Raw genomic sequence first — 57,671 nt, forward strand, 5'->3', positions numbered from 1 at the left:
AGCAAGCACAGCCTGTGGAAGCAAGCACTACCTGTGAGAGCAAGCACAGCCTGTGGAAGCAAGCACTACCTGTGAGAGCAAGCACAGCCTGTGGAAGCAAGCACTACCTGTGAGCAAGCACAGCCTGTGGAAGCAAGCACTACCTGTGGGAGCAAGGCTTGCCCGCGATGGACCGCGCAGCGGTCCCCAGCAATCAGTCAGGCTTAAACCTGTTCAGCCATCGCCGCTTTGTAGATCGATTGCTTCGGCGCGGCAAACACTCTCTCCAGCATCGGCTCGAAGAAACTCAACGGCAGGGTGTCGTACTCGGCATCGAACGCCGCGGCGTCGTATCGGGCGCAGAAATCAATGGTCGCCTGGTACTGAGGATGCGCTTTGAATTGCTCGCGCAGGTGCCGGTCCATGCCCAGGTGATGGAAGAAGTAATAGCCCTGGAAAATTCCGTGTTTTTCCACCATCCACAGGTTTTCGGGGCTGACGAACGGCTTGAGGATGGCAGCGGCAATGTCCGGGTGATTGTACGTGCCCAAGGTGTCGCCGATGTCGTGGAGCAGGGCGCAGATCACATACTCCTCGTCCCGGCCGTCACGATAGGCGCGGGTGGCGGTTTGCAGGGAATGGGTCAGGCGATCCACCGGGAATCCGCCAAAGTCCCCATCGAGCAACTTCAAATGGGTCAGGATCCGGCCCGGTAGTTGCCGGGCATAGGCGCTGAAATCGGCCGCGATGATCGCCCAGTCTTCCTGGGTACCTTCCTGCATGTGGGTAAAACGTGCATGTGAACTCATCGACAATCCTTTGATTGCAGCATCTAGAAGGGAACCTTGCCCAGCAGCATGTCCCGATACATGACGAAATCGCCGAACAAGCTGTAGAGCGGGTGCTGGAAGGTGGCGGGACGGTTTTTTTCAAAGAAAAAATGCCCGACCCAGGCGAAGCCGTAGCCGGCAAAAGGCAAGGCGATCAGCCACCACCCATTCCCGATGATGAGGGCCAGGGCGAAAATCAGGATGACCAGGGAGGTGCCGATGAAGTGCAAACGCCGGCAGGTGCTGTTGTTGTGTTCGCTGAGATAATAGGGGTAGAACTCAGCGAACGTATTGAAGCGTCTGGTGTTTTCCACGACTGTCGGCTCTGTGGTTATTGTTCTGATGACACTGTGCGTCCAACGGTTTGCTTGAAGTCTAGAGCGATCACTTGCAACGACCAGTGACAATGGGCGCCACTTTAGTATCCTTCGCAAATCAAGCCGTACCCTGCGGCTCGTCATGCAAGTAAACGTCATGAGCGAACGAACAACTTCTTCAAGCTGGGCGATGGGGATTGTCAAGGCGCTGGAAATGGACGGCCTGGATTGTCGCAAGCTGTTCAAACAGTTAGGTCTGGACTTTGATGCGCTGGAGGATCCGGATGCACGTTTCCCCCAGGATTCGATGACCCGGCTCTGGCAACGGGCGGTGGAGCTGTCGGGTAACCCGGCCATTGCCTTGAACATGGGTAAAGTGGTGCGCCCGGCGTCGTTTCATGTGGTCGGGTATGCCTTGATGTCCAGCCGCACGTTGGTCGAGGGTTTCCAGCGGCTCGTTCGATATCAGCGGATCATCGCGGAAAGCGCCGACCTGAGCTTTCGCCTGTTGGAGGGTGGCTACGGATTGGTCCTGACAGTGCATGGCGACCATATCCCACCCACCCGCCAAAGTGCCGAGGCTTCCCTGGCCTGTGCGCTGGCCATGTGCAACTGGTTGACCGGACGCGTCTTGCGCCCGGTGAAGGTGCTGTTCCAGGGCGCCGAGCCCGTTGACCTGGCACCTTATCAACAGGCCTTTCCCGCGCCGCTGGTGTTCAGCGCCCCCTATGACGCGTTGATCTTCGAGCGTAGCGACATGGAGGCACCACTACCTACCGCCAACGAGGCCATGGCGCAGCTCCACGACCGGTTTGCCGGTGAGTACCTGGCGCGTTTTTCCGAAAGCCGCGTGACTCACCAGACCCGGCAAGTGTTGTGCCGGCTGCTGCCACGGGGTGAACCCAAGCGTGATGTGGTGGCGCAGACACTGCACCTGTCCCAGCGCACCTTGCAGCGACGCCTGCAGGAAGAGGGCACCAGTTTCCAGAGCCTGCTCGATGACACCCGCCGCGAACTGGCCGAACAGTACCTGGCGCAACCGGCCTTGACCCTGCTGGAAATCGCCTATCTGTTGGGGTTCGCTGACCCGAGCAATTTTTTCCGGGCCTTTCGACGCTGGTTCGACACGACGCCCGGCGAATACCGGGCGCGGTCAGCCAGTGGCCAGGCCGGTCAGTGACGCCAGAATGCCGGGATACACAGCACGAACACGGTGATGATCTCCAGTCGGCCCAGCAGCATGCCACCCGACAGAATCCACTTGGCCGCATCCGGCAGCGGCGCAAAGTTGCCGGCCGGGCCAATGGTCTCTCCCAGCCCCGGGCCCACGCCGGACACGGTACTGGCGGCGCCGGTCAGCGCAGTCATCCATTCCACTCCCAGTAGCGAGAGCAGCAGGGCAATCACGCAGATGGTGATGGCAAAGAAGAACGAGAAGGTGAGAATCGAGCGCACGATTTCTTCGTCGAGGCGGTGGCCATTGTATTTCTGCTTGATCACCGCGCGCGGGTGGATCAGTTGCTTAAGGTTGGCCCTGAGCAGGATGTAGGCGACCTGGAAGCGGAAGATCTTGATCCCGCCGGCCGTCGAGCCTGAACAGCCGCCGACGAAACCCAGGTAGAAGAACAACATCAGCGAGAAATTACCCCACAGACTGTAGTCTCCCAGGGAGAAGCCCGTGGTGGTGACGATCGACGTCACGTTCAGCGCCACGTGCCGCAGCGCTTCCAGCCAGTGCAGGTCGGTAGTCGCCCAATACCAGGTGCCCAGCACTAGCCAGGTCACCAGCAGCACCGCCAGCAGGCCTTGGACCTGCTGGTCCTTGATCAGCGCCCGGCGATTGCCCCGCAGCATCGAGACGTACAAGGCAAACGGCAGGCTGCCGAGAATCATGATGACGATAATGACCCAGTGCACCGCCGGTTCGGTCCACTTGGCCAGGGATTTGTCCGACGTCGAGAACCCACCGGTGGAAATCGCCGACATCGCATGGTTGATGGCATCGAACAGGCTCATCCCTGCCCACCACAGGGCGAGGGTGCCGAGAATGGTGATACCCACATAGGACGCCACGATCAACCGGGCCACCATGTGGGAGCGCGGCATGACTTTCTCCGAGCGGTCGGAGGACTCGGTCTGGAACAGCCGCATACCACCGATGCGCAACAGCGGCAGGATCGCCACCGCCATGGCGATGAAGCCGATACCGCCGAGCCAGTGCAGCAGCGAGCGCCACATCAGGATGCCGGGGGACATGTTGTCCAGGCCGCTCAAGACCGTGGCGCCGGTGGCGGTGATCCCGGACATGCTTTCAAAGAACGAATCGGTATAGCTGATGTGCTGGGTCAGCAGGAAGGGCAACGCGGCAAAGATACCCACCACCAGCCAGCTGCTGACGGTCAGCAGGTACATGTCCCGGGGCCGCAGGTTCACGTGTTCCGGGCGTCCGGGAATGACCAGGGCCAGGCCGGCGAGAAATGTGATCATGCTCGACCAGAGGAACGATGGCAGGTCGTTGGTGCGTTCGAAGATCAGCAAGGTGGCCATGGGCACAACCATGAAGATCGCCAGGGTGATCAGGAAGATGCCGATGATGAAACCAATGATCCGCAGGGTCGGCAACGCCATGAAGTCCGCTCGGGCTGAAAAGGGAAGGGCGTCATTCTACCCGCGACAAGCGGCAAGTAAACCGCAACCCGGAGGCACTTGAGGTCGGCGGCCTGTGCCATGTCCTCCTGGCATTGGAATTTGAGCTAACGAACTCGTCGCACAAGCCTCTAGAATAGCTGGACATTTTTTCAGGAGGTGGCCGATGCAGGCTCTCGACGCTTTGCTCAACCGTGTTTCCGTCCCGCGCCTGGTGGACCCGGCACCCACCGCCGAACAACGCGAGGTTATGTTTGCCGCTGCGATGCGGGCCCCGGACCACGGCCAGTTGCGGCCGTGGCGTTTTTTGACGGTCGAAGGCCAAGCGCGCCATCGCATGGGCGAACTGCTGGCCGAAGCGGCGCGGTTCAATGATCCGCTGGTGTCCGAAGCAGTCGTGGAGAAGGCGCTCAACGGCCCGTTGCGCGCGCCCCTGGTTGTGGTGGTGATTGCACGTTTGCAGGACCATTTCAAAATCCCGAAAGCCGAGCAACTGCTGGCGGCCGGTTGCGCCGCCCACGGGATCCTGTTGGCGGCTTATGCCCAAGGGGTGGGTGGAGTCTGGCGTACAGGTGAGCTGGCGTACTCGCCTCATGTGGCCAAGGGGCTTGGCCTTGAGGACGGTGAAGAGGTGATCGGTTTTCTCTACCTGGGCACTGCGCAGAAAGAAGCGCGCACGGCGCCGAAGGAAGATGTCGGGCAGTTTGTCCGGGAGTGGACGGGCCAGTAACTGCTCAAGGGCGGCGAATGACTTGAGGCTGGTTTGATCCACCGTGGCGAGGGAGCTTGCTCCCGCTGGGTGGCGAAGCCGCCCCAAGTGGAGCAACGCTACCTTACAAGACCGCGCCAGGCCTTTTTACGACTGCTGCGCAGCCGAGCGGGAGCAAGCTCCCTCGCCACAAAATCAACGGCCAGCTGTGGTGTTATCTGCACACGTCAGCAATCGCCTCAGCCAGCAAATCCAGACGCGTGGCATCGATGCCCGCCACGTTGGCCCGGCCTGTGCCGACCATGTACACGCTGTGGCGTTCGCGCAGGTGCCTGACCTGTTCCGGCGTCAGGCCGGTGTAGGAAAACATCCCCCGTTGCACGCCGATGTGAGCGAAGCGTTCACGCAAGCCGTGGGGTTCGAGCGCTTCCAGCAGACCGCTGCGCAACTGCGCAATGCGCAGGCGCATGGACTGCACTTCGTCGGCCCACAGGCTTTTGAGTTCCGGGTTGCCCAGGATCGTCGCCACTACTGCCGCGCCATGATCCGGCGGCGTTGACCATAGGTTGCGGGCGATGTTTGCCAGTTGGCTGCGGATGTCCACCAGTTTGTCGGCATCGCCGGCGCAGACGATCAGCGCACCGGTGCGGTCGCGGTACAGGCCGAAGTTCTTCGAACAGGAACTGGTGATCAGTACTTCAGGCAGTGCCTGGGCAAACAGCCGCACGGCCCAGGCGTCTTGCTCCAGCCCATCGCCGAAACCTTGATAAGCGAAGTCGATCAACGGCAGCAGGTTGCGGCTGCGCATCACCTCCAGTACCTGGCGCCATTGTTCCTGGGTCAGGTCGAAGCCGGTGGGGTTGTGGCAGCAGGCATGCAGCAGCACCACATCGCCCTTGGGTGCCTGGTTCAGGGTCGCCAGCATCGCGTCGAAATCCAGGCGATTGTCGGCACCCACGTACGGGTAATGGCTGGCCTTGACCCCGGCGGTGGCGAAGATGGTTTCGTGAATCGGCCAGGTCGGGTTGCTCAACCATACGCCGCGGCCTGGCAGGCATTGGGCAATGAAGTCGGCACTCAGGCGCAGGGCGCCGGTGCCGCCCGGCGTCTGGGTAGCACCGGCGCGTTTGTCCTTGATCAGCGTCGAGTCGGTGCCCAGCACCAATTCATTGATCAACTGGCCGAACGCAGCGTCGCCATGACCGCCGATGTAGGTCTTGGTGCTCTGGCGTTCCACCAGGCGCTGCTCGGCCTGTTTGACTGATGCAAGAATCGGCGTCAGGCCCTGGGCGTCTTTATAGACACCCACGCCCAGGTCGAACTTGCGCGGATTGCTGTCCGCCGCGTAAGCCTCCATCAGGCCGAGGATCGGATCGCCGGGCACCCGGCCGATGGCATCGAAATGCATTACTTGCGGCCCTCAGCGGTCTTGGCCACGTCATCGGTGCGGGCGGCCATGATGAAGTCATTGCGGTGCAAACCCTTGATGGAGTGGCTCCACCAGGTCACGGTGACTTTGCCCCATTCGGTGAGCAGGCCCGGATGATGACCTTCGGCCTCGGAGATTTCACCGACGGCGTTGGTGAAGGCCAGGGCGTGCTTGAAGTTCTTGAACAGGAAGACCTTTTCCAGCTGCATCACGCCGTCGCGCACTTCGATATTCCAGTCCGGGATCTGCTTGATCAATACCGGCAGTTCTTCGTCGCTGACTTGTGGGGCGTCGGCGCGGCAGGCTTCGCAATGGGCTTGGTTCAGAGTGTTCATGGTGTGTTCCTGGATCGAATATTTGAAAAACGTCGATGCACTCACGCTAAAGCAAAGCGGCGTTATGCAACAGACTCAATTGAGATAAAAAGACGCGGTTCACGCGGCTTTTGGCGGAAATTTCGGGGCGTGCAAGCCCAGCTCACGACCGCGCCCGACCATGCCCATGATGTCTTCGTGGGCCAGGTCGAACAGGCGCTTGAGTTCGGGGAGCACGAAATACACAGGTTGCAGGATGTCGATGCGATACGGCGTGCGCATGGCTTCCAGCGGATCGAAGGCTTGATGCTCCGGCTCGTCCGACAGGCAGTAAACGGTTTCTTTGGGCGAAGACAGGATGCCGCCACCGTAGATGCGCCGTCCTTGCGGGGTTTGCACCAGGCCGAACTCTATGGTCATCCAGTACAGGCGCGCCAGGTAGACGCGTTCTTCCTTGGAAGCCTGTAGCCCGAGTTTGCCGTAGGTGTGGGTAAACTCTGCAAACCAGGGGTTGGTCAACAGCGGGCAGTGGCCAAATATCTCGTGGAAAATGTCCGGCTCTTGCAGGTAATCCAGTTCTTCGCGGGTGCGAATGAAAGTCGCGACCGGAAACTGCTTGCTGGCGAGCAATTCAAAAAAGGTCTGGAAGGGGATCAGCGCTGGCACCCGGGCCACTTGCCAACCGGTGGTTTCGCCCAGCACCTTGTTGATTTCAGCCAATTGCGGAATACGGTCGTGGGGCAGGTCCAGCTTGTCGATGCCGTCCAGGTACTCCTGGCACGCACGGCCTTCGATGACTTTGAGCTGGCGGGTGATCAGCGTGTTCCACACCGCGTGTTCTTCGGCGGTGTAGTGAATAAAACCTTGCGCATCGGGCTCGCGGGCCACGTACTGCGTCTGCTTCATGCTGTTCTCCTGCTGATTTCCCTCTGGGGGACGGCTTGTTTGTTGTTATGTCCAGCGATGCATTAGAGATAACCCGAAGCCGGTGTTGGTGCAGCGGCAGGACGAAGACGTCAGTCGTTGATTTTGGCCGAGATCGTAAAGTTTTCGTTACGAATTCGCTGGCATAGCCATGTGCTGGAGATTTTCGGGTGGGAATTGGTCTACAACTGTCACATAATCTTGACGATTATTTGTACGCCACTGCAGAAAATCTTGTGCCGAGGGCGCTTGCTCCCGCTGGGCTGTGCTGTAGGAGCTGCCGAAGGCTGCGATCTTTTGACTTTCACTTGGGACTCAAGTGTTTTGGAAAAGATCGCAGCCTCGCTTCGCTCGACAGCTCCTACAAGCGGGAGCGAGTGCCCTCGCCACGGATTCCTAATACACATCGGGTCTTTTTATGCGCATCAAAGTCCATTGCCAGAACCGCATCGGCATCCTGCGGGACATCCTCAACCTGCTGGTGGAGTACGGCATCAACGTCGCCCGCGGGGAAGTGGGAGGTGAACATGGCAATGCGATTTATCTGCACTGCCCGAATCTGATCAACATCCAGTTTCAGGCGCTTCGTCCGAAGTTCGAAGGCATTGCCGGGGTCTTCGGCGTCAAGCGCGTCGGGTTGATGCCCAGTGAGCGTCGACACATGGAGCTCAACGCGCTACTCGGCGCCCTGGAGTTTCCGGTGCTGTCCATCGACATGGGGGGCTCCATCGTCGCCGCCAACCGGGCAGCGGCACAGTTGCTCGGGGTGCGGGTGGACGAGGTGCCGGGGATTCCACTGTCCCGATATGCCGAGGATTTTGATCTGCCGGAACTGGTGCGCGCCAATCAGTCGCGCATCAACGGGCTGCGGGTCAAGGTCAGGGGCGATGTGTTTCTGGCGGATATCGCGCCGCTGCAATCTGAGCACGACGACAGCGAGGCGATGGCTGGCGCGGTGCTGACGCTGCATCGGGCCGACCGGGTCGGCGAGCGAATTTATAACGTGCGCAAGCAGGAGCTGCGCGGCTTCGACAGTATTTTCCAGAGTTCGAAGGTAATGGCGGCTGTGGTCCGGGAAGCCCGGCGCATGGCGCCATTGGACGCACCGCTGTTGATAGAGGGCGAAACTGGCACTGGCAAGGAGTTGCTGGCTCGCGCCTGTCACTTGGCGAGTCCGCGTGGGCAGTCACCGTTGATGGCACTCAACTGTGCAGGGTTGCCCGAGTCCATGGCCGAGACCGAGCTGTTTGGCTACGGCCCCGGTGCTTTCGAGGGCGCCCGGGCCGAGGGCAAGCTCGGTTTGCTGGAGCTGACGGCCGGGGGCACGTTGTTCCTCGACGGGGTGGGGGAAATGAGTCCACGCCTGCAAGTGAAATTGCTGCGCTTTTTGCAGGACGGTTGCTTCCGTCGTGTAGGCAGCGATGAGGAGGTCTACCTGGATGTCAGGGTTATCTGCGCGACCCAGGTGGATTTGTCCGAACTCTGCGCCCGAGGGGAATTCCGTCAGGATCTGTACCACCGCTTGAACGTCCTTTCGCTGCACATCCCGCCACTGCGCGAATGCCTCGACGGCCTGACGCCACTGGTGGAACATTTTCTTGACCAGGCCAGTCGGCAAATTGGCTGTGCGTTGCCGAAACTGGCCCCCGCGGCGATGGACCGTCTCAACCACTACCACTGGCCGGGCAACGTTCGGCAGTTGGAAAACGTGCTGTTCCAGGCTGTTTCCCTCTGTGATGGCGGAACGGTGAAGGCTGAGCATATCCGCCTGCCGGACTACGGCGTGCGTCAGCCCCTGGGTGATTTTTCCCTGGAGGGCGGGCTGGACGACATCGTCGGACGATTCGAGAAAGCCGTGCTTGAGCGCCTGTACTCCGAGCACCCCAGCAGCCGGCAACTGGGCAAGCGACTGGGGGTTTCCCATACGACCATTGCCAATAAGTTGCGTGAGTATGAGGTCGGCAAGGCCGAGTCATAATTGCTTGCCTGTTGTGTTTGGGGGGCTTCTATCGCGAGCAGGCTCGCTCCCACATTTGACCGAGGTGTTCGCGCCATTTGCGAACGGCAACAATCCGGTGTGGGAGCGAGCCTGCTCGCGATGACGACAGTCACCATTGCCACAAGGTCAAGCGTTGCCACCAAACGGCATGACACCGCCGGTTTTTCGTCTTCGATACATTTCCCAAAATTCCTTCAAAAACCCTGAAGCCCTTTGTTTGCCGGGCTCTACGGCGCCAGAAAAAAGTTGGTCTGCAAATTGCTTAGTGCTCAGCAGTACAGCAGTGGACGGCAAACGTCCGGCATGCAGAGGAACGACAGTGGACAAGTACCTTTATGTGGCAATGACCGGCGCCAGCCAGAACGCACTGGCGCAGCGGGCCCATGCCAACAACCTGGCGAACATCTCCACCAACGGTTTTCAGAAAGACCTGGAGCAGGCCCGTTCGATGCCGGTGTTTGGCGACAGCTTTCCGGCGCGGGCATTTGCCATGTCCGAGCGTCCAGCCACCGACTTTACCCCTGGCGCGCTGGTGGAAACCGGTCGCGACCTCGACGTGGCAGTCAGCGGACCGGGCTGGATGGCTGTGCAGAACCCTGAAGGCGGTGAAAGCTACGTGCGTACCGGCAGCCTCAACGTTGACGCCCTGGGCGTGTTGCGGGCCGGCAATGGCATGCCGGTGATGGGCAACGGTGGTCCGATCGCCGTGCCGCCAGAGCAGAAAATCGAAATCGGCCAGGACGGCACCATCAGTATCCGCGCCATGGGCGAAGGCCCGCGCGTGATGGCTGAAGTCGACCGTATCAAGCTGGTCAACCCGGATCTTCGCAACATGACCAAAGGCCTGGACGGCGCCATCCGCACCAAGGACGGCCAGCCGGCGCCCATTGATGCCAACGTGCAACTGGTGTCGGGGTTCCAGGAAGCGAGCAACGTCAATGCCGTGGACGAGATGACTTCGGTGCTGGCTCTGGCCAAGCAGTTCGAGCTTCACGTCAAGATGATGAACACCGCCAAAGAAGGCGACGAAGCCATGGCTCGGGTCTTGCAGATCTAATCATTAATTACAGCGTTGCGCCGAAAAACAGGCGTACGAGGAGAATCGAATGCTTCCGGCTCTTTGGGTTGCCAAAACAGGTCTGTCCGCCCAGGACACCAACCTTTCTACTATTTCCAACAACCTGGCGAACGTATCGACCACGGGTTTCAAGCGTGATCGCGCCGAGTTCCAGGACCTGCTGTACCAGGTCAAACGCCAGCCAGGCGCCCAATCGACCCAGGACAGCGAGCTGCCGTCTGGTCTGCAAGTGGGTACCGGTGTGCGCATTGTCGGCACCCAGAAAAACTTCAACGCCGGCAGCCTGCAAACTACCGAGCAGCCGCTGGACATGGCCATCGATGGTCGCGGTTTCTTCCAGATCCTGCAGCCGGACGGTACCACGTCCTATACCCGTGACGGTACGTTCCACCTCGACTCCAATGGCCAGATTGTCAACGCCAGCGGTTTCGCCCTGGAGCCGGCCATCATCATTCCGAACGACGCCCAGACGTTCACCGTGGGTCGCGACGGCACCGTGTCCATCTCCGTGGCGGGCAACCCGGCCGCCCAGGTGATTGGCAACCTGCAGACCGCCGACTTCATCAACCCGGCTGGCCTGCAAGCGGTGGGTAACAACCTGTTCCTGGAAACCGCCGCCAGCGGCGCGCCACAAGTCGGCACGCCAGGCCTGAACGGTTTCGGTACCACGCTGCAGAACACCCTGGAAACCTCCAACGTGAGCACCGTTGAGGAGATGGTCAACATGATCACCACCCAGCGCGCCTACGAGATGAACTCCAAGGTGATCTCCACCGCCGACCAGATGCTCTCGTTCGTTACGCAGAATCTGTAATCACGTCTATAAGGCGGCCTGAGGTCGCCTGCAACACCAAGAGGTAGGGTCATGAATCGCTTCGTATCTGTTCTGGCACTGAGTGGGATTACTGCGCTCGCGGGCTGTGTCGCGCCGACGCCCAAGGCCAATGACCCGTATTACGCTCCGGTGTTGCCGCGCACGCCGTTGCCGGCCGCCGCCAACAACGGTTCGATCTACCAGGCCGGTTTCGAGCAGAACCTGTACAGCGACCGCAAGGCTTTCCGGGTCGGGGACATCATCACCATCACCCTGAACGAGCGGACCCAGGCCAGCAAGAACGCCAACTCGCAGATCGACAAGACCAGCGAGACCAGTGTCGGCCTGACGTCGTTGTTCGGCTCCAGCCTGACCACCAACAACCCGATCGGTGGCGGGGACCTGAGCCTCAACGCCGGTTATGGCTCCGACCGGGCCACCAAGGGCGACAGCAAGTCCGGCCAGAGCAACAGCCTGACCGGCTCGATCACTGTCACCGTTGCCGATGTGTTGCCCAACGGCATCATCGTCGTGCGGGGCGAGAAATGGCTGACGCTCAATACCGGTGACGAACTGGTGCGTATCGCCGGCATGGTTCGCGCCGATGATATCGCTACCGACAACACCGTATCGTCGACCCGTGTAGCCGATGCACGTATTACCTACTCGGGCACCGGTGCCTTTGCCGATGCGAGTCAGCCAGGCTGGTTCGACCGTTTCTTCCTCAGCCCGAAGTTCCCTTTCTAGGTGGCCCAGTTGAATCTTAAGCGGTTGAATCTCAAGCAGCTGTTGATGGGGGCACTGCTGATGTCGGCGGCCTTCACCGCTCAAGCCGAGCGTCTGAAGGACATCGCCAGCATTTCCGGCGTGCGTTCCAACCAGTTGATCGGCTATGGCCTGGTCGTGGGTCTGAACGGCACGGGCGACCAGACCACCCAGACCCCGTTCACCCTGCAAACCTTCAACAACATGTTGTCGCAGTTCGGCATCAAGGTGCCGGCCGGTTCGGGCAACGTGCAATTGAAGAACGTCGCGGCGGTATCGGTCAGTGCCGATCTGCCGGCGTTCGCCAAGCCCGGCCAGCAGGTGGATATCACTGTTTCGTCCATCGGTAACTCCAAGAGCCTGCGCGGCGGCACCCTGCTGCTGACGCCGCTCAAGGGTATCGACGGCAACGTCTACGCCATCGCCCAGGGTAACCTGGTAGTGGGCGGTTTCGATGCCGAGGGGCGCGACGGTTCGAAGATCACTGTCAACGTTCCGTCGGCCGGCCGCATTCCTGGCGGTGCATCGGTGGAACGTGCGGTGCCGAGCGGTTTCAACCAGGGCAACAGCCTGACCCTGAACCTCAACCGTTACGACTTCACGACTGCCAAGCGCATCGTCGACAAGATCAACGACATGCTCGGCCCAGGCGTAGCCCAGGCCATCGACGGTGGTTCGGTGCGCGTCACGGCGCCGCTGGATCCGAGCCAGCGGGTCGACTATTTGTCGATCCTGGAAAACCTTGAAGTCGATCCGGGCCAGGCGGTCGCGAAAGTCATCATCAACTCGCGCACCGGCACCATTGTGATCGGCCAGAACGTCAAGGTTTCACCGGCGGCGGTGACCCACGGCAGCCTGACCGTGACCATCACTGAAGATCCGATCGTCAGCCAGCCTGGACCTTTGTCCAACGGCCAGACCGCGGTGGTGCCCCGTTCGCGGGTCAATGCCGAGCAGGAAGCCAAGCCGATGTTCAAGTTCGGCCCGGGCACTACCCTGGATGAAATTGTCCGGGCGGTGAATCAGGTTGGCGCGGCGCCAGGCGACTTGATGGCGATTCTCGAAGCCTTGAAGCAGGCCGGCGCGTTGCAAGCCGACCTGATCGTGATTTAAGGAACGAGCCATGGATATGCGCAAGGGCGCTTTGATCAGCGGGGATTCGGGTTCCTACTCGGACCTCAATCGTCTGAACCAGCTCAAGGTCGGCGACAAGAACAGTGACGGCAACCTGCGCAAAGTGGCGCAGGAATTCGAGTCGTTGTTCATCGGTGAAATGCTCAAGTCCATGCGTGCGGCCACCGAGTCGATGGGCAAGGACAATCCGCTCAACACCGCTGAAGCCAAGCAATACCAGGAAATGTACGACCAGCAACTGGCCGTCTCCATGTCTCGCGAGGGTGGCGGTATCGGCTTGGCCGACGTGCTGTTGCGTCAGATGTCCAAGAACAAACCCCTGGTGTCAGGCGAGGCGGCAACGCTGTCGGCCGGCAAACAGGAACAAGCGTTGGACAAGGCCGTCAAGGCCCCGGTGCCGACGCCCATTGCCGCCGGCACGTTGCCCGACGGGCCATTGTCGCGCTCCAACGGCCAGCGCCCGCTGTGGGCCTCGCGGGCCGTGAGTGCGCCGCAAGGGGCGGGCGAGGGCGTTCACCGCAACGACATGGAAATGCTTAACCAGCGCCGCCTGGCCTTGCCGCCAAAACTGGCCGACCGCCTGCTTGCGGGGCTGGTGCCTTCTGCCGCGACCGCGCCTGAAGTCAAGGCGCAGAATATTTTGCCGGATCGCGCTATCAGCGCCGTCAAGCCTGCCACCGGCGAACTGGCCAATGGCGACTGGCTGGCCGCGCTCAAGGCGTCAGAACCGAGCGGGTCCATGCAGGTGTACGGGCGCGCCGTGGCGCAGCCACCCCTGGCTCCAGCCCGCAAAGCCTTCCGCGACGCCGACGAATTCGTCGATGCAATGCTGCCAATGGCCAAGGAAGCTGCGGACCGTATCGGCGTAGACCCTCGTTACCTGGTGGCCCAGGCAGCGCTGGAAACCGGCTGGGGCAAATCGGTCATGCGTCAGTCTGATGGCAGCAGCAGCCACAACCTGTTCGGTATCAAGGCCAGCAAGAACTGGACGGGCGATTCGGCGCGGGCGATCACCAGCGAATTCCGCAATGGCGAGATGGTCAAGGAAACGGCCCAGTTCCGTTCCTACGCCTCGTATCGCGACAGTTTTCATGACCTGGTCAATCTGCTGCAAAGCAACAGTCGCTATCAAGATGTGCTGAAGTCGGCCGATAACCCGGAACAGTTTGTGCGTGAGTTGCAGAAGGCCGGTTACGCCACCGACCCGAACTACGCCAGCAAGATTTCGAATATAGCCCGGCAGATGACCAGTTACCAAAACTACGCTTCGGCTGGCGCCACTACGACTTTATAAGGTCTGAACCATGAGTTTGCTCAATATCGGGATGTCGGGTCTGTCCGCAAGCCACGGCGGATTGGTGACCACGGGTAACAACATTGCCAACGTCGATACCGATGGGTATTCGCGTCAGCAGACCGTGCAGACCACCAAGGCGTCCAATCAATACGGCAACGTGTTCATCGGCTCCGGCACCACCTTGGCCGATGTGCGCCGGGTCTATAACTCCTACCTTGAAGCGCAGTTGAAGACCACGACCTCGCTCAACAGCGATGCGGCGGCCTATCAAGGGCAGATCACCCCGCTCGATGCCTTGCTGTCGGACACCGGCACCGGTCTCAATGGCGCGCTGACCAAGTTCTTCGCGTCAGTGCAAAACGTCAACGCCAAGCCGGGCGATGATGCGTCCCGTCAGTTGCTGCTCAGCGATGCGCAAGCCTTGAGCAACCGGTTCAATTCGGTCGCCAGCCAATTGACGGAGCAGAACCAGAACATCAATGGCAACCTGACGAGCATGGTCGACCAGGTCAACAAACTGGCCACCACCGTTGCTCAGTTGAACAAGAAAATCGCCGAAGTCTCCAACTCCGGCGGCGCCCCCAACGACCTGCTCGATGCCCGCAACCAGACCATTCTCCAGCTCTCGGCCTTCACCGGCACTCAGATCGTGGAGAACGGCAGCAGCCTGGACATCTACCTGGGTTCCGGGCAGCCGCTGGTGATGGGTAATACCGTCAATACCCTGGAAACCGTGCCGGACAAGAACGATCCGGGGCGCTTGGGGATCCAGCTCAATAGCGGTTCCAGTGTCATGGACCTCACCCAGGTGCTCACCGGTGGCGAGATCGGCGGCCTGATGCGTTACCGCAGCACCGTGCTTGATCCGGCCATGAATGAGCTGGGCCGCGTGGCCCTGGTGGTCGCTGACCAGATGAACGCGATCCAGGCCTCGGGCATCGACAAGAACGGCGCCTTCGGTTCCAACCTGTTCACCAGCATCAACAGTGCCGCGCAGATGAGCCAGCGCAGCATTGCCGCGCTGGACAATAGCGCCGGTTCCGGCAACTTCAACGTGGCCATCAAAGACACCGGCGCGTTGACCACCAATGATTACAAGGTGACGTTCACCAGCGGCACCGACTACACGGTCCAGCGCCTGCCCGACGGCACTTCGATGGGGGCGTTCAATACCGCGACGACGCCGCCGCCGGTGATCGACGGTTTCTCGATGACCTTCGCCAACGGCACCGCTGCCGCCGGCGATTCGTTCAGGATCACTCCGACCCGCAACGCGGCGGCCAGTATCAAGACCGAGATGACCGACTCCAAGCGGCTGGCGATTGCCGCGCCGCTGGGCGCAGCCATCGTGCCAGGCGGCAGCGGTACGCTGACCATTCCGGCCAGCGGCCAGCCGACCATGACGTCGCAGTTGGATATCTACGACGAAGCCACCACCACCATCATCCAGAACGGCATCAAGACCTCGATGCCGGTCAAGGTGGTTTTCGGCGCGACGTCCGCCGACGGCACCAGCCAGGCTTATCAGTTGCTCGATGCCACGGGCGTCGAGATCAGCAATGGCACGATCAAGCCCGGCCAGAGCAATACCTTGAGCCTGAGTGTTCCGCTCAAGGATGCCAGCGGCAACCCGATCATGGATTCTTCCGCACCGCCGGTGCAGCGCACTGTCACCTTCGACATGTCGATTGCTGGCGCGCCGTCCAACGGTGCCGCGATCGATGTGAGCGTCAGCCAGGCCGGCAGCCTGGACAACCGTAACGGCACTGTCCTGGCCGGTTTACAGACCGCCAAGACCGTGGACACCGGTTCCGCCAGCAAGGGCATTTCGTTGAACGATGCCTACGGCAAACTGGTGGAGGGCGTAGGCTCCAAGGCCGCCCAGGGCAAACTCGACAGCGCCGCCACCGGCGCGATCCTGGATAACGCCAAGGGCGCCCGCGACTCGCTGTCGGGCGTGGACCTGGACGAAGAAACCGGCAACCTGGTCAAGTATCAGCAGTACTACACCGCGTCTTCGCAGATCATCAAGGCTGCGCAGGAAATCTTCAGCACATTGATCAACAGTCTTTAAGGAGTCGTAGCCCATGCGAATTTCTACCGCCCAGTTTTACGAATCCACGGCTGCGAACTATCAGAAAAACTTCGCCAATGTGGTCAAGACCAGCGAAGAGGCCAGCAGCCTGGTGCGCGTCAATACCGCCGCCGATGATCCGGTAGGGGCTTCGCGTCTGCTGCAATTGGGCACACAAGCCTCGATGCTGGCTCAGTACGAAACCAACGCCAACACCATCAAGGCAACCCTGGGCACCACTGAAGCGGTGATGACCAGCATTGGCAACGTGCTGCAGCGCGCCAAGGAGTTGGCTGTCGGCGCCGGCAACGCTGGCTACACCGACGCCGACCGCCAGGCCAACGCCTCTGAGCTGGCGCAGATCGAAGAGCAGTTGCTCAGCCTGATGAACAGCAAGGACGAAAACGGCAAGTACATTTTCGCCGGTTCCAAGGGCGACACCATCCCGTTCACCCGCAACACTGATGGCAGCTACAGCTACAACGGTGACCAGGTGACCCTAGACCTGCCGGTCGGCGATACCATGTCGATGGCCACCAACAGCACCGGCTGGGAAGTGTTCCAGCAGGCCGTCAACACCAGCCGCAGCCAGGTCACCCTGACCGCGCCGGCGGTGGACGATGGTCGCGTCGTGCTGTCTGACGGTCAGGTGTCATCCAGTGTCAGCTACAACAGCAAATTCCGCAGTGGCGAGCCGTATACCGTTGAGTTCACCAGCGGCACACAGCTGAGAATCACCGACTCCGGCGGCAACGACGTCACCGCCGAAGCCAGCCAGGGCGGCGCGTTTGATCCCAGCAGCAAAACCGGTCAGGCGGTGCAGTTCCGTGGTCTGGAACTGACCCTGAACATCAATCTGCAAGCCGGTGATGATGCCAACACCGTGTTGCCAGGCCATACCTTCACCCTGGCCGCCAAGCCGGACACCTTTGCCGCGACCCGCAGCCCGGGCAACCCGACCACCGTTCAGGTCACGGGCAGCGAGATCACCGACCCGGTGGCGTATCACGCCAGTTTCCCTACCGGTTCGGCCGTATTGAAGTTCACCAGCGCCACTGATTTCGACTTGTACGCGGCGCCGTTGACCGCCAACAGCCAACCGGTGTCCAGCGGCACCCTGGCCGGCAACGTGGCCACCGCCTCGGGCGTGAGCTTCACCCTGGACGGTACGCCCGGCGCGGACGATCAGTTCAGCATCGCGGTCAATACCCACGAGACCCAGAACATTCTGGACACCGTGAACCAGCTGAAGACCGCGTTGAGCACGCCGACCAACAACGATCCGATTGCGCTGCAAAAGCTGCAGGCTTCGCTGGCCTCCGGTATTGGCAACCTGGCCAGCGGCACCGATCAGTTGTCCAGCGCCTTGAGTTCGGTTGGTGGGCGTGGTCAGGCTCTGGAAACCCAAAGCGATACGAACCAGAGCCTGTTGTTGGCCAATACCCAGACCCAATCGTCGATTCGTGATTCCGATGCGGCCGAAGTGATGACTCGCCTGACCTTGCAGCAGACCATGTTGCAGGCCTCGCAACTGGCTTTCAGCAAGATCACCCAACTGGGCCTGTTCAACAAGATCTGAGCCGGTATCGACCGAGCCGCCAACCGTCTTTTTAAGCGGTTCCGGGGCTCCGGCCTGAAAGGGTCGGGGCCCGCCGCTCGAGAGTTTTTGCCGTGAAACCATTGCCCCTTGTCAGTATTGTCATCCCTGCCTACAACTCTCGGTTCTTCGACCAGGCACTGCTCAGTGCCCTGGCCCAGACTTATCAACAGATCGAAATCGTCGTTTGCGACGATTCGCCTGGCGATGAGATTCGCCGGATAGTCGATTCTTTCGCTGAGCCGTCCCATCCGATCCGCTATCTGCGAAATCCGCAGCGACTGGGGCTTCAAGGCAACCTGTTGCGTTGTGTCGAAGAGGCCAGCGGCGAGTTCATCAAAGTGCTGTGCGACGATGATCGGCTGTTTGCGCCGAGCATTGCGATGCAGGCCCAGGCGTTGATGGATCATGCTGACGTCAGCGTTGTGTTCGCGCTTCGGTTGTTGTGTGACGCTGGTAACTTCATCCTGCCACCCCGTGTGGACAATTGCCGCTTCTCGCCCAACGATGCCCTGCTCAAGGGTGATGACATGCTGGCGATTTTCGAGAGCACCCCGACCAATTTCGTTGGTAATTTCAGTTCCGCCCTGATGCGCCGGGCCGATGTGCTCGAACTGCTGCCAGCGCTGGTCCAGGGCGGTGCCGGTTTCGTTGCTACCCTCGATTTTGCCTTGTTTGTCTGTCTGATGCGCCGCGGTAACCTGGCGACGCTCAATACGGTTTTGAGCGTCGAGCGCTTGTACCCTGAGCGTTTGAGCAAGACCCCGGAAATGCTCAAGGCTGCGAAAGTGGAATGGCAGTGGCTGGCGCAGATGCTCGCCGCGCGCAACGGTGAAGCGGCTCCGGCCTCTGGCTGGGTGCGCTGCGTTGACCTGGACAAAGTCACCGATCAGCCTCACGCCTGGCAGGAACTGTGCGTGACCCGCGTGCTGGGCAATCGTAATACGGTCGTCAATGGTCGGGTAGGCGCCCAGAGCGAGAGTTATGCCCAGTTCTACCGCGAATGGCTGTCGATTCGTTGCTTCAGCGAGGTCGAGCAGCGCGTCATGCCTGCGCGCATCGACAGTTGGCCATTGCGTCCGAACATCGTGCCGATTGTCATCGACAGTGCTGGCGACGACGTGGCATTGGCGACCACGCTGGGCAGCATAGAGGGCCAGCTCTATCCGGCCCAGGCTGTCGTGGTGCTTTCCGACGCCCGTTGCGAGGTCAATGGCCGGGTGTTGCAGTTGCCTTATCAGCCCGACTGGGCACGGCAACTCAATGCCATTGTTGCGCAGTTGGAGGGCGCAGATTGGTTCTATCTGCTGCGCGCTGGCGACACCCTCCGTGATTCAGCGTTGTTGATCCTGGCCGAACGCGTGGCAGGCAAGACCGGCATGCTCTGCGCTTACAGCGACGAAGGCGCACTGGTAAACGGTGAGTCCATCGAGCCGGTGTTCAAGCCTGATTTCAACCTCGACCTGATGCGCGCCTATCCCTACGTCGGTCGGGCCCTGGCCTTCGAGCGTGAACGCTTCATGACCCTGGGCGGGTTCGACCCGGCTCGCGGTGAGCTGGCGCCTCACGACCTGCTCTGGCGACTGGTGGAAGAGGCCGGCCCGCAAACCATCGAACACATTGCCGAGATCCAGGTTGAATCCACACTGAGCTTCGCCCAGTGGTTGTCGTGGCCCGAGGTGATCGAGGGCAACGCTCCTATGGTTGGCGCTCACCTGGAGCGCATTGGCGCACCTCATGAGATTCGCCAGGATGTGTTGCCGCTGATCAATCGCATCGACTACCGCTACGACACCCGTCCGTTGGTGTCGATTATCCTGCGCACGGGCGATTCACTGGCGGCCTTGCAGCGCTGCTGCGAAAGCCTGATCGAGCGCACTGCCTATACGCACTATGAAATCCTGATCGTGGACAGCGGCGTCCGGGATCCGGCCATGCTCAACTGGCTGGCGGACATGGCGCAGTTGGGCGCGAGCATGCTGCGCGTGCTGCGTTACGCCGGTGACGACAATGACGCCTCAGTGCGTAACTTTGCCGCGAGCCTGGCCCGGGGCGACTACCTGTTGCTGCTGAGCCCGCAGATGGTCATAGGCGAAAGTGATTGGTTGGATGAGTTGATCAATCATGCCCTGCGCCCGGAAGTCGCGGTGGTCGGCGCAAGGATACTCAGCCCCCAGGGCACGATTGTCGGCGGTGGGCAGATTCTCGGGTTGGCCGGGCCGGTGGGAACACCGTTTTATGGCGAGTCCGCGACTTCTCGTGGCTACATGCAACGTCTGCACACGACCCAGAACTGGAGTTCGGTCAGCAGCGACTGCCTGATGGTGCGCAAGCAGGTGTTCGAGGCGCTGGGTTGCCTCGATGACGCGACGTTCACCCAGGGCCTCAGTGACGTCGATTTGTGCTTGCGTGCAGGTAAAGATGGCTACCTGGTGGTCTGGACGCCTTACGCCAGCGTCATGCAAGCGACCGGGCAATCGTCAGCCCAGCCGGAAGAAGTGTTGCAGGAGCACGAACGCGAAGTTTTCTATCGCAAATGGTTGCCGCAGATTGCTCGTGACCCGGCTTACAGTCCTTCCCTGAGCCTGGGGGCTTCCAGTTTCAGTCTGGAACCTTCACTGCGCAATAACTGGAATCCCTTCTGCACCCGCGCGTTGCCACTGGTCCTCGGGCTGCCGGTCAACGCCACCGCAGTCGGCCACTATCGGGTCACCGCCCCGCTGGCCGAACTCGAAGCCAGTGGACGGGCGATTGCGCGGGTCGCCTACGAGTCACCTTCGACCGTGGAAATCGAGCGGCTGTCCCCGGATACCATCGTGTTGCAGGGGCGCTACAGTGAGGGCGCTGCCGGTGACATCCTGCGGATGAAGAAGTACTCCGGCGCCTTGCGGATTTTCGAGCTCGACGACTACGTGGTCAGTGCCCCCAAGAAAAATACCCACGCCCGCAACAAACCGGTCAACACCGAGCAGATGCTGCGCGAGGGGATTGGTTTGTGTGACCGGGTGGTGGTGACGACCCAGGCGCTGGCCGACGCCTTGTCCAGCATGCATAGCGAAATTCGGGTAGTGCCCAACATGCTGCCGCCCGAACCGTGGACCCGGTTGACCAGCCAGCGCGGAACATCTGCCAAGCCTCGGGTTGGCTGGGGCGGCGGAACCAGCCACAGCGGTGACCTGGAAATCATTGCCGACGTCGTCCGCGAACTGGCCAATGAGGTGGAGTGGGTGTTCTTCGGGATGTGCCCGGAGGCGTTGCGTCCCTACATACATGAATTCCACAGCTCCGTCGGGTTGCAGACTTACCCGTTCAAACTGGCCAGCCTGAACCTCGACCTGGCACTGGCGCCGCTGGAGTTCCACATCTTCAACGACTGCAAGAGCAATCTGCGCTTGCTGGAATACGGCGCCTGCGGCTACCCGGTGATCTGCACCGACACCAAGGCCTACGACGGCTTCCTGCCGTGTACCAAGGTACGCAGCAACAGCACCGAGGAATGGATCGCGGCGATCCGCATGCACCTGGCCGATCCTGATGCCAGCTACCGCATGGGCGATGAACTGCGCGAAGCGGTGCTTCGTGATTTCATGCTCAGTGGCGACAACTTGCAGCATTGGTTGTGGGGTTGGTTGCCGGACTGAGTATGGGCTGTTTGTGCCGGGAGGCCTGGGGCGAGGGGATTTATCCCCGTAGGGCCGGGGATACCTCCCGCTGTACCAGATTGAGTGACTGGGGCTGCTGCGCAGCCAGCGGAGATAAATCTCCTCGCCACAAAGATCAGTATTCAACCCTGTTTTGATTCAAATCCCCTCCAGCGAGCTGGCGCGTTTCCTGCAAGCCCCCCTCATATCGCCATAAAACGAGCGCTTGCGGCATACCGCGGCGCCCGGATCGGCATCGAAGGTGTAATCCCCGCGCCCGCAAAGCGAAACAACGCTTGGCCGAGCCCGGTGATGGACAAGAGGGGAGACGATGAAGGCAGTTATCTTGGCAGGTGGTCTCGGCACGCGGATCAGCGAGGAGTCGCACCTCAAGCCCAAACCGATGATCGAGATCGGTGGCAAGCCAATTCTTTGGCACATCATGAAGCAGTATTCCGCCCATGGAATCCATGACTTCGTCATTTGCCTGGGCTACAAGGGCTACGCCATCAAGGATTTCTTCGCCAACTACTTCCTCCACACCTCCGATGTCACGTTCGACATGTGCAACAACCGCATGGACGTTCACCAGAACTACAGCGAGCCGTGGCGCGTGACCCTGATCGACACCGGTGAAGAGACCATGACCGGTGGCCGGCTGCGCCGTGCTGCCCGCTATCTGGAAAACGAAGAGGCGTTTTGCTTTACCTATGGCGACGGCGTCTCGGACCTCAACATCGGTGCGCTGGTGGATTTTCACCTGGCGCACGGCAAGCTCGCCACGGTGACCGCAGTCCAGCCCCCGGGACGTTACGGTGCGCTGGAGCGCAATGGCGATACGGTCCTGGGCTTTACCGAAAAACCCCGCGGTGACGGTGGCTGGATCAACGGTGGTTTCTTTGTACTCTCGCCGAAGGTTCTGCCTTACATCGCCGACGATCAGACTTCCTGGGAGGCTGAACCGTTGGCGGCATTGGCCACCGAACAGCAATTGCAGGCGTTCCAGCACGACGGTTTCTGGCACCCGATGGACACCCTGCGGGATAAAAATCATCTTGAGGCCCTGTGGCAAAGCGGGGAGGCCCCATGGAAACAATGGGGTTGAGCCCGGAGTTCTGGCGCGGCAAGCGGGTGCTGGTCACCGGCCACACCGGTTTCAAGGGCAGTTGGCTGGCGCTTTGGCTGCAAAGCCTGGGCGCCCGGGTCAGCGGTTTCTCCCTGGATCCGGCCACCGAACCCAACCTGTTCGAGCTGGCACGGGTGGGTGAGGGCATCGATGATCGGCGCGGTGACTTGCGCGACCTCGGCGCGTTGCTGGAAGTGCTCGCCGACGTGCAGCCGCAGATCGTCCTGCACCTGGCGGCCCAGCCCTTGGTACGCGAGGGTTATCGCGATCCGCTGGGCACGTATTCCAGTAACGTCATGGGCACCCTGAACCTGCTCGAAGCGGTCCGCCAGATTGGCGGCGTGCGAGCCTGTGTCCTGGTCACTACCGACAAGGTCTACGCCAATCAGGAATGGCTGTGGCCATACCGCGAAAACGAAGCCCTGGGCGGCCACGATCCTTACAGCAGCAGTAAGGCCTGCTGCGAGTTGTTGGCGCAGTCTTACGCTGCCTCGTTTTTCTCCGCCGATCGTTACGCCGAACACGGCCTGGCCCTGGCCACGGCCCGGGCCGGTAACGTACTGGGCGGTGGTGACTTCGCCCCTGAACGGCTGATTCCGGACGTGCTCAAGGCCTGGTCGGCGGACGAACCGGTGACGCTGCGCTATCCCCAGGCCGTACGCCCCTGGCAGCACGCCCTGGAGCCGCTGGCCGGTTACCTGCAATTGGCCGCGCGCCTCTATGAGCAAGGCCCGGAGTTCGCCGGCGCCTGGAACTTTGGCCCCGGCGAGGCCGACATGTGCAGCGTCGGCGAAGTCGTCCAGTTGCTCGCCGAGCGCTGGCCGCTGGCGCCGGGCCTACGGATCGAACCGAGTGATTTGCATGAAGCCGGCCTGTTGCGCCTGGACAGCAGCCGCGCCCGGCAATTGCTGGGTTGGCAGCCGCGTTGGTCGTTGCAGCAGTGCCTTGCCCAGACCCTCGATTGGCATCTGGCGTGGCAGAACGGCGATGACATGCGTGCGATAACTCTGAATCAATTGAATCTCTACAGGGGTCGGTTATGACTGATTTCACCCTTCAGGCGTTAGCGCTGGAAGGCTTGTATCTGATCCGGCAAAAAGTCTTCTGCGATGAACGGGGGCGTTTTGCCCGATTGTTCTGTCAGTCCCGCCTCACGCTTCAGGGGCGTCCCTTCGCTATTCGCCAGATCAACCATTCACGTACGGTCGAAAAAGGAAGCGTACGCGGCTTGCACTACCAAAAAGCCGGGTATGCAGAGTCCAAGCTGATTACTTGCGTCCGGGGCGCGATATGGGACGCGGTGGTCGATTTGAGGCCGCAATCCCCAACCTACCTGCAGTGGCATGCCGAGGAACTGCGAGCCGATGACGGCCGCAGTTTGCTGATTCCTGCCGGCTTCGCCCATGGCTTCCAAGCCCTGACCGATGACGCTGAAGTGCTGTACCTGACCGATGCTGACTACGCTCCGGATCATGAAGCCGGCCTTTCGGTGATTGACCCTGCACTGTCTATACCCTGGCCGTTGCCGGTTAAAAACCTGTCGGCCAAAGACGCGAGTCATCCGCTGCTGGACAAAGACTTCAGTGGAGTTGAGCTGTAATGGAGCATTCCTCGACCGTACTGGTTACGGGAGCCACCGGTTTTGTCGGTCGGCATCTGGTCAGTGCTTTACTCGCCAAAGGCTTCAAGGTTCGAGCTTCAGGCCGAAACGTCGAAATCGCGCGTGCTATGCCATGGTTTGATGATGTGGAGTTCTGCGCGGCAGACATCCACGCACCGGACCTGGACGTGGGCGCTCTGACTGACGGGGTAGAGGCCATCGCGCATCTGGCTTGGCCAGGCCTGCCGAACTATCAGGCGCTGTTCCATTTCGAGCGAACCTTGCCTTTGGACTACGCGTTTCTCAAACGCGTGATCGAGGCCGGTGTCAGCCATGTGCTGGTCACCGGTACCTGTTTTGAATACGGGCTGCAAAGTGGCCCATTGAGCGAGACGGTGATCGCACAGCCTTGCACGCCGTATGGCCTGGCGAAACATACATTGCACCGGTTCCTTGAAGCCTTGCAGCGCGAGCGCGCCTTTACGTTGCAGTGGGCGCGCCTGTTTTATTTGCACGGCGAGGGACAGAACCCCAACAGTCTGTTGGCCAGTCTCGATCGGGCGATCGACGAAGGTGATGCGCAGTTCAACATGTCTGCGGGCGACCAGTTGCGCGATTACCTGGAAATCGGACAAGCCGCTTCTCAATTGGCCTCGCTGATAGCCCGGCGCGACGTCGAGGGGGTGATCAACTGTTGCAGTGGTCATCCGGTATCGGTGCGGGCTCTGGTTGAACAGCGAGTGCGCGAACGTCAGGCGGACATCGCCTTGAACCTGGGGCACTACGGGTACTCGGGTCATGAGCCCATGGCGTTTTGGGGTGATGCCCAGCGGATTTCGCAGCTCAGGAGAGAAGAACATGCAGCATGAACTGTATCGGGCGAGTGGACTGCCGATCCTGCAGAACCGTACATTTGCCACTGCTGAACAGGCCCAGGCGTCGGCCAGTGCGGATATCGTGCTGGTGCAGGACAGCCAGAGCGGTCTGATCTTCAATCAGGCATTCGACGCCAGCAAACTCAGTTATGACGTCGATTATCAAAACGAGCAGGCACACTCAGTGCAGTTTCAACAGCACCTGAATGACGTCGAAGCGATCCTGGCGCGACATTTCAAAGACAAAAGCCTGATTGAAGTCGGTTGTGGCAAAGGCTACTTCCTGGAGATGCTGCGAGGCTTGGGCTACGCCATCACCGGGATCGATCCTTCCTATGAAGGTGACAACCCTGATGTGATCAAGGCTCCCTTCAATCGGGACTTGGGCCTGGCGGCTGATGCCATTGTGTTGCGCCATGTGCTGGAGCACATCAGTCATCCGGTCGGTTTTCTGGCTGAAATCGCCGCTGCCAACCAGGGCGGACAGATTTATATCGAAGTGCCGTGTTTCGACTGGATTGTCGAGCACAGCGCCTGGTTCGATGTCTTCTACGAACACGTGAATTACTTTCGCCTCGCCGATTTGCGCGCAATGTTCGGGACGGTGCACGAGGCGGGTCATTTGTTCGGCGGCCAATACCTTTACATCGTTGCCGACCTTTCCACTTTGCGCAGCACACCCGCCGAGGCACCACAGCCGCTGATGCTGCCGGAAAACTTCACCGCCAGCCTCGACCGTGCGGTGCAGATCATCCGGGATGCGCCTGAGCAAGGTTCGGCGATCTGGGGCGCGTCCTCCAAAGGCGTGATCTATTCATTAGCGCTGCAACGTGCAGGCGTGGCAGTGGATCGTGTGGTGGATATCAATCCGGCCAAGCAGGGGCGCTACTTGCCTCTGAGTGGTGTGCGAGTGTCCTCCCCCCAGGAGGCGATGGACACCTTGCCTGAAGGCGCCAATCTGTTTGTGATGAATTCCAATTACTTCGAAGAGATCAAGCGGATGACCGGTGGGCGATACGTCTATCACGCCGTTGACAGCGCTTCGTTCCAATAACCGCGAGATTCGAACATGACCGACAATACTCTTCATAAAACTTTCGAAGCCCAATGCCAGGCTGAAATCTCAGCTCAAGGCCAAGACGAGAAAGTCGTTGCGCTGGCCAAGGAGTTTTTCAACGAATCGGCCCGCCACAAGTACAGCTACCATTTTTCCTGGATGGGCCGCCCGATCATCCAGTTGCCGCAGGACATGATGGCCATGCAGGAACTGATCTGGCAGATCAAGCCTGACCTGATCATCGAGTGCGGCATCGCCCACGGCGGTTCGATCATCTATTACGCCTCGTTGCTGGAGCTGCAAGGCCACGGTGAAGTGCTGGGCATCGACCTGGATATCCGCCCGCATAACCGCGAAGCCATCGAGAGCCACCCGATGAGCAAACGCATCTCGATGATCGAGGGTTCGAGCATCGATGCGGCCATCGCCGAGCAGGTTCATGCAGCGGCCAAAGGCAAGAAAGTCATCCTGGTGCTCGATTCCAATCACACCCACGACCATGTGCTCGAAGAACTGCGTCTGTACGCACCGCTGGTTTCGGTGGGCAGCTATTGCGTGGTGATGGACACCGTGGTCGAGGACATGCCGGCGGACTTTTTCCCGGATCGTCCATGGGGCCCGGGCGACAACCCGAAAACCGCGGTGTGGAAATACCTCGAGGAAAATGGTGATTTCGAAATTGACCGGCAGTTGCAGAACAAACTGCTGATCACCGTTGCACCGGATGGCTATCTGCGTCGGGTTCGTTAATTCATCCGTATCAAATCATTGGCGTCTGGCAGGTTGTGGGGACAGGAAATATGCAGGTTCGAAACAATGCTCAAAGCAATGTGGCACCGCTGAACGAGCGGTTCACAGTGGTGGTGATCTCCCACAACCGCAGTGCGTTCCTGCGCCGGACATTGCATTACTACAGCGGCTATCCGTGTTCGGTGCTGGTGCTTGATTCATCGGTCGAGCGCGATGAGCAAATTGCCCGGGACTTTCCCTCGGTCGACTACCGGCACTTGCCTCAGTTCACCTACAAGGGGCTGCAAGACAAGCTGGTGTACGGCGTCAATCAGGTCACGACGCCCTACATGGTGTTCGCCGCCGATGACGATTTCCTGCTGCACGATGCCTTGACCGAGTCGGTGGAGTTCCTCGAAGCCAATCCTGACTATGGCCTGTGTCATGGCTACGGGATCATGTATCTGTCCTGTGCAACCGAAGTGAACTATTTCCGTCGTGATCGCAAGGTCCATGAGGACTACAACAGCGAGTTGTCCGAAGACCGGGTGATCCGTTTCATGGATCAGTTCCTGCCGCCGTTCTATGCTGTGACCCGCACCGACCTGCTGCAGCAGTGGTACGGCGTGCTGCCGCCAGGCACCAGTTTCGAATGGCAGGAAATCGGCCATAGTTTTTACTTGTTGGCGTGCGCCAAGGCGCGGATCTTGCCGATTCCGTTCGCCGTGCGCGAACTCAACTACGGCGGTTCCGAACACAACACCAATGTGTTGACCGTGCTTAGCTACAAGGACGCCAAAAGTGTTGCCGAGCGCGAGCAATTCGCCGAGTTTCTGGCATCCCTTCCGACGCCGCTGCGCGAGCAGGCGCCGGGACGTGCCAAGCAGATTGCACTGGACAGCTTCGCGGCCATGGCTGACTGCTTGCAACAAGGGCGTTCACTCAAGGGAACGCAGATCATTCGTTCGGCCTGGCTGGAAGCAGGGGGCGAGCCGATGCGTTCGTTTGGCCCACAGCAGTTTGTCGAAATGCCATTTTATAATCAGAGGGTTTTCGATCTGCTGACCCAGTTTGAATTCCTGCTGCATGCAATGCCGGCCGGTCGCCTTCAGCTTCAGCAACTGGAAGGCATTCTGCTGCGCCAACACGAACTGATGCAGGTGCAACCCAACGACAACGAACGCACGATACGCAGCCGCTTGTGGGAAGCCCAAGGTCTTTATGCGTTCAACCGTACCGTGGTCAAGCGCTTGGCCGAGTCGTTGAAGAACAGCGACGAGCCTGAAGAGGCGGTGAAATTGCAAGCCTGGCTCGAGCGCCTGGACTCGGTGCCAGGACAGCAGGATCGCCGGCTACTGGAGAACATGCACTCCGGTCGCTTGTTGAGCTGGCTTGAAGCACGTAACCCTGATGAACAGCAACTCAAGTCCATCGCCGCCCACCTGGCTGAGCATCAGGGCGGGCCACGGTTTGGCATCCTGTTGCTGGATCTGGACGCTGACATGTTCAAGTTGCAGGCCACCTTCGACAGTCTGGTCAACGGCCATTGCAAAGCATTCAACGTAGTGGTGTTCACCACGGGTGACTTGCCGGCGACCACCACCGTGCGTGACACCGTGCACTTCGTCAAAGTCAGCCCCACCAATTACGTCGAGCGCATCAATCAGATCGTCGGGCAATCCACCGCCGACTGGCTGTTGCTGGCCGAAGCCGGTGACCAGTTCACCCAAAGCGGCCTGCTGCGCGCCAGTCTCGAACTGATCGGTGCCGAGGGCGTGCGCGCGGTGGCCATGGATGAAATCCAGCACAAGGCCGATGGCGGCCTCACCGACGTATTCCGTCCGGGAGTCAACCTAGATCTGTTGCAATCGGTGCCTTCGTTGATGGCGCGGCACTGGCTGATTCGCCGTGAGGTGCTGACCCAGGCCCGTGGCTTCACCGCGCAATATACCCAGGCCCTGGAACTGGACCTGTTGTTGCGCCTGATCGAGGATGAAGGGCTCAGCGGCCTGGCGCATCTGGCCGAGCCGCTGTTGATCTGCAACGCCCCGACACAGGAAGAAAACCCTCAAGAGCGTCAGGTACTGACCCGTCACTTGACTGCCCGGGGTTATCGCGCCCAGGTCACCTCGGTGCAGCCGCTGACCTACCAGATCGATTACCAGCACGCCGAACGGCCACTGGTGTCGATCATCCTCGAAAGCCGCGACAACTTTGAACACGTCCAACAGGCGTTGGTCAGCGTGTTGCAACGTACTCGCTACCATCGTCATGAAATCGTGATTGCCGATAACCACAGCCAATCCGAAGACCTGATCCAGTGGCTGGATAGCCTGGAAGGCAAGGGCGAACGGGTTCGTATTCTGCGCAGCGACCGACGCTTGAGCACTTCGGCGTTGTACAACTGGGCCAGTGGCCAGGCCAAAGGGGACTATCTGGTGCTGCTGTCGGCGCAGGTGCAAGTGGTCAATGCCAACTGGCTCGACGGTCTGCTCAATCAGGCCCAGCGGCCTGAAGTGGGGATCGTCGGCAGCAAACAGATGGACATCCGCGGTGTCACCACCCAGGCCGGGCTAGTGCTCAAACCCGACGGTCAGGTGGGTTCGGTGTTTGTAGGCGAACGCAAGGACGCCAAGGGCTACCTCAACGGCCATCAAGTCGAGCAGAGCTACTCGGCGGTGTCGGGCGCTTGCCTGATGATCTGCAAGGATCTGTTCGAAGCTGTGGGCGGCCTGGACGAGGAGCACTTCGCTGACGCGTTTGCCGATGTCGATCTGTGCCTGAAAGCGGCCGATGCGGGTTATCTCACCGTCTGGACCCCACAGGCGCAGATGCTGCACCCCGGCACATTCGCCCAGGCACCACAGGCTGCCGACGCCCTGCAGGACAAATGGCAGGCGCGCTTCGAACACGACCCGGCCCGCAACCCCAACCTGGCCTTGACCGGCACAGGCTTTGCGCTGGGCACCGCCACGGCCGTGGACTGGGCGCGGTTGCTTGCATAGGCCTGGCTGTCAGGCAAAAGGACTCAAGGTATGTTCCACGACAAGCTGAAAGTTAACGAAACTCGCATGTGCTGGTTGGATACGTCTTGTGTTGAGTGCCAATTATGATGCCGTATCGGATTCCTTATGGCAGGCAAAGCATCAACCAAGCGGATATCGACGCTGTTATGGAAGTACTTACATCGCCTTGGCTGACACAAGGTCCCACTATTGAGCGCTTTGAGAAAGCCCTGGCCGATCATTGCCAAGCGAGTTATGCAGTCGCCATTTGCAATGCCACTGCAGCTTTGCATATTGCCTGCCTTGCCGCAGGGTTGGGGCCAGGAGATCGCCTTTGGACGAGCCCCAATACCTTCGTAGCGTCGGCAAATTGCGGCCGCTATTGCGGGGCGGAGGTCGATTTCGTTGACATTGATCCGGGCACGCTCAACCTTGACGCGAAGTTGCTGGCAGACAAGCTCGCAGCAGCTGAGGTCGCCGGAAAGCTGCCTAAGGTGGTAGTAGCTGTTGCATTTGCAGGGCAGAGTTGCGACATGCGGGCTATTTCGCAGTTGTCTGTGCGTTATGGATTCACCTTGATAGAGGATGCTGCCCACGGAGTAGGTGCCTCCTACCTTGGGCGACCGGTAGGCTGCGGCCAATACGCGGCGATGACCATCTTCAGTTTTCATCCGGTCAAAATCATCACCAGCGCCGAAGGCGGCATGGTGCTCACTAATCGTGCGGATCTTGCCGAACGCCTTCGGCGATTGCGAAGTCATGGGATTACAGGTGATCCTGCGCAGATGAACCTGCCCGCCACTGGCCTATGGTATTACCAGCAGTTGGAGTTGGGCTTCAATTACCGAATGACCGACCTTCACGCTGCGCTGGGCCTGTCTCAATTGGCGCGTCTGGATGCTTTTGTTGCCAGGCGTCGTCAACTGGCTACACGATATGACGTGCTGTTGGCGGATGTAGCGGTCAACTTGCCTACCATTCAACCGGGCGCCGAGTCGGCATGGCACCTTTACGTGGTGCGATTGCAGTTGGATCGGATCACATTGAGCCAGACACAAATCTTTGATGCCTTAAGAGCGGCGGGGTTGGGTGTGAACCTGCACTATATTCCGGTGCATCTACAACCTTATTACCAAGCACTGGGTTTCAAGGAGGGGGACTTTCCTGAAGCCGAGCGCTATTTCAGTGAGGCGCTCAGCCTGCCGCTTTATCCTGATCTCACGGATGAACAGCAGGTTGAAGTGGTGGAGATTTTGAGGCAGGTGTTGGGTTGAACATGGAAAAAAGTCGGTCAAAAACGGTCTGTTCAAGAGGCTGGGGGCGACTTTTTTATGGCCAAAGAACGTCGTCGGGAAGTTTCACTTGAACGCCATCGCGATCATTCCCGCCCGGGGCGGCAGCAAGCGGATCGCTCGCAAGAACCTGAAGCTGTTCGCTGACGTGCCTATTATTGTCCACTCGATTCGCACGGCCCTGGCGTCGCGGCTGTTCGATGAGGTGATCGTCAGCACCGATGACGAAGAAATCGCCGAGCTGGCGCAGGTTCATGGCGCGCAGGTACCGTTCATGCGTCCGGCCGCATTGGCTGATGATCTCACCGGGACGGCAGCGGTGATCGCCCATGCGGTGGGTGAGTTGCGCCAGCGGTCGTTCGATTTCGCTTGTTGTATCTATGCCACCGCGCCGCTGTTGCAGGCGCGGTTCCTGCGTGAGGGATTTGAGTTGCTGCGCGAGCACCCTGACAAGTCGTTCTCGTTTTCAGTGACCGGTTTTGGTTTTCCTGTGCAACGGGCCTTAACCCTGGATGAGCAGGGCGCGCTGACCCCGCTTTATCCACAGTTTCGCGACAGCCGATCCCAGGACCTGCCCGAAGCGTTTCAGGACGCCGGCCAATTCTACTGGGGACGTCGGGAGGCCTGGTTGCGGGGTGACGTGCTGTTTTCGCCCAACAGCCTGCCGGTGATCCTGCCCCGCCATCTGGTGCAGGACATCGATACCCCTGAAGACTGGAAGCGGGCCGAATACCTCTACGCCGCCTTGAAAGCAGGCGGGGAGCTGCAATGAGGGTACTGATTCGCGCGGACGCTTCGCCAACCATTGGCAGCGGGCACATTGCTCGCTGTCTGACGTTGGCTCGCGTGCTGCGCGGGCAGGGGGCGCACGTCGCGTTTGCCTGTCGTTCGCTGTCAGGGCATCGATTACAGGCATTGGCAACCGAGGGCTTCGAAACATTTGCCTTGCCGGATCTTTATCCCGGCGAGGACCCGCAGCAGGCGATCGAGTCGTTGCTGCCCTGGCAGGCGGATATCACTGCGTTGGAACAGGCCTTGAGCGCTCAGCAGCGTTTTGACTGGATCATCGTCGACCATTACGGCCTGGACCATCATTGGCAAACCGCCGCACGGTGCTTTGCGCCCCGGATCATGGCCCTGGACGACTTGGCAACACGTACCTATAGCGTCGATCTACTGCTCAATCAGAACCTGTCCGGTACCCGGGCCGCCTACGCAGGGTTATTACCCGAGCATTGCCAGACACTGCTCGGGCCGCGGTATGCATTGTTGCGTGATGAGTTTTGTGGGCGGGCGATTGAGCCAAAACCCAAGGCCAGACGGGTACTGGTTAACTTCGGCGGGTTTGATGCCGCGATGCAAACCCATCACGCCATGCGGGCGCTGGCGGACTTTGATGATCTTGACGTCGATTTTGTCGCCGGAGCCGACAACCCGGCCTGGGCCCAGATGCAGGCGATGGTGGCGAGTCGGCCGCGCTGGCGGTTGCACAGTTTCGTGCGCAACTTTCATCAACTCATGTTCGAGGCGGACTTGTTCGTCGGTGCCGGTGGAGGTACCAGTTGGGAGCGTGCCGCCATGGGCCTGCCTACGATTTGCATTGCGGTGTCGAATAATCAGCAGACCAATGGCGAGGTGATGGCGACGTTCGGCGCACACGTTTATCTCGGACCTCGGGAGGCGGTCAGCGTCGAGCAGTTGCGCCAAGCCATCGGGTTCGTTGTGGACAATCAAGGCTTGCGCTGTAGTTTGGCCCAGCGCTCACGGCAATTGGTCGATGGCTTGGGCGCAAAAAGGGTCGCAGCGACGCTGGCCGGTGCCTTGCTGCAGGTTCGCCCGGCCACGCAAGCCGACGCCCAGCTGCTTTTTGACGGTCGTAACGCCGAGGCCGTACGCCGCGTATCGCTGGATACGTCGATCATTGACTGGGACCGCCATTGCCAATGGCTACAAGCGAGTCTGGTCAATGCACAACGCCTGTTGCTGGTCGGTGAAACCACGGACGGGCCCGTGGGCGCCTTACGTTATGACTTGCAAGGCACCGAGGCGCTGGTGTCGATCTATCTGTTCGAAAGTCGCCTGGGGCTCGGTTGGGGCAGGGCGCTGCTCGCCCATGGCGAAGCCTTTGTCAGCGCCCATTGGCCTCAACTGCGGACTCTCTCCGCGCAAATACTGCCCGGCAACCAAGCATCCCTGAATCTGTTTCGGCAGGCCGGTTTTATTCAAAATACCTGCGTGTTTACGCGTGTATTGAAGGATCACCCCCATGAGTAGTTTCAAGATCGGCCACCGCAGCATCGGGGCGCAGGTGCCTCCGTTCATCATTGCCGAGATGAGCGGCAACCATAACCAGTCCCTGGAGGTGGCGTTGCAGATCGTCGAGGCCGCCGCCCGAGCCGGTGCCCACGCCTTGAAGCTTCAAACCTACACCGCCGATACCATGACACTGGATTTGAGCGAGGGTGAATTCTTCATCAAGGACCCCAACAGCCTGTGGACCGGCACCTCGCTTTATGACTTGTACGAAAAGGCCCATACACCGTGGGAATGGCACGCGCCGATTTTCGCCCGGGCCAAGGCGTTGGGCATGCTGGCGTTCTCGACGCCGTTTGACGAGACAGCCGTGGATTTCCTCGAGAGCCTGGATGTGCCGGCCTACAAAATCGCCAGTTTCGAAAACACGGACCTGCCGCTGATCCGTCGGGTCGCCGCCACCGGCAAGCCGTTGATCATTTCCACCGGCATGGCAAGCATCGCAGAGCTCGATGAAACCGTGCGTGCCGCCCGCCAAGCCGGTTGCAAGGATCTGGTGCTGCTCAAATGCACCAGCACCTATCCGGCCACGCCGGCCAACAGCAATGTGCGCACCATCGCTCATTTGCGAGAATTGTTCGGCTGTGAGGTGGGCTTGTCGGACCATTCCATGGGCGTCGGGGTGTCTGTCGCCGCCGTGGCGTTGGGCGCGACCGTGGTGGAAAAACATTTCACTCTTGACCGGGCCGCCGGCGGAGTGGACGCCAGTTTCTCCCTGGAGCCGACGGAACTCGCGGCGCTGGTGATCGAAACCGAGCGCGCCTGGCAGGCGCTTGGGCAGGTGCACTATGGCGTGACGGAGGCTGAGCGCAAGTCGCTGGTCTATCGTCGGTCGCTGTACGTGACGCAAGACATGAACGCGGGTGATGCGTTTACACCGCAGAACTTGCGGGCCATCCGCCCGGGCCTGGGGCTGGCACCCAAGCATACGGACTCTGTGATGGGCCGGAGCGCTCGCCAGGCGATCGCGCGGGGTACTCCCCTGGCCTGGGCGCTGGTTGAATAGCTTTGTGATCGAGCTTAATCAGCAAAATCGCGTGACCTGTGAGTCATAACGCGCATCTTCACTGTATTGTATTGACCGGGAAGATGGCGCCTGGCCCTTATCAGGCCCAGTGATAGCCCTTTACACTTCCCGTTTGTCGGCGCCCCTCGAATCCTTGCGAGCGGTGGTATTGGGCTGTTTTTAATTGGGAAGCCGTAATGATTGGCATAAAAGGCATTGCGAGCTACGTTCCTGTAGCCGGCGTGGATAATTACGCACAAGGTGCGAAGTTCGACAAGGATGAAGAGTTCATCCTGGGCAAGATCGGTTCCGCCTTCTTGCCGCGCAAGGATGACGGGCAGGAAACCTCGGACCTGTGTGTAGAAGCGGCCAATGCGCTGTTTGCCAACAATCCCGGACTGAAGCGCGAGTCTGTTGATGTATTGATCGTCGTTACCCAGAACGGCGACGAAGAAGGTCTGCCTCATACGGCGGCCATCGTTCAGGACAAGCTTGGTTTGCCGACCACCGTGGCGGCATTTGATATCTCCCTGGGCTGCTCGGGTTATGTCTATGGCATCTATGCCATCAAGGGCTTCATGGAAGCCGCCGGCCTGAAGAATGGCCTGCTGATAACGGCGGACCCGTATTCGAAAATCGTCGACCCGGAAGATCGCAACACCACGATGCTGTTCGGTGATGCCGCCACCGCTACCTGGATGGGCGAGGATGCACCCTGGCAACTGGGCAAGGCCAAGTTCGGCACCGACGGCTCCGGTGCGCCGCACCTGAAGGTCAGCGACGGGGTGTTCTTCATGAACGGCCGCCAGGTGTTCAATTTCGCCTTGATCAAGGTTCCGGCCCATTTGCATGAGTTGCTCGCCGATTCAGATCTGCAAGCCAGCGATATCGATGCGTTCTGCATTCACCAGGGCAGTGCGGCGATTGTCGATGCGGTGGCGCGGCGTTTCGAAGGCGAGCCGGAGAAGTTCATCAAGGATATGGTCGAGACCGGGAACACCGTGTCGTCGAGCATTCCATTACTGCTGGAAAAGCACGTGCTCGATTCCGACTGGAAGCGCGTGGCGTTAAGTGGTTTTGGCGTGGGCCTGTCCTGGGGCTCGGCGATCATTTATCGTCCTTGAACCGTTAAAGCCCGAGCACAAAAAATAGCGTTCAAGGTGTAACCTTGAACGCTATTTTTTTGCCTGATGGAAAAGCGAGACGCCATGAGCGAGTTCTTTGAGCGCAATTTCCAGGTGATCGAGCAACGCTGGCCGGCGCTGGCTCAGCGATTGCTGCTGGAGAATGCCGGTGAGTTGCAGGCCGATCTGGTGGAGGGCCTGGGGTCGACCCTGAGCATCAACGGCATCCAGCTGACCAGCCGGCATGACCGTCTCGCCGAAGCCGATCTGCAAGCGGTCAGTCTGCCGTCAGGCGCCACTGCGCTGCATGTCTATGGCACCGGATTGGGGGATCTGCAAAACCGGCTGCTGGAGCGGGCAGAGGTTGAACGTCTGTACGTGCATATCCTCAATGGCTCAGTGTTCGCGCTTGTGTTGCAGGTGCTGGACCAGTCGTCATGGCTCGCTGACCCGCGGGTCGAAGTGCTTTATGCCGGCGATCTGGCGGAAATCCAGTTGCCGTTTTTCGCCCTGCCCGCCGAACTGGTGCTGGCCGATGATTTCAATGCGAAGATACGTGACCGGCTGATCAGTGAAACGCACCTGGCCTTCAACAATCGGGAATTCGATCCCCGGACCCCAGAGATCATCGAGCGTCTGCAATCCACCCTCGGCCTCGTGCGAGGGGATCGCGATGTCGCCGAGCTGTTTGGCACCCTCAATGGACGCGAAGTTTTTGTCATCGCCACCGGGCCGAGTCTCGAACAACACTTCGAGCGGTTGCGCGGTGTGATTGGGCAAGCCGAGCGGCCGCTATTGATCTGTGTAGATACGGCCTATCGGCCCTTGATCACCCAGGGCATCCGACCGGATATCGTGGTCAGCATTGATCAACGCATTTCGGCGCGCCACCTTCCGCCCGAGGACACCGGCGACATTGCATTGGTTTACCTGCCAATGGCCGAGCCATCCGTGATTGAAGCCTGGCAGGGGCGGCGTTATGCCGGTTACTCCGCCAGCCCTGTCTATCATCAAATGCGCCAGCAACTGCCTCGGGGCGAGCTGTACGTAGGTGGCAGCGTGATTCATCCGGCCGTGGACCTGGCCGTCAGGATGGGAGCGGCGCAGGTCACTTTGTTCGGAGCCGATTTCGCTTTTCCCCATGACAAGACCCATGCGGGTTGGGGCGACGGCGACCTGGGGCCACAGTTGGACGCATCCAGACACTGGGTGCTTGATGGCCATGGCCAGCGCGTCAAGACTCAACTCAACTTCCGTAGCTATTTGTGTGAGCTGGAGCGATTTATCGCCGGGCACCCTCAGGTATGCTTCTATAACAGCAGTCGAGACGGGGCGATGATCGTGGGCACAGCTTTTCATCCGGAGTTTGTGCGATGAGCGGCCTTGCGGTGGTAATCGAAGATGCGCGCGGGTGTGCTCGGCTGTTTCGTCTGGGTCGCGATGTCGAGGCGGGGCTGGCGATGATTGCAGTGATCGAGGCGGCGCAGCCTTTTGTCGAGCTTATGCCGGGCGATGTCCAGTCAGCGTGGGGCGGCTTGCTTGGCTTGATGTTCAACGATCAGCAGGCTCAGAACTGGCTTTCGCTGGCGGATTATCTTGAGTACGAACTGATTGATCTATTGACCGCTGGTCAGGCGGTTTAAGTGCTTTTCCCTCCGGCCGGGGCCGCTGCCTGATCGAAGGGCGGCTCCGGCATTTCCCTGACGTCATTTTTTCACCTTCCGGGCGCTGCCAAGTCCTTGATTTACGAGGGGTGGCACCCTGATGGCAAATTATTTGAAAAAACCGCTAAAGCAAGTTCCGATTACGACGATAACTATTACGAAGGTTCTCTAGGCCACACCCGGCGGTTGCCAGGGCCGGAAGCCGCAGTACCCAACCAACGAGGAATTCGTCATGGCTTTAACAGTAAACACCAACGTCACATCGTTGAACGTTCAGAAGAACCTGAACCGGGCTTCCGATGCTCTGTCCACTTCGATGACCCGTCTGTCTTCCGGCCTGAAAATCAACAGCGCCAAAGATGACGCCGCCGGCCTGCAGATCGCTACCCGTATGACTTCGCAAATCCGTGGTCAGACCGTTGCGATTAAAAACGCCAACGACGGTATCTCCATCGCTCAGACCGCTGAAGGCGCTCTGCAGGAATCCACCAACATCCTGCAGCGTATGCGTGAACTGGCTGTCCAGGCTCGAAACGACTCCAACGGTACTGCTGACCGTGACGCTCTGAACAAAGAATTTGCTCAGATGTCGGACGAACTGACCCGTATCGCCGAGTCGACCAACCTGAACGGCAAGAACCTGATCGATGGTTCCGCTGGCACCATGACTTTCCAGGTCGGTTCCAACACTGGTGCTACCAACCAGATCACTCTGACCCTGGATAGCGGCTTCGACGCTGCAACTTTGAGCGTTGACTCTGCTGCCATCGCCATTACCGGTAACGACAGCGCCACGGCCGAAGCCAGCACCGCTGCTGCAATCGATGCAATCGACGCTGCTCTGGCAACCATCAACTCCAGCCGTGCTGACCTCGGTGCTGCACAAAACCGTCTGACCAGCACCATCTCCAACCTGCAGAACGTTAACGAAAACGCCGCCGCTGCACTGGGTCGCGTACAAGACACCGACTTCGCTGCTGAAACTGCCCAGCTGACCAAGCAGCAGACTCTGCAACAGGCTTCCACTTCGGTTCTGGCCCAGGCCAACCAGTTGCCATCCGCTGTACTGAAGCTGCTTCAGTAATAGCTGGATGAGTTTTAGCGGGGGAGTGCGCTTGCGTACTCTCTCGCTTTTTCCGTTCAAGAGGTGATGGACATGGATATGAGCGTGAAGCTGAACTTGTCTTATCCAGCTGCGAAGCCGGCGACGACATTTGCCGACAAGCCAGTGGAGAAGCCTCGGGCCGATGCTGCCAACGTGGTGCCGGTCAAAGATGAGCCAAAAGATGCTGAGGCCGAGCAGGAGAAATTGAAGAGAGCGGTTCAGGAAATCGAAACCTTTGTTCAGTCGGTCAAGCGCAACCTGGAGTTCTCAATCGATGAGCCTTCAGGCAAAGTGGTCGTCAAAGTGATTGCCAGTGGTTCCGGTGAAGTGATTCGCCAGATCCCTAATGAAGAAGTGCTTAAACTGGCGAACAGTTTGAATGATGCAAGCAGCCTGTTGTTCAGCGCACAAGCCTGACAGCTGGCACGAATTTTGTTGTTTGGTTCTTTTGAACGTTGTAAAGGTCAAAAGACCGGCGGCACACTGAAGGGAGTCCCACATGGCAAGTCCAATTCTACCTGGCTTGGGTTTAGGCTCTGGCCTTGATACCGGTGCTATCGTCAAGGCATTGGTGGATTCTGACAAAGCGGCCAAGCAAGGTCAGATTGACCGTGCCACCAAGACCAATACGGCCAATATTTCGGGGATCGGCACCCTGAAGTCGCTGTTGGCGACCTTCCAGTCCGCGCTTGAAAGCCTGGGCAGCACCACCACGCCTCAATTCACCGGTGTTTCCGCTACTTCGGCCAATACCAGTGCGCTGACGGTGACAGCCGGGAACTCGGCGGTAAGTGGTATCTACTCGGTCGACGTCACTCAGTTGGCAACCTCCTCAAAAGTTGCCACGGCTGCTTTCGCCGGTGGTGCTTCCAGTGCGGTGGAGACCGGTACGCTGACCATCAGCCAGGGCGGCACGGATTACACCCTTGATATCCCTGCTGATTCGACGCTGCAGTCGGTTCGGGACGCTATCAACAGCAAATACTCCTCCAGCGGTCTGACCGCCAACATCGTGACCGACAGCTTTGGTTCACGTCTTGTGGTGGGCTCGACTAAAACTGGCGCGGGCAACGATATTTCCCTCAGTGGCATTGCCAGTCTTGCGGCTGACGGCTCAGTAGAAATGGCCTCGCCCCCCACCGCAACTTCCTCAGGTTCTTTGGTGTTCGCACAGGATGCCAAGTTCACCGTCGACGGCCTGGAAATGACCAGTCCGACCAACAAGCTGGACAACGTGGTCTCGGGCTTGAGCATGACGTTAGTCGTTGCCGGTACCGGCCCGACGACCGTCACCGTTGCTGCCAACACCGACGGTCTGAAAGCGTCGATCCAGAAATTTGTCGATGCTTATAACGCCATCGCGAAGGCCGTGACTTCCCTGACCAAGCCATCGACAGATGCCGAAGGTAACTCGGTTCCGGCAGCATTGACCGGCGACTCATTGCCTCGCTCGCTTTTGGCGGCCATTCGCGCACCTTTGTCCGAAACCGGTGCTGGCGATAAGCTGACCGTGTTATCCCAGCTGGGGATTACCACCAACCAGACGACTGGCGCCCTGGATTTTGACAGCACAAAGTTCGCAACTGCGGTGAACGAAAAGCAGTTGGGTGGAGAAATTCAGACCCTGTTCACTGGGGAGAATGGCCTGATCGAGCGCATGCAGAATGCACTCAATCCCTACACGGAGACCAGTAAGAAGGACTCCAATGGCAAGCCTGTGGATAACATCCTGACGGCTCGGTCCAAGAATCTGGAAGTTCTCAAGGCGAAGCTGAGCGAAGACCAGTTGGCCTTGGATCGCCGAATCGAAACCCTCACTGCGGTGCTGACCAAAAAGTACAACGACATGGACACCCTGGTCGGCAGGCTTAAAGCCACCGCCAATAACATCACCTCCATGTTCGAAGCAATGACGGCCCAGCAGAGAAACAGCTGATTCCGGTCGATACACAAAAGCCCGGTAGCGTCTCAGGACGCTCCGGGCTTTCGGCTTTTTCGATCTAAAGTTTTTTGACGCGGCGTCGATACGCTGTTTATACGAACCGAAGTTTTTTTGATGAGGTAGAACATGAATCCGATGTTAGCCCTTCGCCAATACCAGAAGATTGGCGCCCAGGCGCAAACCTCCGAAGCAAGCCCCCATCGTCTGGTGCAGATGTTGATGGAGGGCGGGCTGGACCGCATCGCCCAGGCCAAGGGTGCGATGGAGCGTAAGGATATCGCCAACAAAGGCGTACTGATCAGCAAGGCCATCGGCATTGTTGGCGGTTTGCGTGAAGGGCTGGACCTGGAAAACCAGGCTGAGTCGGTCACTGAGCTGGACAGCCTCTATACCTACATGATGAAGCGTCTGGCTGAAGCCAATGCCAAGACCGATCCGAAGATCCTCGACGAAGTCGCCGATCTGCTGAGCACGGTCAAGGAAGGTTGGGATGCCATCGCTGTACCGGGTCCGCAATTCTAAGGAGCACGCTCATGAGTCTTGTCTTGCAGCGAATCGAACAAACCCGTGATGCCCTGGTCGGTGCCCTGGCCGAGCGCAACTGGGAGGCAATCGGTCAATTGGACCTGGCGTGCCGTTCCTGCATGGAAGATGTTCTGAGCGAGCCTGAGGTAGACGAGGCGGCGTTGCGGAGCAATCTTGAGGAGTTGCTGGGGGTCTACCGGCAATTGCTGGAGGCGGCGACGGGTGAGCGTCAGGCGATCGTCGACGAGATGTCGCAGATCCATCAAGCGCAGAACGCGGCAAAGGTTTACCATCTGTTCGGTTAACGCTCAGTTAATCCGAACAAAGTGCGCCATAAATTTGACTGTGCACGGTTTTTTGACTTAACTAGTGGCTGTTTACAGATTTCAGGCGTCTACAGGCATGACAAGTCTGCAAGCGTCTAGCTTGCCCCCTAATTCCGGGCATTGAGTTGACTAGGGAAGTTGCTATTGCATGTGGCGTGAAACCAAAATTCTCCTGATCGATGACGATAGCGTCCGCCGCCGTGATTTGGCGGTGATCTTAAATTTTCTTGGCGAAGAAAATTTACCCTGCGGAAGCCATGACTGGCAGCAGGCCGTCGGCTCTTTGTCGTCCAGTCGTGAAATCATTTGCGTCCTTATCGGGACGGTAAACGCACCCGCAACGCTTTTGGGCTTGCTAAAGACACTCTCAACCTGGGATGAGTTCCTTCCGGTTTTGTTAATGGGCGAAAATTCTTCCGTTGACTTGCCTGAAGACCAGCGTCGGCGGGTGCTTTCCACGTTGGAAATGCCGCCCAGCTACAGCAAATTGCTCGATTCGCTGCACCGCGCCCAGGTTTATCGCGAAATGTACGACCAGGCTCGCGAGCGCGGCCGGCATCGCGAACCCAACCTTTTCCGCAGCCTCGTCGGCACCAGTCGTGCCATCCAGCATGTGCGCCAGATGATGCAGCAGGTCGCCGATACGGACGCCAGCGTGTTGATCCTGGGTGAGTCGGGCACCGGCAAGGAAGTGGTTGCGCGTAACCTGCATTACCACTCCAAGCGTCGCGAAGCGCCGTTCGTGCCGGTCAACTGTGGCGCGATCCCGGCCGAGTTGCTGGAGAGCGAGCTGTTCGGGCATGAGAAGGGCGCCTTCACCGGCGCCATCACCAGCCGGGCTGGGCGGTTCGAGCTGGCCAACGGCGGTACGCTGTTTCTCGATGAAATCGGTGATATGCCGTTGCCGATGCAGGTCAAGTTGCTGCGAGTCTTGCAAGAGCGCACCTTCGAGCGCGTGGGCAGCAACAAGACCCAGAGCGTCGATGTGCGAATCATTGCCGCGACCCACAAGAACCTCGAGAGCATGATCGAGGTGGGCAGTTTCCGCGAAGACCTCTATTACCGCCTCAATGTATTCCCGATTGAAATGGCGCCGCTGCGTGAGCGGGTCGAAGACATCCCGCTGCTGATGAACGAACTGATTTCGCGCATGGAGCACGAAAAGCGCGGTTCGATCCGTTTCAACTCGGCGGCAATCATGTCCCTGTGCCGTCACGGCTGGCCGGGTAACGTTCGTGAGCTGGCCAACCTGGTCGAGCGTATGGCGATCATGCATCCCTACGGGGTGATCGGCGTGGTCGAGTTGCCGAAGAAATTCCGCTATGTCGACGATGAAGACGAGCAAATGGTCGATAGCCTGCGCAGCGATCTGGAAGAGCGGGTGGCGATCAACGGCCATACGCCGGACTTCACCACCCATGCCCTGCTGCCGCCAGAAGGCCTTGATCTCAAGGATTATCTGGGAGGCCTGGAGCAGGGTCTTATCCAGCAGGCCTTGGACGATGCCAACGGTATCGTGGCTCGCGCCGCCGAACGCCTGCGCATCCGTCGTACCACTCTGGTGGAGAAGATGCGCAAGTACGGCATGAGCCGTCGCGAAGGAGATGAACAGGCGGATGATTGACGCCTGTTTTTCAACCGTCTGATTTTCAGGCGGTTTTTTTTCGGCACGGGTATTGCTACATCCCTCGCAACGTTCCGTTTAACTGACGGTCAGCCAAGCGAGAGAGCACGATGACCCAAGTCGCCCAGATATCCCCTGTCCCCGAGTCGGGGCTCATGCCGTCCGCCGAACAGGCAAGCCGGGTTGGACTTGAGCAGGCCTTTTCGCTGTTCAGCCAGATGTCCAGCCAGTTGACCGATTCCTACAGCCTGCTCGAAGCCCGTGTCACCGAGCTCAAGGGCGAACTGGCAGTGGTCAGCGCCCAGCGTATGCAGGAATTGGCGGAAAAGGAACGGCTGGCCAATCGGCTGCAAAATCTCCTCGATCTTTTGCCCGGTGGCGTTATCGTCATCGATGCTCATGGGCGTGTGCGCGAAGCCAATCCGGCGGCCTGCGAGCTGCTCGGCCTGCCGCTGGAGGGCGAGTTGTGGCGGCACGTCATTGCCCGCTGCTTCGCCCCGCGTGAAGACGACGGCCATGAAGTATCCCTCAAGGACGGCCGACGCCTCTCCATCTCTACTCGTTCATTGGATGCCGAGCCCGGGCAACTGGTGTTGCTCAACGACCTGACTGAAACCCGTCACTTGCAAGATCAACTGGCCCGCCATGAACGCCTGTCGTCCCTGGGGCGGATGGTCGCCTCGCTGGCTCATCAGATTCGTACGCCGCTGTCGGCCGCCCTGCTGTACGCCAGTCATCTGACCGAGCAGCAGTTGCCGATGGAAACCCAGCAGCGCTTCGCCGGGCGCCTGAAAGAGCGTCTGCACGAGCTGGAACATCAGGTGCGCGACATGCTGGTGTTCGCCCGTGGCGAGTTGCCACTTACCGATCGCGTTACCCCCAAGGCCTTGTTGCAATCCTTGCAAGCTGCTGCGTTGACCCATGTGCAGGACCTGCCGATTCGCTGGCAATGCGACAGTCATGCCGGCGAAGTGTTGTGCAACCGCGACACCCTGGTAGGCGCGGTGTTGAATCTTATTGAAAACGCGATCCAGGCCAGTGGCGGCGATGTCCGGTTGAAAGTGCACTTGTACACACGGGGCGATACCTTGCGTTTATGTGTCAGTGACAGTGGTAGCGGCATCGAGCCTGGCGTGCTGACGCGTTTGGGCGAACCCTTCTTTACGACCAAAACCACGGGCACGGGCCTGGGCCTGACCGTAGTCAAGGCAGTGGCTCGTGCTCATCAGGGAGAATTGCAACTGCGCTCGCGTCTGGGGCGTGGCACCTGTGCGCTGGTGCTTCTGCCGTTGTTTTCCAGTGCGCCGGGAGTGGAGTGAAGGTCATGGCAATCAAGGTGTTACTGGTTGAGGATGACCGGGCCCTGCGCGAAGCGCTGGCCGATACGCTGGTGCTGGCCGGGCACGATTACACCGCCGTCGGTTCGGCCGAAGATGCTTTGTTGGCGGTGGCGCAAGAGACCTTCGGCCTGGTGGTCAGTGACGTCAACATGCCGGGCATGGATGGTCATCAACTGCTCGGGCTGTTGCGCGCCCGTCAGCCGCAATTGCCAGTATTGCTGATGACGGCCCACGGCGCCGTCGAGCGTGCGGTGGATGCCATGCGCCAGGGGGCTGCGGATTATCTGGTCAAGCCGTTCGAGCCCAAGGCGCTGTTGGACCTGGTGGCCCGCCATGCGCTGGGCAGCCCGGCTGTCGAGGGTGAAGGCCCGGTGGCGATCGAGCCGGCCAGCGCACAGTTGCTGGAGTTGGCCGCGCGGGTGGCTCGTAGCGACTCAACTGTGTTGATTTCCGGCGAATCCGGCACCGGCAAGGAGGTGCTGGCGCGTTACATTCACCAGCAATCCCGGCGCGCCAGCGAGCCGTTTATTGCCATCAACTGTGCGGCGATTCCCGACAATATGCTTGAGGCGACGCTGTTCGGCCATGAAAAGGGTTCGTTCACTGGCGCCATCTCGGCCCAGGCCGGCAAGTTCGAGCAAGCCGATCGTGGCACCATTTTGCTCGATGAAATATCCGAAATGCCCTTGGGCCTGCAAGCCAAGCTATTGCGCGTGTTGCAGGAGCGGGAAGTGGAGCGGGTCGGCGCGCGCAAGCCTATCAGTCTGGATATCCGCGTGGTCGCGACCACTAACCGCGACCTGGCCGGCGAAGTGGCCGCAGGGCGTTTTCGCGAAGACCTTTACTACCGCCTGTCAGTATTTCCGCTGGCTTGGCGGCCGTTGCGCGAGCGCACCGCCGATATTCTGCCGCTGGCCGAGCGTCTGCTGACCAAGCACGTCAATAAAATGAAGCACGCGGCAGCCAGACTGTCCCCCGAAGCCCAGGCCTTTCTGATTGCCTACCGTTGGCCAGGCAATGTACGGGAGCTGGATAACGCCATTCAGCGGGCATTGATTCTGCAGCAGGGCGGTTTGATCCAGCCGGAAGATTTCTGCCTGAGCGGCCCGGTAGCCTGCGCGCCATTGCCGACAGTGGCCCCGACACCTGCGTTCACGCCGCCGGTTGAGGTGGATGCTGAGTCGGCCGGCGCTCTGGGAGATGACCTGCGCCGTCGCGAGTTCCAGATGATCATCGATACCCTGCGGGCCGAGCGTGGCCGTCGCAAGGAAGCGGCTGAGCGCCTGGGGATCAGCCCGCGCACCCTGCGTTACAAGCTGGCGCAAATGCGTGATGCCGGCATGGACGTCGAGGCCTATCTGTTCGCCAGTTGAGCGGTGTGCAACCGAATATCCCTTGTGGGAGCGGGCTTGCTCGCGAAAGCGATTTGCCAGTCTCCGTTGCATTGACTGAACCACCGCCTTCGCGAGCAAGCCCGCTCCCACATGCATTTGTTTTCCATGGCCACGGAGCTGGCACCCTTGTTGCTAATACCTGTGTACCCGCTGAGTAAGTGTCAAAAAAATGCGGGCCGCCAGAGAGAGTAGACCATGAGCCAAGGTATTGAATTTAATCGGTTGATGCTGGACATGCGGGCCATGCAAATGGACGCCATGGCACAGCCTAAGTCGGTCGCGGTCCCAGAAGTGGGCGGCAGCAGTTTTTCCGACATGCTCGGTCAAGCCGTCAATAAAGTGAACGATACCCAGCAGGCATCGAGTCAATTGGCCAGTGCTTTCGAGATTGGCAAAAGTGGCGTCGATCTGACGGACGTGATGATCTCTTCGCAGAAAGCCAGTGTCTCGTTTCAGGCGTTGACCCAAGTACGCAACAAACTGGTTCAAGCCTACCAAGACATCATGCAGATGCCGGTCTAAGGAAATTATTGAGTCATGGCAGAAGCAGTCGTAGATAACGTTCCGGCCAAGGCCACCCCGCCCGACGGCAAACCGCCGCTGTTCGGTCTGTCCTTCCTGGAAAACCTCTCCGAGATGACCATGCTGCGTCAGGTGGGCCTGTTGGTCGGTCTGGCTGCGAGCGTGGCGATCGGGTTTGCCGTGGTGCTGTGGTCCCAGCAGCCGGACTACCGTCCTTTGTACGGCAGCCTGGAGGGTATGGACGCCAAGCAAGTCATGGAGACCCTGGCTGCCGCCGACATTCCTTATACCGTCGAACCCAATTCCGGCGCCTTGCTGGTCAAGGCCGATGACGTTGCTCGTGCGCGCCTCAAGCTCGCCGCTGCCGGCGTAACGCCCAGCGACGGCAATATCGGTTTCGAGATCCTCGACAAGGACCAGGGCCTGGGTACCAGCCAGTTCATGGAGGCGACCCGTTATCGTCGCGGCCTTGAAGGCGAATTGGCGCGTACCATTGCCAGCCTGAACAACGTCAAGGGTGCCCGTGTGCACCTGGCGATTCCCAAAAGCTCGGTGTTTGTGCGCGATGAGCGCAAGCCGAGTGCTTCGGTACTGGTAGAACTGTATTCCGGCCGCTCCCTGGAGCCGGGCCAGGTCGTGGCCATCGTCAATCTGGTGGCGACCAGTGTTCCCGAATTGAGCAAATCCCAGATCACGGTGGTCGACCAGAAAGGCAACCTGTTGTCTGATCAGGCAGAGAACTCTGCGCTGACCATGGCCGGCAAGCAATTCGATTACAGCCGTCGCATGGAAGGCATGCTGACCCAGCGGGTACACAACATCCTGCAACCGATCCTGGGTAACGACCGCTACAAGGCCGAGGTGTCGGCCGATGTGGATTTCAGCTCCGTTGAATCGACGTCCGAACAATTCAACCCCGATCAACCGGCGTTGCGCAGCGAGCAGTCGGTAAACGAGCAACGCACCGCCAGCAATGGCCCGCAAGGTGTGCCTGGTGCGCTTAGCAACCAGCCGCCGTCGCCGGCTGCTGCTCCGCAAGTCGCGGGGGGCGCTGCTGCGGCGGCAGGCATGGTGCAACCAGGCCAGCCTCTGATCGATGCCAACGGCCAGCAGATCATGGATCCGGCCACCGGTCAGCCCATGCTGGCGCCGTACCCGGCCGACAAGCGTCAACAATCGACCAAGAACTTCGAGCTTGATCGTTCCATCAGCCACACCAAGCAACAGCAGGGCCGTTTGAATCGCCTGTCGGTCGCGGTGGTGGTGGACGATCAGGTCAAGATCAACCCGGCCAATGGCGAAACCAGCCGTGCCCCGTGGAGCGCCGACGAATTGGCGCGCTTCACTCGCCTGGTGCAGGACGCCGTGGGTTTCGACGCCAGCCGTGGCGATAGCGTGAGCGTGATCAACGTACCGTTCTCCCAGGAGCGCGGCGAAGAAATCGCCGACATTCCGTTTTATTCGCAACCCTGGTTCTGGGATGTGGTCAAGCAAGTATTGGGTGTGCTGTTCATCCTGATACTGGTGTTCGGCGTGCTGCGTCCGGTGCTCAACAACATCACCGGTGGTGGCAAGAACAAGCAGTTGGCTGGCTTGGGTGATGTAGAGCTGGGAGGCATGGGCGGCCTGGATGGCGAATTGGCCAATGATCGCGTCAGCCTCGGTGGGCCGCAGAGCATTCTGCTGCCAAGCCCGAGCGAAGGCTATGACGCTCAGTTGAACGCTATCAAGAGTCTGGTGGCGGAAGACCCGGGTCGTGTGGCCCAGGTCGTGAAAGAGTGGATTAACGCAGATGAGTGATAATCGAGCCGCTGTTGCCAAATTGTCCCGGGTCGACAAAGCCGCGATTTTGCTGCTGTCCCTGGGTTCGACCGATGCCGCGCAAGTGTTGCGTCACATGGGCCCCAAGGAGGTCCAGCGCGTGGGTGTGGCCATGGCGCAGATGGGCAACGTGCACCGTGAACAGGTCGAACAGGTGATGAGCGAGTTCGTCGACATCGTCGGCGACCAGACCAGCCTGGGCGTCGGTTCCGATGACTACGTGCGCAAAATGCTTACCCAGGCCCTGGGCGAGGACAAGGCCAATGGCCTGATCGACCGGATTCTGCTGGGCGGTAATACCAGCGGCCTGGACAGCCTCAAGTGGATGGAGCCGCGCGCGGTGGCTGACGTGATTCGTTACGAGCACCCGCAGATCCAGGCGATCGTGGTGGCTTACCTCGACCCGGATCAGGCCGGTGAAGTGCTGGGCAACTTCGACCATAAGGTGCGCCTGGACATCATCCTGCGGGTGTCGTCGCTCAATACCGTGCAGCCGGCGGCCCTGAAAGAATTGAACCAGATTCTCGAGAAGCAGTTCTCGGGCAACTCCAATGCTTCGCGCACCACCCTGGGTGGCATCAAGCGCGCGGCGGACATCATGAACTTCCTCGACAGTTCGATCGAAGGTCAGCTCATGGACTCGATCCGCGAGTTCGACGAGGACCTGTCCGGTCAGATCGAAGACCTCATGTTCGTGTTCAACAACCTGTCCGATGTCGACGACCGCGGCATCCAGGCACTGTTGCGCGAAGTGTCCTCCGACGTCCTGGTACTGGCCCTCAAGGGGTCGGACGAAGGCGTCAAGGAAAAAATCTTCAAGAACATGTCCAAACGAGCGGCCGAACTGTTGCGCGACGATCTCGAGGCCAAGGGCCCGGTACGTGTCAGCGATGTGGAAACCGCACAAAAGGAAATCCTCACCATCGCCCGCCGTATGGCCGAAGCCGGAGAGATCGTGCTCGGTGGCAAGGGCGGCGAAGAGATGATCTAAGGTCGTTATGTCTGCCAAGAGTGATGATTCACCCAGCGACCTGATCCGCGCTCGGGACGTCGGTGGTTTTGACGTCTGGTCGCTGCCCAGCTTCGACCCCCACGTGCCCGAGCCTGAGCCGGAGCCTGAGGAAGAGCTGCCGGAAATGGAGGAGGTGCCGCTGGAGGAAGTCCAGCCACTGACTCTCGAAGAAGTCGAAAGCATTCGCCAGGAGGCCTACAACGAAGGCTTCGCCATTGGCGAAAAAGAAGGCTTCCATAGCACCACGCTCAAGGTTCGCCAGGAAGCCGACGCAGCGCTGACAGCCAAGCTCCGCGCGCTGGAATCGCTGATGCTCAACCTGTTCGAGCCCATCGCCGAACAGGACACTCAGATCGAGAAATCCCTGGTGGGGCTGGTGCAGCACATCACTCGACAAGTGATCCAGCGCGAACTGGCCGTTGATTCGAGCCAGATCGAACATGTCATGCGTGAAGCGCTCAAGCTTTTGCCGCTGGGCGTGGGCAATGTGCGGCTGTACATCAATCCTCAGGATTTCGAACTGGTCAAAGCACTGCGTGAGCGTCATGAGGAAACCTGGCGCATCGTCGAGGACGAATCCCTGCTGCCAGGCGGTTGCCGCGTAGAAACCGAGCACAGCCGCATTGATGCGACCATCGAAACCCGCATCAGCCAGATCATGGCCAAGCTCTTCGACCAATTGCACGAACAGGCGCTGCACCCGGCCGCTGCCGACCTGAGCCTGGAATTGCCAGATGAGCCTCAGGTCGTCACCCATATTGATCCGGACGCCGCAGAATCGGATGCCCCTGAACTCAATACCCCTGAACTGGACGGCCGTGATGCGCCTTGAGCGAACCAGCTTTGGCAAGCGTCTGGGTAGCTACGCCGAGGCCACCGAGCTGGCCGGACAGCCGATCCTGGAAGGCCGCCTGCTGCGCATGGTCGGCCTGACCCTTGAAGCCGAGGGCCTGCGTGCTGCCATGGGCAGTCGCTGCATGGTGATCAACGACGACAGTTATCACCCGGTGCAGGTCGAAGCCGAAGTCATGGGCTTTTCCGGCAGTAAGGTCTTTCTGATGCCGGTGGGCAGCGTCGCCGGTATCGCGCCTGGCGCGCGGGTTGTGCCTTTGGCCGACACCGGTCGGCTGCCCATGGGCATGAGCATGCTCGGCCGGGTGCTTGACGGTGCCGGGCGAGCGCTCGACGGCAAGGGCGGCATGAAGGCCGAAGATTGGGTGCCGATGGACGGCCCGACGATCAACCCCCTCAAGCGCGACCCCATCAGCGTACCGCTGGACGTGGGCATCCGTTGCATCAACGGCTTGTTGACGGTCGGACGCGGTCAGCGTCTGGGCCTGTTTGCCGGTACGGGGGTGGGCAAGAGTGTGCTGCTGGGCATGATGACCCGTTTCACTGAAGCGGACATTATCGTGGTGGGGCTGATCGGCGAACGGGGTCGCGAGGTGAAGGAATTCATCGAGCACATCCTTGGCGAAGAGGGCCTCAAACGCTCAGTGGTCGTGGCTTCGCCGGCCGATGATGCGCCATTGATGCGCCTGCGGGCCGCTATGTACTGCACGCGGATCGCCGAGTATTTTCGCGACAAGGGCAAGAATGTCCTGCTGCTGATGGACTCGTTGACCCGCTTCGCCCAGGCTCAGCGGGAAATCGCCCTGGCCATCGGCGAGCCACCGGCCACCAAGGGCTATCCTCCCTCGGTATTTGCCAAGCTGCCCAAGCTGGTTGAGCGCGCGGGTAATGCGGAGAAGGGCGGCGGTTCGATCACGGCGTTCTATACCGTGCTGTCCGAAGGCGACGACCAGCAGGATCCCATTGCTGACTCGGCCCGTGGCGTGCTCGACGGTCACATTGTGTTGTCCCGGCGCCTGGCCGAGGAGGGGCACTATCCGGCCATCGACATCGAGGCGTCCATCAGCCGGGTCATGCCGTCGGTCATCAGTGCCGAGCACATGAAACGTGCCCAACAGTTCAAGCAATACTGGTCGCGCTATCAGCAAAGTCGCGATCTGATCAGTGTCGGTGCCTACGTGCCCGGCGGTGACCGCGAGACCGATACGGCCATCAATCTCTATCCGGCAATGGCGGTTTACCTGCGCCAGAGCCTGAACGACAACATCGGTATGGGCGCCAGCGAAGCGCACCTGCAGAGCATCTTCACTCCGGTCGCTGGCGGGTAACCGGCCATGGCCACGAGTCGTGCGGCGCGTCTGGCGCCTGTGGTGGAGATGGCGGAAAAAGCCGAAAAAACCGCCGTCCAGCGGTTGGCGTATTTCCAAGGGCATGTGGCAGTCGCCGAGAGCAAACTGGCGGACCTGGAAAACTTCCGTCTCGAATATCAGGAGCAGTGGATCGCCCGTGGCAGCCACGGAGTTTCGGGTCAATGGTTGCTGGGTTACCAGGGCTTTCTTGCGCAATTGGGCACCGCCATCGACCAGCAGCGTCAGAGTCTGGTCTGGCACCAGAACAACCTGGAAAAGGCCCGTCAGAGTTGGCAAGAAGCCTTCGCCCGCGTCGAAGGTCTACGTAAACTCGTACAGCGTTACATCGACGAAGCGCGGCGATTGGAGGACAGGCGCGAACAAAAATTGCTGGATGAATTATCCCAGCGCCTACCGCGTCAGGACCCATATTGATCATGGGCACGGGATTTTGTTGGGCAAGTGATCCAAAACCTTGCTCAGACTTCTACCAGGTGCTAAACCTTGTACACGTATGTCCATGACAAGGAAGCCGAGCATGTCAGTCGTTACCGAAGTATCACCCAATGGGCAGAAGCTGACGATTTCGATCAAGGGTCGTTTCGATTTCGGGAGGCATCAGGAGTTTCGCGAGTCTTACGAACGGCTCAATACGATACCGGCCTCCATCGTGGTGGATTTGAAGGAAGTCAATTATCTCGACAGTTCCGCCTTGGGCATGCTCCTGCTGTTGCGCGATTATGCCGGTGGCGAAGATTCGGATATCCGGATCGTGAACAGCAACAGTGACGTCAAGAAAATCCTCGCGATCTCAAATTTCGACAAGTTGTTCGATATCTACCCGAAAGAAGGCGTTGTGAAAGACAGCGCCGAAGAGCAAGGCAAGCCACAGGCAAGTCATCCCCAGGACAAGCTTCATCCAGGCAAAGCCTGACCCGTAGCCATGTTGCCCGACCTCGAGCCGCTGACGGTCCTGATTGCCGAAGACAGCGCCGCTGACCGGCTGTTGTTGTCGACCATTGTTCGTCGCCAGGGCCATCACGTCCTCACTGCGGCCGATGGTGCAGAGGCGGTCGAGATCTATATCGAACAGCGTCCGCACCTGGTGCTCATGGATGCGATGATGCCGGTGATGGATGGTTTCGAGGCGGCGCAAAAGATCAAGCAGCTGGCCGGGGAACAGTTGGTTCCAATCATTTTCCTCACCTCTTTGACCGAGAGTGAGGCCCTGGCCCGTTGCCTGGAGGCCGGCGGTGACGATTTTCTGGCCAAGCCCTATAACCAGGTCATCCTGGCCGCCAAGATCAAGGCCATGGACCGTTTGCGTCGGTTGCAGGCCACCGTCGTGGAGCAGCGCGACCAGATCGCCCGGCACCATGATTACCTGCTCAACGAGCAGCGCGTCGCCAAGGCCGTGTTCGACAAGATCGCCCATTCTGGCTGCCTGAGCGCGCCGAACATACGTTACCTGCAATCTCCTTACGCCCTGTTCAACGGTGATTTGCTGCTGGCCGCGTTCAATCCGGCCGGCGACATGCACATCCTGCTGGGGGACTTTACCGGACACGGTTTGCCGGCCGCGGTGGGTGCGATGCCGCTGGCGGAGGTGTTCTACGGGATGACCGCCAAAGGGTATGGCCTGGCGCAGATCCTGCGAGAGATGAATGCCAAGCTCAAGCGTATCTTGCCGGTGGACATGTTTTGCTGCGCGACGCTGTTATGCCTGAGTTTCCAGCGCTGCACGGTGGAGGTCTGGAACGGCGGCATGCCCGATGGCTACCTGCATGACAGCCTCAGCGGCGTGCGTACGCCATTGCCGGCGCGGCACTTGCCGCTGGGCGTGCTCACTCCTCAGTTATTCGATGACCGCACTGAAGTGCACGCCATGTCGCTGGGTGATCGAGTGTTCCTGTTGTCCGACGGTGTGATCGACACCGCTGACGACAGTGAGCAACTGTTTGGCGTTGAGCGGTTACAACAGGTATTTGCGGCCAATCGAGAACCCGATTGTCTTTTCGAAGACATCCAGCAGGCCCTGCGGGATTTTCGCGGCGAACCGCGGGATGACTTCAGTATGGTCGAGGTGCGCTTGGTCGCGCCGACGCAACTCAACCCGCCGCCGCCGGTCTATTCCGATAGCGGCCAGTCCAGTCCACTGGACTGGTCGATGACGTTCGAGTTCCGGGCGCAGACGCTCAAGCGGTTCAATCCGATGCCGTACCTGTTGCAGTTGTTGCTTGAGGTTCATGGGCTCAGGGCTCAGAGTGGCGCCCTTTACAGCGTGCTGTCGGAGCTCTACTCCAATGCTTTGGAGCATGGCGTATTGGGGCTCGATTCGAGCATCAAGCGTGATGCGTCGGGCTTCGCCCGTTATTACAGCGAGCGCAATCGGCGCCTGGATGAACTGAATACCGGGCATGTGCGGGTCCATTTTCACGTCACGCCTCACGGTGAAGGTGGTCGCCTGGTCATTGAAGTCGAAGACAGTGGCCAGGGCTTCGATGTCGATCGGGTGCTGGCGCGCCCCTTGGACTGTAACCGGCTGTCGGGGCGCGGCGTCAGTCTGGTGCGGCAGTTGAGTCATCAAGCCTGCTGGTCCGACGATGGTCGTAGTGCGCACGTGGAGTTTTTCTGGGAGGCTCTGGCATAATCGGCGCCATTCTTGATCAGGGAGCGAACAAGTGAGTGAGATTCATCTGGACCGCGACGTACTGAGTACGTTGAAGGAAGTCATGGAGGACGGGTATCTGGAGTTGCTGGATACCTTTCTCAACGATTCCGAAGCACGCCTGCGTGTGCTGCATGAAGCTCGGGACGCGGAGAAGCTTGGCGCCACGGCCCACAGCTTCAAGGGCAGCAGCAGCAATATGGGCGCCATCCGTCTCGCAGAGTTGTGTGGTGAGTTGGAGCAGCGTGCCAAACAGCCGTCGTTGGGCGGAATCGAGAAACTGGTCAGCGAAATTGATAGTGAGTTCGCTCACGTTCGAAAGCTATGCCGGGAAGAGCGTGAAGGCTTCCACTGTTGAAATTCAACCGTTGCCGATACATTGGCCCGGCCCTTGCATTGTCCTGTCTCGCCTGTACCTATGATTCCAGTGCAGCGGAGACCTTTTTATGCCCGTAACGCCCAATACACTGCTTCAGGCCGCCGTTCAGGCCAAGCCTCAGGCCGCCGTCAATTCACCGGCAGCGGCCCCGGAATTCGGGGATAAAGCCTCTAGCTTCGCCCAGGTCTTCGCCCGTCAGGCGCCCGCCAAATCATCGGCGGCTCCCGAGCCATCGGTTAAACCGGGGCGCGACAAGGCCTCAGATAACACCGTCAAAAAGGACGACGGCAACGAAACGGCTGCCGCCTCCGAGCCGACGGTTGCCGATAGCGGCAAATCCTTGCCCGCCGACAAACCACCAACGGCTGATGACAAGGCGGCCAGTGACGACAGCGCCGACACGACTGAAACCCCGGTTGCGCAAGCTGATCCAGGCGATCCGACAGTGGATCCCGCGTTGCTGCCGGATAGGGTTACACCAGTCGCTGCAGCCGAGGCGGAACCCGCGCCCGTGGTGGTCGCGACAGTGCCTCAAGCCGCTGCGAATCCGGTTGTCCCGATGACCGCTTCAGCCCAGGCTTCGGCGGCTGCGGTCGATCCTGAATTCGATCCGGCCGCCGATCCGCTCGATGCATTGCCAGCCTTGCGCCTGGCGATGGAGCAGGGCGGTCATGTTTCTGCTGCCAGCCAGGCGCAGTCCAAGACACCTGCCCCGGCATCGCTCGACGGTGAGCCGACATCAGCCCAGACCTTTGCCGCTGGCATGGCGAGCATGCTCACCGTGCAGGCTGACCAAAACAGTACCGGCCCCGGCAGCCAGGGCGGTGACAAGGCATTTGGCGGCTTGATCAATGAGGGCCTCAAGGATCTGACCGCCGCCTCCAGCGATACCCGAGTGGATGATTTTGCCAACCGTCTGGCAGCGCTAACCCAGGCCGCCACGCCAAAGACCGCCAATGCGATACCGGTCAATCAGCCTATCGCCATGAATCAGAGCGGCTGGACCGAAGAAGTGGTCAACCGGGTGATGTACCTGTCGAGCGTCAACCTCAAGGCGGCTGATATCCAGTTGCAGCCGGCCGAACTCGGTCGCCTGGATATCCGGGTGAACATGGTTCCGGACCAGCAGACCCAAGTCACATTCATGAGTGCTCACTCTGGCGTTCGCGAAGCCCTCGAAGGCCAGATGCATCGCCTGCGCGACAGTTTTGCCCAACAAGGCATGGGCCAGGTCGACGTCAGCGTGTCTGATCAATCCCGTGGTTCCCAGGGGCAGGATCAGCAAGCGCAGCAACAGGCTCAGGCTGGACGTACAACCTCGTCTGGTGGACGTGTGGATTCGGTAGAAGAAGACCTGCCAGCCAGCATCGCTGAAGTAGCAGCCACTGCCACCAGCGTGATCGGCACCAGTGCGGTCGATTTCTACGCCTGACCCCAAGATGCCCCCCCCCTGTGGGAGCGAGCCTGCTCGCGATAGCGGTGAATCAGTCCCAAAATGGGTGACTGACACTCCGCTATCGCGAGCAGGCTCGCTCCCACATTGGTTTTATGGCGTTCTGAAGATTGCATCCGAATCGTGATCCTGCCCCAACACTTCTGGCATAACACTTGCTCCAGCCTTGCCGTGCAACAGTGAAAACCCCGATTAGTGACGGATTATTGGCATGGCGAAGAGCGAAGCAGCAGCTGTAAAAGACCCGGCAACCAAGGGCAAACTCAAGCTGATCATCTTGATCGTAGTGGGCTTGCTCCTGGCCATGGGGGTCTCCGTGGGGGCAACCTGGTATTTCATGCACAATGCTCAAAGCAAGCCGGCCGTGGCAGTCGAAGCTGCGCCGGTGGGTAAGCAGCCAGCGATTTTCGAGCCGATGGCACCCGCTTTCGTGACCAACTACACCCAGAACGGTCGTCAACGCTACATGCAGGTCAGTATCACCCTGTTGGGCCGCAACCAGGCTGACCTGGAAGCGCTGCGGGTACACATGCCACTGATCCGCAATAACCTGGTGATGCTGTTTTCCGGACAGAATTTCGACACCCTGGCCACGCCCGTTGGCCAGGAAATGCTGCGTCAGCAAGCCACGGCCAGCGTGCAGGAAGTGGCTCAAAAAGAGCTCGGCAAAGTGGTGATCGAACAGTTGCTCTTCACTAACTTCGTATTGCAGTAGGAACCCGACATGGCCGTGCAGGACCTGTTGTCCCAGGATGAAATCGACGCGCTGTTGCATGGTGTCGACGATGGCCTGGTGCAGACCGAAAACGCTGCTGAGCCGGGCAGCGTCAAAAGCTACGACCTGACCAGCCAGGATCGCATCGTTCGCGGACGGATGCCGACCCTGGAAATGATCAACGAGCGTTTCGCCCGATACACCCGCATCAGCATGTTCAACATGCTGCGCCGTTCGGCCGATGTGGCCGTCGGTGGTGTGCAGGTGATGAAATTCGGTGAGTACGTGCACTCGCTGTATGTACCCACCAGCCTCAACCTGGTAAAGATCAAGCCGTTGCGCGGCACTGCGCTGTTCATCCTCGACGCCAAGCTGGTGTTCAAACTGGTGGACAATTTCTTCGGCGGCGACGGTCGTCACGCCAAGATCGAAGGGCGTGAATTCACCCCGACCGAGCTGCGGGTAGTGCGCATGGTGCTGGAGCAGGCCTTCGTCGACCTGAAGGAGGCCTGGCAGGCGATCATGGAAGTGAACTTCGAGTACATCAACTCTGAAGTGAACCCGGCCATGGCCAACATCGTCGGCCCGAGCGAAGCCATTGTGGTTTCGACCTTCCACATCGAACTCGATGGCGGTGGCGGCGATCTGCACGTGACCATGCCGTACTCGATGATCGAGCCGGTACGGGAAATGCTCGACGCCGGCTTCCAGTCGGACCTCGACGATCAGGATGAGCGCTGGATCAATGCTTTGCGTCAGGATGTGCTGGATGTCGACGTGCCGATCGGCGCGACGGTTGCCCGGCGTCAGCTGCGCCTGCGGGACATCCTGCATATGCAGCCGGGGGACATTATCCCTGTCGAGATGCCTGAAGACATGATCATGCGCGCCAACGGTGTACCGGCCTTCAAGGTCAAGATGGGCTCTCACAAAGGCAACCTGGCATTGCAAGTGATCGAGCCGATCGAACGCCGCTGAGCGGTGTCGAACTCTTTAATTTTGTAACGGATTTTACGTTTTTAACTGATTTTTTGCCCGCCGAGGACAAATGATGGCTGACGATATGAACACCCAGGATGACCAGGCGCTGGCCGACGAATGGGCAGCAGCCCTGGAAGAAACCGGCGACGCCGGACAAGCTGACATTGACGCTTTGCTGGCGGCCGACACGGGTGCTCACGCTTCCAGCCGACTGCAGATGGAAGAGTTTGGCAGCGTGCCCAAAAGCAACGAACAGGTGACGCTGGACGGACCGAACCTGGACGTGATTCTCGACATCCCGGTGTCGATTTCCATGGAAGTGGGC

The 57,671-nt window shown here is 59.7% G+C and carries 50 protein-coding genes and 2 pseudogenes (1 of these 52 running past the window's edge); 46 read left to right on the plus strand and 6 right to left on the minus strand.

Features of this window, described 5'->3' with window-relative positions:
- Positions 1-203: 203 nt before the first annotated feature.
- Positions 204-788 carry an HD domain-containing protein gene (locus MA884_RS20335; protein WP_256232172.1) on the minus strand — a complete coding sequence of 195 codons (585 nt, stop codon included), beginning with the start codon at positions 786-788 and terminating at the stop codon, positions 204-206.
- Between the two features lie 23 nt (positions 789-811).
- Positions 812-1,123, minus strand: coding sequence for a DUF962 domain-containing protein (locus MA884_RS20340; protein ID WP_256232174.1), 312 nt, complete (start codon positions 1,121-1,123; stop codon positions 812-814).
- A gap of 160 nt (positions 1,124-1,283) precedes the next feature.
- On the opposite strand from MA884_RS20340, the pseudogene MA884_RS20345 reads away from it, so the two are divergent.
- A pseudogene (locus tag MA884_RS20345) lies at positions 1,284-2,343 on the plus strand (AraC family transcriptional regulator).
- On the opposite strand, the gene MA884_RS20350 reads toward MA884_RS20345, so the two are convergent.
- Complete coding sequence (locus tag MA884_RS20350) at positions 2,300-3,754, minus strand: TrkH family potassium uptake protein (RefSeq protein ID WP_256232175.1); 1,455 nt, start codon at positions 3,752-3,754, stop codon at positions 2,300-2,302. The pseudogene MA884_RS20345 and the gene MA884_RS20350 overlap by 44 nt on opposite strands.
- A 184-nt stretch (positions 3,755-3,938) precedes the next feature.
- On the opposite strand from MA884_RS20350, the gene MA884_RS20355 reads away from it, so the two are divergent.
- Positions 3,939-4,502 carry an NAD(P)H nitroreductase gene (locus MA884_RS20355; RefSeq protein WP_256232176.1) on the plus strand — a complete coding sequence of 188 codons (564 nt, stop codon included), beginning with the start codon at positions 3,939-3,941 and terminating at the stop codon, positions 4,500-4,502.
- 193 nt (positions 4,503-4,695) lie between these two features.
- Here the strand turns inward: MA884_RS20355 and MA884_RS20360 are convergent, their stop codons facing one another.
- The 3 genes from MA884_RS20360 to phhA form a co-directional block, all read right to left on the minus strand.
- Positions 4,696-5,889, minus strand: a complete 1,194-nt coding sequence (locus MA884_RS20360) for an amino acid aminotransferase (protein WP_256232177.1) — start codon at positions 5,887-5,889, stop codon at positions 4,696-4,698.
- The gene (locus MA884_RS20365; RefSeq protein WP_003184087.1) at positions 5,889-6,245 is read right to left on the minus strand and encodes a 4a-hydroxytetrahydrobiopterin dehydratase; all 357 of its coding nucleotides are present in this window, start codon (positions 6,243-6,245) and stop codon (positions 5,889-5,891) included. The genes MA884_RS20360 and MA884_RS20365 overlap by 1 nt, the downstream gene beginning before the upstream one ends.
- A gap of 99 nt (positions 6,246-6,344) precedes the next feature.
- Positions 6,345-7,130, minus strand: a complete 786-nt coding sequence (phhA, locus tag MA884_RS20370; RefSeq protein WP_256232178.1) for a phenylalanine 4-monooxygenase — start codon at positions 7,128-7,130, stop codon at positions 6,345-6,347.
- A 436-nt stretch (positions 7,131-7,566) separates the two neighbouring features.
- Here phhA and MA884_RS20375 point away from each other — a divergent pair, with 436 nt between their 5' ends.
- From MA884_RS20375 to fliN, 44 genes and pseudogenes are all read left to right on the plus strand, one after another.
- Complete coding sequence (locus MA884_RS20375; protein WP_256232179.1) at positions 7,567-9,126, plus strand: sigma-54-dependent transcriptional regulator; 1,560 nt, start codon at positions 7,567-7,569, stop codon at positions 9,124-9,126.
- 340 nt (positions 9,127-9,466) lie between these two features.
- Positions 9,467-10,204, plus strand: coding sequence for a flagellar basal body rod protein FlgF (locus tag MA884_RS20380; RefSeq protein ID WP_256232180.1), 738 nt, complete (start codon positions 9,467-9,469; stop codon positions 10,202-10,204).
- Between the two features lie 49 nt (positions 10,205-10,253).
- Positions 10,254-11,039, plus strand: a complete 786-nt coding sequence (gene flgG, locus MA884_RS20385; RefSeq protein WP_256232181.1) for a flagellar basal-body rod protein FlgG — start codon at positions 10,254-10,256, stop codon at positions 11,037-11,039.
- Between the two features lie 51 nt (positions 11,040-11,090).
- Positions 11,091-11,786, plus strand: a complete 696-nt coding sequence (gene flgH / locus MA884_RS20390; protein ID WP_092397495.1) for a flagellar basal body L-ring protein FlgH — start codon at positions 11,091-11,093, stop codon at positions 11,784-11,786.
- 45 nt (positions 11,787-11,831) lie between these two features.
- Complete coding sequence (locus MA884_RS20395; protein ID WP_256232234.1) at positions 11,832-12,917, plus strand: flagellar basal body P-ring protein FlgI; 1,086 nt, start codon at positions 11,832-11,834, stop codon at positions 12,915-12,917.
- 10 nt (positions 12,918-12,927) lie between these two features.
- Positions 12,928-14,232 carry a flagellar assembly peptidoglycan hydrolase FlgJ gene (gene flgJ, locus MA884_RS20400; RefSeq protein ID WP_256232183.1) on the plus strand — a complete coding sequence of 435 codons (1,305 nt, stop codon included), beginning with the start codon at positions 12,928-12,930 and terminating at the stop codon, positions 14,230-14,232.
- 10 nt (positions 14,233-14,242) lie between these two features.
- Positions 14,243-16,309, plus strand: coding sequence for a flagellar hook-associated protein FlgK (gene flgK / locus MA884_RS20405; protein WP_256232184.1), 2,067 nt, complete (start codon positions 14,243-14,245; stop codon positions 16,307-16,309).
- A gap of 13 nt (positions 16,310-16,322) precedes the next feature.
- Positions 16,323-17,888, plus strand: coding sequence for a flagellar hook-associated protein 3 (locus MA884_RS20410; RefSeq protein WP_256232185.1), 1,566 nt, complete (start codon positions 16,323-16,325; stop codon positions 17,886-17,888).
- A 92-nt stretch (positions 17,889-17,980) separates the two neighbouring features.
- Positions 17,981-21,547, plus strand: coding sequence for a glycosyltransferase (locus MA884_RS20415; protein ID WP_256232187.1), 3,567 nt, complete (start codon positions 17,981-17,983; stop codon positions 21,545-21,547).
- Positions 21,548-21,878: 331 nt separating this feature from the next.
- Positions 21,879-22,652 (plus strand): glucose-1-phosphate cytidylyltransferase, encoded by a 774-nt coding sequence (rfbF, locus tag MA884_RS20420; protein WP_186654069.1) that lies wholly within the window; start codon positions 21,879-21,881, stop codon positions 22,650-22,652.
- The gene (gene rfbG / locus MA884_RS20425) at positions 22,634-23,716 is read left to right on the plus strand and encodes a CDP-glucose 4,6-dehydratase (protein ID WP_047226224.1); all 1,083 of its coding nucleotides are present in this window, start codon (positions 22,634-22,636) and stop codon (positions 23,714-23,716) included. The genes rfbF and rfbG overlap by 19 nt, the downstream gene beginning before the upstream one ends.
- On the plus strand, positions 23,713-24,273 hold the full coding sequence (gene rfbC, locus MA884_RS20430) for a dTDP-4-dehydrorhamnose 3,5-epimerase (RefSeq protein ID WP_256232190.1): 561 nt from the start codon (positions 23,713-23,715) through the stop codon (positions 24,271-24,273). The genes rfbG and rfbC overlap by 4 nt, the downstream gene beginning before the upstream one ends.
- Positions 24,273-25,142, plus strand: a complete 870-nt coding sequence (locus tag MA884_RS20435) for an NAD(P)-dependent oxidoreductase (protein ID WP_256232192.1) — start codon at positions 24,273-24,275, stop codon at positions 25,140-25,142. Before rfbC ends, MA884_RS20435 begins: the two co-directional genes overlap by 1 nt.
- On the plus strand, positions 25,132-26,202 hold the full coding sequence (locus MA884_RS20440; RefSeq protein ID WP_256232193.1) for a class I SAM-dependent methyltransferase: 1,071 nt from the start codon (positions 25,132-25,134) through the stop codon (positions 26,200-26,202). Before MA884_RS20435 ends, MA884_RS20440 begins: the two co-directional genes overlap by 11 nt.
- 15 nt (positions 26,203-26,217) lie before the next feature.
- Positions 26,218-26,955: a cephalosporin hydroxylase family protein gene (locus MA884_RS20445; protein ID WP_256232194.1), complete on the plus strand. Its 738-nt coding sequence runs from the start codon at positions 26,218-26,220 to the stop codon at positions 26,953-26,955.
- A gap of 50 nt (positions 26,956-27,005) precedes the next feature.
- A complete protein-coding gene (locus MA884_RS20450) occupies positions 27,006-29,939 on the plus strand; it encodes a TIGR00180 family glycosyltransferase (RefSeq protein ID WP_256232195.1) in 2,934 nt (977 codons plus the stop codon).
- Between the two features lie 104 nt (positions 29,940-30,043).
- Entirely contained in the window at positions 30,044-31,213 is a 1,170-nt protein-coding gene (pseC, locus tag MA884_RS20455) for a UDP-4-amino-4,6-dideoxy-N-acetyl-beta-L-altrosamine transaminase (protein WP_256232196.1), read from the plus strand.
- A gap of 88 nt (positions 31,214-31,301) precedes the next feature.
- A complete protein-coding gene (gene pseF, locus MA884_RS20460; RefSeq protein ID WP_256232197.1) occupies positions 31,302-32,003 on the plus strand; it encodes a pseudaminic acid cytidylyltransferase in 702 nt (233 codons plus the stop codon).
- Complete coding sequence (gene pseG / locus MA884_RS20465; RefSeq protein WP_256232198.1) at positions 32,000-33,505, plus strand: UDP-2,4-diacetamido-2,4,6-trideoxy-beta-L-altropyranose hydrolase; 1,506 nt, start codon at positions 32,000-32,002, stop codon at positions 33,503-33,505. Before pseF ends, pseG begins: the two co-directional genes overlap by 4 nt.
- The gene (gene pseI / locus MA884_RS20470; RefSeq protein WP_256232199.1) at positions 33,498-34,550 is read left to right on the plus strand and encodes a pseudaminic acid synthase; all 1,053 of its coding nucleotides are present in this window, start codon (positions 33,498-33,500) and stop codon (positions 34,548-34,550) included. Before pseG ends, pseI begins: the two co-directional genes overlap by 8 nt.
- A 197-nt stretch (positions 34,551-34,747) precedes the next feature.
- Complete coding sequence (locus MA884_RS20475; protein WP_256232201.1) at positions 34,748-35,674, plus strand: ketoacyl-ACP synthase III; 927 nt, start codon at positions 34,748-34,750, stop codon at positions 35,672-35,674.
- Positions 35,675-35,758: 84 nt separating this feature from the next.
- Positions 35,759-37,051: a motility associated factor glycosyltransferase family protein gene (locus MA884_RS20480; protein ID WP_256232203.1), complete on the plus strand. Its 1,293-nt coding sequence runs from the start codon at positions 35,759-35,761 to the stop codon at positions 37,049-37,051.
- Positions 37,048-37,317: a hypothetical protein gene (locus tag MA884_RS20485; protein WP_256232205.1), complete on the plus strand. Its 270-nt coding sequence runs from the start codon at positions 37,048-37,050 to the stop codon at positions 37,315-37,317. The genes MA884_RS20480 and MA884_RS20485 overlap by 4 nt, the downstream gene beginning before the upstream one ends.
- Positions 37,318-37,570: 253 nt before the next feature.
- Positions 37,571-38,422 (plus strand): flagellin domain-containing protein, encoded by an 852-nt coding sequence (locus MA884_RS20490; RefSeq protein WP_047226238.1) that lies wholly within the window; start codon positions 37,571-37,573, stop codon positions 38,420-38,422.
- Between the two features lie 72 nt (positions 38,423-38,494).
- A complete protein-coding gene (locus MA884_RS20495) occupies positions 38,495-38,860 on the plus strand; it encodes a flagellar protein FlaG (RefSeq protein WP_256232206.1) in 366 nt (121 codons plus the stop codon).
- An 82-nt stretch (positions 38,861-38,942) separates the two neighbouring features.
- Positions 38,943-40,379, plus strand: a complete 1,437-nt coding sequence (gene fliD, locus MA884_RS20500) for a flagellar filament capping protein FliD (protein ID WP_256232207.1) — start codon at positions 38,943-38,945, stop codon at positions 40,377-40,379.
- 132 nt (positions 40,380-40,511) lie between these two features.
- Positions 40,512-40,907, plus strand: a complete 396-nt coding sequence (gene fliS, locus MA884_RS20505) for a flagellar export chaperone FliS (RefSeq protein WP_256232208.1) — start codon at positions 40,512-40,514, stop codon at positions 40,905-40,907.
- A gap of 11 nt (positions 40,908-40,918) precedes the next feature.
- Positions 40,919-41,215: a hypothetical protein gene (locus MA884_RS20510; RefSeq protein WP_047226242.1), complete on the plus strand. Its 297-nt coding sequence runs from the start codon at positions 40,919-40,921 to the stop codon at positions 41,213-41,215.
- A 169-nt stretch (positions 41,216-41,384) separates the two neighbouring features.
- Positions 41,385-42,860: a sigma-54 dependent transcriptional regulator gene (locus MA884_RS20515; protein ID WP_256232210.1), complete on the plus strand. Its 1,476-nt coding sequence runs from the start codon at positions 41,385-41,387 to the stop codon at positions 42,858-42,860.
- Positions 42,861-42,970: 110 nt separating this feature from the next.
- On the plus strand, positions 42,971-44,179 hold the full coding sequence (locus MA884_RS20520; protein ID WP_256232211.1) for a PAS domain-containing sensor histidine kinase: 1,209 nt from the start codon (positions 42,971-42,973) through the stop codon (positions 44,177-44,179).
- 5 nt (positions 44,180-44,184) lie between these two features.
- On the plus strand, positions 44,185-45,573 hold the full coding sequence (locus MA884_RS20525) for a sigma-54 dependent transcriptional regulator (protein WP_256232213.1): 1,389 nt from the start codon (positions 44,185-44,187) through the stop codon (positions 45,571-45,573).
- Positions 45,574-45,789: 216 nt separating this feature from the next.
- On the plus strand, positions 45,790-46,116 hold the full coding sequence (fliE, locus tag MA884_RS20530) for a flagellar hook-basal body complex protein FliE (protein ID WP_256232214.1): 327 nt from the start codon (positions 45,790-45,792) through the stop codon (positions 46,114-46,116).
- A gap of 15 nt (positions 46,117-46,131) precedes the next feature.
- On the plus strand, positions 46,132-47,916 hold the full coding sequence (gene fliF, locus MA884_RS20535) for a flagellar basal-body MS-ring/collar protein FliF (RefSeq protein ID WP_256232215.1): 1,785 nt from the start codon (positions 46,132-46,134) through the stop codon (positions 47,914-47,916).
- Positions 47,909-48,928, plus strand: a complete 1,020-nt coding sequence (fliG, locus tag MA884_RS20540; RefSeq protein WP_003199086.1) for a flagellar motor switch protein FliG — start codon at positions 47,909-47,911, stop codon at positions 48,926-48,928. Before fliF ends, fliG begins: the two co-directional genes overlap by 8 nt.
- A 7-nt stretch (positions 48,929-48,935) precedes the next feature.
- Positions 48,936-49,781 (plus strand): flagellar assembly protein FliH, encoded by an 846-nt coding sequence (gene fliH, locus MA884_RS20545; RefSeq protein ID WP_256232216.1) that lies wholly within the window; start codon positions 48,936-48,938, stop codon positions 49,779-49,781.
- Positions 49,771-51,129, plus strand: a complete 1,359-nt coding sequence (fliI, locus tag MA884_RS20550; RefSeq protein WP_256232217.1) for a flagellar protein export ATPase FliI — start codon at positions 49,771-49,773, stop codon at positions 51,127-51,129. The genes fliH and fliI overlap by 11 nt, the downstream gene beginning before the upstream one ends.
- Before the next feature lie 6 nt (positions 51,130-51,135).
- Positions 51,136-51,585, plus strand: a complete 450-nt coding sequence (gene fliJ / locus MA884_RS20555; protein WP_256232219.1) for a flagellar export protein FliJ — start codon at positions 51,136-51,138, stop codon at positions 51,583-51,585.
- A gap of 103 nt (positions 51,586-51,688) precedes the next feature.
- Positions 51,689-51,988: pseudogene (locus MA884_RS20560) on the plus strand (STAS domain-containing protein); the annotation flags it as partial.
- Between the two features lie 105 nt (positions 51,989-52,093).
- A complete protein-coding gene (locus tag MA884_RS20565; RefSeq protein ID WP_256232220.1) occupies positions 52,094-53,800 on the plus strand; it encodes a fused response regulator/phosphatase in 1,707 nt (568 codons plus the stop codon).
- 31 nt (positions 53,801-53,831) lie between these two features.
- Complete coding sequence (locus MA884_RS20570; protein ID WP_256232221.1) at positions 53,832-54,176, plus strand: Hpt domain-containing protein; 345 nt, start codon at positions 53,832-53,834, stop codon at positions 54,174-54,176.
- An 88-nt stretch (positions 54,177-54,264) separates the two neighbouring features.
- On the plus strand, positions 54,265-55,629 hold the full coding sequence (locus tag MA884_RS20575) for a flagellar hook-length control protein FliK (protein WP_256232222.1): 1,365 nt from the start codon (positions 54,265-54,267) through the stop codon (positions 55,627-55,629).
- A gap of 232 nt (positions 55,630-55,861) precedes the next feature.
- Positions 55,862-56,365 carry a flagellar basal body-associated protein FliL gene (gene fliL, locus MA884_RS20580; RefSeq protein WP_256232223.1) on the plus strand — a complete coding sequence of 168 codons (504 nt, stop codon included), beginning with the start codon at positions 55,862-55,864 and terminating at the stop codon, positions 56,363-56,365.
- A 9-nt stretch (positions 56,366-56,374) separates the two neighbouring features.
- Complete coding sequence (gene fliM / locus MA884_RS20585) at positions 56,375-57,343, plus strand: flagellar motor switch protein FliM (RefSeq protein WP_003184019.1); 969 nt, start codon at positions 56,375-56,377, stop codon at positions 57,341-57,343.
- Positions 57,344-57,416: 73 nt separating this feature from the next.
- Positions 57,417-57,671: the 5' portion of a flagellar motor switch protein FliN gene (gene fliN, locus MA884_RS20590; RefSeq protein ID WP_256232224.1), read on the plus strand. It continues 204 nt past the right edge of the window; 255 of the gene's 459 nt are visible here — the first part of the coding sequence; it begins with the start codon at positions 57,417-57,419; the stop codon falls past the right edge of the window.

The sequence above is a fragment of the Pseudomonas sp. Q11 genome (assembly GCF_024494355.1).
In the GTDB taxonomy this organism is placed as follows: domain Bacteria; phylum Pseudomonadota; class Gammaproteobacteria; order Pseudomonadales; family Pseudomonadaceae; genus Aquipseudomonas; species Aquipseudomonas hefeiensis.

Coding starts and splice junctions, on each gene's coding strand:
- MA884_RS20335 (WP_256232172.1), bottom strand. CDS start 788: ATGAGTTCACATGCACGTTTTACCCACATGCAGGAAGGTACCCAGGAA.
- MA884_RS20350 (WP_256232175.1), bottom strand. CDS start 3,754: ATGGCGTTGCCGACCCTGCGGATCATTGGTTTCATCATCGGCATCTTC.
- MA884_RS20355 (WP_256232176.1), top strand. CDS start 3,939: ATGCAGGCTCTCGACGCTTTGCTCAACCGTGTTTCCGTCCCGCGCCTG.
- MA884_RS20360 (WP_256232177.1), bottom strand. CDS start 5,889: ATGCATTTCGATGCCATCGGCCGGGTGCCCGGCGATCCGATCCTCGGC.
- MA884_RS20365 (WP_003184087.1), bottom strand. CDS start 6,245: ATGAACACTCTGAACCAAGCCCATTGCGAAGCCTGCCGCGCCGACGCC.
- phhA (WP_256232178.1), bottom strand. CDS start 7,130: ATGAAGCAGACGCAGTACGTGGCCCGCGAGCCCGATGCGCAAGGTTTT.
- MA884_RS20375 (WP_256232179.1), top strand. CDS start 7,567: ATGCGCATCAAAGTCCATTGCCAGAACCGCATCGGCATCCTGCGGGAC.
- flgG (WP_256232181.1), top strand. CDS start 10,254: ATGCTTCCGGCTCTTTGGGTTGCCAAAACAGGTCTGTCCGCCCAGGAC.
- flgH (WP_092397495.1), top strand. CDS start 11,091: ATGAATCGCTTCGTATCTGTTCTGGCACTGAGTGGGATTACTGCGCTC.
- MA884_RS20395 (WP_256232234.1), top strand. CDS start 11,832: ATGGGGGCACTGCTGATGTCGGCGGCCTTCACCGCTCAAGCCGAGCGT.
- flgJ (WP_256232183.1), top strand. CDS start 12,928: ATGGATATGCGCAAGGGCGCTTTGATCAGCGGGGATTCGGGTTCCTAC.
- flgK (WP_256232184.1), top strand. CDS start 14,243: ATGAGTTTGCTCAATATCGGGATGTCGGGTCTGTCCGCAAGCCACGGC.
- MA884_RS20410 (WP_256232185.1), top strand. CDS start 16,323: ATGCGAATTTCTACCGCCCAGTTTTACGAATCCACGGCTGCGAACTAT.
- rfbF (WP_186654069.1), top strand. CDS start 21,879: ATGAAGGCAGTTATCTTGGCAGGTGGTCTCGGCACGCGGATCAGCGAG.
- rfbG (WP_047226224.1), top strand. CDS start 22,634: ATGGAAACAATGGGGTTGAGCCCGGAGTTCTGGCGCGGCAAGCGGGTG.
- rfbC (WP_256232190.1), top strand. CDS start 23,713: ATGACTGATTTCACCCTTCAGGCGTTAGCGCTGGAAGGCTTGTATCTG.
- MA884_RS20435 (WP_256232192.1), top strand. CDS start 24,273: ATGGAGCATTCCTCGACCGTACTGGTTACGGGAGCCACCGGTTTTGTC.
- MA884_RS20440 (WP_256232193.1), top strand. CDS start 25,132: ATGCAGCATGAACTGTATCGGGCGAGTGGACTGCCGATCCTGCAGAAC.
- MA884_RS20445 (WP_256232194.1), top strand. CDS start 26,218: ATGACCGACAATACTCTTCATAAAACTTTCGAAGCCCAATGCCAGGCT.
- MA884_RS20450 (WP_256232195.1), top strand. CDS start 27,006: ATGCAGGTTCGAAACAATGCTCAAAGCAATGTGGCACCGCTGAACGAG.
- pseC (WP_256232196.1), top strand. CDS start 30,044: ATGATGCCGTATCGGATTCCTTATGGCAGGCAAAGCATCAACCAAGCG.
- pseG (WP_256232198.1), top strand. CDS start 32,000: ATGAGGGTACTGATTCGCGCGGACGCTTCGCCAACCATTGGCAGCGGG.
- pseI (WP_256232199.1), top strand. CDS start 33,498: ATGAGTAGTTTCAAGATCGGCCACCGCAGCATCGGGGCGCAGGTGCCT.
- MA884_RS20475 (WP_256232201.1), top strand. CDS start 34,748: ATGATTGGCATAAAAGGCATTGCGAGCTACGTTCCTGTAGCCGGCGTG.
- MA884_RS20480 (WP_256232203.1), top strand. CDS start 35,759: ATGAGCGAGTTCTTTGAGCGCAATTTCCAGGTGATCGAGCAACGCTGG.
- MA884_RS20485 (WP_256232205.1), top strand. CDS start 37,048: ATGAGCGGCCTTGCGGTGGTAATCGAAGATGCGCGCGGGTGTGCTCGG.
- MA884_RS20490 (WP_047226238.1), top strand. CDS start 37,571: ATGGCTTTAACAGTAAACACCAACGTCACATCGTTGAACGTTCAGAAG.
- MA884_RS20495 (WP_256232206.1), top strand. CDS start 38,495: ATGGATATGAGCGTGAAGCTGAACTTGTCTTATCCAGCTGCGAAGCCG.
- fliD (WP_256232207.1), top strand. CDS start 38,943: ATGGCAAGTCCAATTCTACCTGGCTTGGGTTTAGGCTCTGGCCTTGAT.
- fliS (WP_256232208.1), top strand. CDS start 40,512: ATGAATCCGATGTTAGCCCTTCGCCAATACCAGAAGATTGGCGCCCAG.
- MA884_RS20510 (WP_047226242.1), top strand. CDS start 40,919: ATGAGTCTTGTCTTGCAGCGAATCGAACAAACCCGTGATGCCCTGGTC.
- MA884_RS20515 (WP_256232210.1), top strand. CDS start 41,385: ATGTGGCGTGAAACCAAAATTCTCCTGATCGATGACGATAGCGTCCGC.
- MA884_RS20520 (WP_256232211.1), top strand. CDS start 42,971: ATGACCCAAGTCGCCCAGATATCCCCTGTCCCCGAGTCGGGGCTCATG.
- MA884_RS20525 (WP_256232213.1), top strand. CDS start 44,185: ATGGCAATCAAGGTGTTACTGGTTGAGGATGACCGGGCCCTGCGCGAA.
- fliE (WP_256232214.1), top strand. CDS start 45,790: ATGAGCCAAGGTATTGAATTTAATCGGTTGATGCTGGACATGCGGGCC.
- fliF (WP_256232215.1), top strand. CDS start 46,132: ATGGCAGAAGCAGTCGTAGATAACGTTCCGGCCAAGGCCACCCCGCCC.
- fliG (WP_003199086.1), top strand. CDS start 47,909: ATGAGTGATAATCGAGCCGCTGTTGCCAAATTGTCCCGGGTCGACAAA.
- fliH (WP_256232216.1), top strand. CDS start 48,936: ATGTCTGCCAAGAGTGATGATTCACCCAGCGACCTGATCCGCGCTCGG.
- fliI (WP_256232217.1), top strand. CDS start 49,771: ATGCGCCTTGAGCGAACCAGCTTTGGCAAGCGTCTGGGTAGCTACGCC.
- fliJ (WP_256232219.1), top strand. CDS start 51,136: ATGGCCACGAGTCGTGCGGCGCGTCTGGCGCCTGTGGTGGAGATGGCG.
- MA884_RS20565 (WP_256232220.1), top strand. CDS start 52,094: ATGTTGCCCGACCTCGAGCCGCTGACGGTCCTGATTGCCGAAGACAGC.
- MA884_RS20575 (WP_256232222.1), top strand. CDS start 54,265: ATGCCCGTAACGCCCAATACACTGCTTCAGGCCGCCGTTCAGGCCAAG.
- fliL (WP_256232223.1), top strand. CDS start 55,862: ATGGCGAAGAGCGAAGCAGCAGCTGTAAAAGACCCGGCAACCAAGGGC.
- fliM (WP_003184019.1), top strand. CDS start 56,375: ATGGCCGTGCAGGACCTGTTGTCCCAGGATGAAATCGACGCGCTGTTG.